Annotated in this window: 49 protein-coding genes, 2 tRNA genes, 1 other RNA gene and 1 pseudogene (1 of these 53 only partly in view); 16 read left to right on the top strand and 37 right to left on the bottom strand. The window is 64.7% G+C overall.

Annotated elements, in window-relative coordinates; all coding sequences use genetic code 11:
- Together ACS8YF_RS11250 and smc are read right to left on the bottom strand one after the other, a co-directional pair.
- A pseudogene (locus ACS8YF_RS11250) lies at positions 1 to 301 on the bottom strand (hypothetical protein); the annotation flags it as partial.
- 47 nt (positions 302 to 348) lie between these two features.
- Positions 349 to 3,861, bottom strand: a complete 3,513-nt coding sequence (smc, locus tag ACS8YF_RS11255; RefSeq protein ID WP_440850316.1) for a chromosome segregation protein SMC — start codon at positions 3,859 to 3,861, stop codon at positions 349 to 351.
- A gap of 141 nt (positions 3,862 to 4,002) precedes the next feature.
- Here smc and queF point away from each other — a divergent pair, with 141 nt between their 5' ends.
- Positions 4,003 to 4,392, top strand: coding sequence for a preQ(1) synthase (gene queF / locus ACS8YF_RS11260; RefSeq protein ID WP_440850317.1), 390 nt, complete (start codon positions 4,003 to 4,005; stop codon positions 4,390 to 4,392).
- A gap of 46 nt (positions 4,393 to 4,438) precedes the next feature.
- Here the strand turns inward: queF and ACS8YF_RS11265 are convergent, their stop codons facing one another.
- Positions 4,439 to 5,110 carry a glycine zipper 2TM domain-containing protein gene (locus ACS8YF_RS11265; protein WP_440850318.1) on the bottom strand — a complete coding sequence of 224 codons (672 nt, stop codon included), beginning with the start codon at positions 5,108 to 5,110 and terminating at the stop codon, positions 4,439 to 4,441.
- A gap of 108 nt (positions 5,111 to 5,218) precedes the next feature.
- On the opposite strand from ACS8YF_RS11265, the gene cysZ reads away from it, so the two are divergent.
- The 3 genes from cysZ (at position 5,219) to phaR (ending at position 7,251) form a co-directional block, all read left to right on the top strand.
- Positions 5,219 to 5,992: a sulfate transporter CysZ gene (cysZ, locus tag ACS8YF_RS11270; RefSeq protein ID WP_440850319.1), complete on the top strand. Its 774-nt coding sequence runs from the start codon at positions 5,219 to 5,221 to the stop codon at positions 5,990 to 5,992.
- Positions 5,993 to 6,144: 152 nt separating this feature from the next.
- Positions 6,145 to 6,588, top strand: coding sequence for an RNA polymerase-binding protein DksA (gene dksA / locus ACS8YF_RS11275; protein WP_440850320.1), 444 nt, complete (start codon positions 6,145 to 6,147; stop codon positions 6,586 to 6,588).
- A gap of 123 nt (positions 6,589 to 6,711) precedes the next feature.
- Positions 6,712 to 7,251, top strand: a complete 540-nt coding sequence (phaR, locus tag ACS8YF_RS11280) for a polyhydroxyalkanoate synthesis repressor PhaR (protein ID WP_440850321.1) — start codon at positions 6,712 to 6,714, stop codon at positions 7,249 to 7,251.
- Between the two features lie 289 nt (positions 7,252 to 7,540).
- Here phaR and pnp read toward each other — a convergent pair whose 3' ends face one another.
- The 15 genes from pnp to ACS8YF_RS11355 all read right to left on the bottom strand — a co-directional run bounded on the left by pnp (position 7,541) and on the right by ACS8YF_RS11355 (position 24,389).
- Positions 7,541 to 9,664 (bottom strand): polyribonucleotide nucleotidyltransferase, encoded by a 2,124-nt coding sequence (gene pnp, locus ACS8YF_RS11285; protein WP_440850322.1) that lies wholly within the window; start codon positions 9,662 to 9,664, stop codon positions 7,541 to 7,543.
- A gap of 97 nt (positions 9,665 to 9,761) precedes the next feature.
- Complete coding sequence (gene rpsO / locus ACS8YF_RS11290; protein WP_440850323.1) at positions 9,762 to 10,031, bottom strand: 30S ribosomal protein S15; 270 nt, start codon at positions 10,029 to 10,031, stop codon at positions 9,762 to 9,764.
- 226 nt (positions 10,032 to 10,257) lie between these two features.
- Positions 10,258 to 11,181, bottom strand: a complete 924-nt coding sequence (gene truB / locus ACS8YF_RS11295; protein ID WP_440850324.1) for a tRNA pseudouridine(55) synthase TruB — start codon at positions 11,179 to 11,181, stop codon at positions 10,258 to 10,260.
- Positions 11,168 to 11,593, bottom strand: coding sequence for a 30S ribosome-binding factor RbfA (rbfA, locus tag ACS8YF_RS11300; RefSeq protein ID WP_440850325.1), 426 nt, complete (start codon positions 11,591 to 11,593; stop codon positions 11,168 to 11,170). The genes truB and rbfA overlap by 14 nt, the downstream gene beginning before the upstream one ends.
- A 7-nt stretch (positions 11,594 to 11,600) precedes the next feature.
- Positions 11,601 to 14,303, bottom strand: coding sequence for a translation initiation factor IF-2 (gene infB, locus ACS8YF_RS11305; RefSeq protein ID WP_440850326.1), 2,703 nt, complete (start codon positions 14,301 to 14,303; stop codon positions 11,601 to 11,603).
- A 66-nt stretch (positions 14,304 to 14,369) separates the two neighbouring features.
- The gene (gene nusA, locus ACS8YF_RS11310; protein WP_440850327.1) at positions 14,370 to 15,896 is read right to left on the bottom strand and encodes a transcription termination factor NusA; all 1,527 of its coding nucleotides are present in this window, start codon (positions 15,894 to 15,896) and stop codon (positions 14,370 to 14,372) included.
- 64 nt (positions 15,897 to 15,960) lie between these two features.
- Positions 15,961 to 16,422 (bottom strand): ribosome maturation factor RimP, encoded by a 462-nt coding sequence (gene rimP, locus ACS8YF_RS11315; protein WP_109994880.1) that lies wholly within the window; start codon positions 16,420 to 16,422, stop codon positions 15,961 to 15,963.
- 72 nt (positions 16,423 to 16,494) lie between these two features.
- A tRNA-Met gene (locus ACS8YF_RS11320) sits at positions 16,495 to 16,571 on the bottom strand.
- A gap of 1,410 nt (positions 16,572 to 17,981) precedes the next feature.
- Positions 17,982 to 18,066 (bottom strand) — tRNA-Leu (locus ACS8YF_RS11325).
- A 16-nt stretch (positions 18,067 to 18,082) separates the two neighbouring features.
- Positions 18,083 to 18,523, bottom strand: a complete 441-nt coding sequence (gene secG, locus ACS8YF_RS11330) for a preprotein translocase subunit SecG (protein ID WP_440850328.1) — start codon at positions 18,521 to 18,523, stop codon at positions 18,083 to 18,085.
- A gap of 21 nt (positions 18,524 to 18,544) precedes the next feature.
- Positions 18,545 to 19,300, bottom strand: a complete 756-nt coding sequence (gene tpiA, locus ACS8YF_RS11335) for a triose-phosphate isomerase (RefSeq protein ID WP_440850329.1) — start codon at positions 19,298 to 19,300, stop codon at positions 18,545 to 18,547.
- Between the two features lie 35 nt (positions 19,301 to 19,335).
- Entirely contained in the window at positions 19,336 to 20,718 is a 1,383-nt protein-coding gene (gene glmM, locus ACS8YF_RS11340) for a phosphoglucosamine mutase (protein ID WP_440850330.1), read from the bottom strand.
- A gap of 43 nt (positions 20,719 to 20,761) precedes the next feature.
- A complete protein-coding gene (folP, locus tag ACS8YF_RS11345; protein WP_440850331.1) occupies positions 20,762 to 21,622 on the bottom strand; it encodes a dihydropteroate synthase in 861 nt (286 codons plus the stop codon).
- A gap of 59 nt (positions 21,623 to 21,681) precedes the next feature.
- Positions 21,682 to 23,646 (bottom strand): ATP-dependent zinc metalloprotease FtsH, encoded by a 1,965-nt coding sequence (gene ftsH / locus ACS8YF_RS11350; protein ID WP_440850332.1) that lies wholly within the window; start codon positions 23,644 to 23,646, stop codon positions 21,682 to 21,684.
- Between the two features lie 122 nt (positions 23,647 to 23,768).
- Positions 23,769 to 24,389 (bottom strand): RlmE family RNA methyltransferase, encoded by a 621-nt coding sequence (locus ACS8YF_RS11355; protein WP_440850333.1) that lies wholly within the window; start codon positions 24,387 to 24,389, stop codon positions 23,769 to 23,771.
- 39 nt (positions 24,390 to 24,428) lie between these two features.
- Between ACS8YF_RS11355 and ACS8YF_RS11360 the strand changes: the two genes are divergently transcribed.
- A complete protein-coding gene (locus tag ACS8YF_RS11360) occupies positions 24,429 to 24,719 on the top strand; it encodes a YhbY family RNA-binding protein (RefSeq protein ID WP_440850334.1) in 291 nt (96 codons plus the stop codon).
- A 21-nt stretch (positions 24,720 to 24,740) separates the two neighbouring features.
- Here ACS8YF_RS11360 and greA read toward each other — a convergent pair whose 3' ends face one another.
- The 3 genes from greA to ubiA all read right to left on the bottom strand — a co-directional run bounded on the left by greA (position 24,741) and on the right by ubiA (position 27,721).
- Positions 24,741 to 25,223 (bottom strand): transcription elongation factor GreA, encoded by a 483-nt coding sequence (gene greA, locus ACS8YF_RS11365; RefSeq protein WP_440850335.1) that lies wholly within the window; start codon positions 25,221 to 25,223, stop codon positions 24,741 to 24,743.
- Between the two features lie 131 nt (positions 25,224 to 25,354).
- A complete protein-coding gene (locus ACS8YF_RS11370; RefSeq protein WP_440850336.1) occupies positions 25,355 to 26,713 on the bottom strand; it encodes an adenosylmethionine--8-amino-7-oxononanoate transaminase in 1,359 nt (452 codons plus the stop codon).
- Positions 26,714 to 26,845: 132 nt separating this feature from the next.
- Positions 26,846 to 27,721: a 4-hydroxybenzoate octaprenyltransferase gene (ubiA, locus tag ACS8YF_RS11375; RefSeq protein ID WP_440850337.1), complete on the bottom strand. Its 876-nt coding sequence runs from the start codon at positions 27,719 to 27,721 to the stop codon at positions 26,846 to 26,848.
- 159 nt (positions 27,722 to 27,880) lie between these two features.
- On the opposite strand from ubiA, the gene ACS8YF_RS11380 reads away from it, so the two are divergent.
- Positions 27,881 to 29,245: a glutamate--cysteine ligase gene (locus ACS8YF_RS11380; protein ID WP_440850338.1), complete on the top strand. Its 1,365-nt coding sequence runs from the start codon at positions 27,881 to 27,883 to the stop codon at positions 29,243 to 29,245.
- Positions 29,246 to 29,461: 216 nt separating this feature from the next.
- Here ACS8YF_RS11380 and ACS8YF_RS11385 read toward each other — a convergent pair whose 3' ends face one another.
- The gene (locus ACS8YF_RS11385; RefSeq protein ID WP_440850339.1) at positions 29,462 to 30,205 is read right to left on the bottom strand and encodes an epoxyqueuosine reductase QueH; all 744 of its coding nucleotides are present in this window, start codon (positions 30,203 to 30,205) and stop codon (positions 29,462 to 29,464) included.
- A gap of 77 nt (positions 30,206 to 30,282) precedes the next feature.
- On the opposite strand from ACS8YF_RS11385, the gene ACS8YF_RS11390 reads away from it, so the two are divergent.
- The gene (locus ACS8YF_RS11390) at positions 30,283 to 30,594 is read left to right on the top strand and encodes a hypothetical protein (RefSeq protein WP_440850340.1); all 312 of its coding nucleotides are present in this window, start codon (positions 30,283 to 30,285) and stop codon (positions 30,592 to 30,594) included.
- 111 nt (positions 30,595 to 30,705) lie between these two features.
- Here the strand turns inward: ACS8YF_RS11390 and ACS8YF_RS11395 are convergent, their stop codons facing one another.
- The 10 genes from ACS8YF_RS11395 to grpE form a co-directional block, all read right to left on the bottom strand.
- On the bottom strand, positions 30,706 to 31,095 hold the full coding sequence (locus tag ACS8YF_RS11395; RefSeq protein ID WP_440850341.1) for an ectoine synthase: 390 nt from the start codon (positions 31,093 to 31,095) through the stop codon (positions 30,706 to 30,708).
- A gap of 84 nt (positions 31,096 to 31,179) precedes the next feature.
- A complete protein-coding gene (gene ectB, locus ACS8YF_RS11400) occupies positions 31,180 to 32,457 on the bottom strand; it encodes a diaminobutyrate--2-oxoglutarate transaminase (protein ID WP_440850342.1) in 1,278 nt (425 codons plus the stop codon).
- Positions 32,458 to 32,499: 42 nt separating this feature from the next.
- Entirely contained in the window at positions 32,500 to 33,084 is a 585-nt protein-coding gene (gene ectA / locus ACS8YF_RS11405) for a diaminobutyrate acetyltransferase (protein ID WP_440850378.1), read from the bottom strand.
- A 68-nt stretch (positions 33,085 to 33,152) separates the two neighbouring features.
- The gene (carB, locus tag ACS8YF_RS11410; RefSeq protein ID WP_440850343.1) at positions 33,153 to 36,380 is read right to left on the bottom strand and encodes a carbamoyl-phosphate synthase large subunit; all 3,228 of its coding nucleotides are present in this window, start codon (positions 36,378 to 36,380) and stop codon (positions 33,153 to 33,155) included.
- Between the two features lie 50 nt (positions 36,381 to 36,430).
- The gene (locus tag ACS8YF_RS11415) at positions 36,431 to 36,823 is read right to left on the bottom strand and encodes a GxxExxY protein (RefSeq protein ID WP_440850344.1); all 393 of its coding nucleotides are present in this window, start codon (positions 36,821 to 36,823) and stop codon (positions 36,431 to 36,433) included.
- Between the two features lie 7 nt (positions 36,824 to 36,830).
- A complete protein-coding gene (gene carA / locus ACS8YF_RS11420) occupies positions 36,831 to 37,967 on the bottom strand; it encodes a glutamine-hydrolyzing carbamoyl-phosphate synthase small subunit (RefSeq protein WP_440850345.1) in 1,137 nt (378 codons plus the stop codon).
- A gap of 268 nt (positions 37,968 to 38,235) precedes the next feature.
- Positions 38,236 to 39,051 carry a 4-hydroxy-tetrahydrodipicolinate reductase gene (gene dapB / locus ACS8YF_RS11425; protein ID WP_440850346.1) on the bottom strand — a complete coding sequence of 272 codons (816 nt, stop codon included), beginning with the start codon at positions 39,049 to 39,051 and terminating at the stop codon, positions 38,236 to 38,238.
- Between the two features lie 25 nt (positions 39,052 to 39,076).
- Complete coding sequence (gene dnaJ, locus ACS8YF_RS11430; protein WP_440850347.1) at positions 39,077 to 40,213, bottom strand: molecular chaperone DnaJ; 1,137 nt, start codon at positions 40,211 to 40,213, stop codon at positions 39,077 to 39,079.
- Between the two features lie 148 nt (positions 40,214 to 40,361).
- Entirely contained in the window at positions 40,362 to 42,317 is a 1,956-nt protein-coding gene (dnaK, locus tag ACS8YF_RS11435) for a molecular chaperone DnaK (RefSeq protein WP_440850348.1), read from the bottom strand.
- 114 nt (positions 42,318 to 42,431) lie between these two features.
- Complete coding sequence (gene grpE, locus ACS8YF_RS11440) at positions 42,432 to 43,058, bottom strand: nucleotide exchange factor GrpE (protein ID WP_440850349.1); 627 nt, start codon at positions 43,056 to 43,058, stop codon at positions 42,432 to 42,434.
- A 161-nt stretch (positions 43,059 to 43,219) separates the two neighbouring features.
- Here grpE and ACS8YF_RS11445 point away from each other — a divergent pair, with 161 nt between their 5' ends.
- The 3 genes from ACS8YF_RS11445 to ACS8YF_RS11455 all read left to right on the top strand — a co-directional run bounded on the left by ACS8YF_RS11445 (position 43,220) and on the right by ACS8YF_RS11455 (position 46,877).
- On the top strand, positions 43,220 to 44,182 hold the full coding sequence (locus tag ACS8YF_RS11445) for an NAD(+)/NADH kinase (protein WP_440850350.1): 963 nt from the start codon (positions 43,220 to 43,222) through the stop codon (positions 44,180 to 44,182).
- 67 nt (positions 44,183 to 44,249) lie between these two features.
- Positions 44,250 to 45,932 carry a DNA repair protein RecN gene (recN, locus tag ACS8YF_RS11450; RefSeq protein ID WP_440850351.1) on the top strand — a complete coding sequence of 561 codons (1,683 nt, stop codon included), beginning with the start codon at positions 44,250 to 44,252 and terminating at the stop codon, positions 45,930 to 45,932.
- A 399-nt stretch (positions 45,933 to 46,331) separates the two neighbouring features.
- Positions 46,332 to 46,877 (top strand): outer membrane protein assembly factor BamE, encoded by a 546-nt coding sequence (locus ACS8YF_RS11455; protein WP_440850352.1) that lies wholly within the window; start codon positions 46,332 to 46,334, stop codon positions 46,875 to 46,877.
- Here the strand turns inward: ACS8YF_RS11455 and ACS8YF_RS11460 are convergent.
- On the bottom strand, positions 46,874 to 47,182 hold the full coding sequence (locus tag ACS8YF_RS11460) for an RnfH family protein (protein WP_440850353.1): 309 nt from the start codon (positions 47,180 to 47,182) through the stop codon (positions 46,874 to 46,876). The genes ACS8YF_RS11455 and ACS8YF_RS11460 overlap by 4 nt on opposite strands.
- Positions 47,183 to 47,202: 20 nt before the next feature.
- Positions 47,203 to 48,597: a sodium-dependent transporter gene (locus tag ACS8YF_RS11465; RefSeq protein ID WP_440850354.1), complete on the bottom strand. Its 1,395-nt coding sequence runs from the start codon at positions 48,595 to 48,597 to the stop codon at positions 47,203 to 47,205.
- A 37-nt stretch (positions 48,598 to 48,634) separates the two neighbouring features.
- On the opposite strand from ACS8YF_RS11465, the gene smpB reads away from it, so the two are divergent.
- Positions 48,635 to 49,114 carry an SsrA-binding protein SmpB gene (gene smpB, locus ACS8YF_RS11470; protein WP_440850355.1) on the top strand — a complete coding sequence of 160 codons (480 nt, stop codon included), beginning with the start codon at positions 48,635 to 48,637 and terminating at the stop codon, positions 49,112 to 49,114.
- A 59-nt stretch (positions 49,115 to 49,173) separates the two neighbouring features.
- Positions 49,174 to 49,532: a transfer-messenger RNA gene (gene ssrA / locus ACS8YF_RS11475) on the top strand.
- 125 nt (positions 49,533 to 49,657) lie between these two features.
- On the opposite strand, the gene ACS8YF_RS11480 is transcribed toward ssrA, so the two are convergent.
- Positions 49,658 to 50,488: a sulfite exporter TauE/SafE family protein gene (locus ACS8YF_RS11480; protein ID WP_440850356.1), complete on the bottom strand. Its 831-nt coding sequence runs from the start codon at positions 50,486 to 50,488 to the stop codon at positions 49,658 to 49,660.
- A 167-nt stretch (positions 50,489 to 50,655) separates the two neighbouring features.
- Between ACS8YF_RS11480 and ACS8YF_RS11485 the strand changes: the two genes are divergently transcribed.
- On the top strand, positions 50,656 to 52,389 hold the full coding sequence (locus ACS8YF_RS11485; RefSeq protein ID WP_440850357.1) for a potassium/proton antiporter: 1,734 nt from the start codon (positions 50,656 to 50,658) through the stop codon (positions 52,387 to 52,389).
- Between the two features lie 45 nt (positions 52,390 to 52,434).
- Here the strand turns inward: ACS8YF_RS11485 and ACS8YF_RS11490 are convergent, their stop codons facing one another.
- Both ACS8YF_RS11490 and ppsR read right to left on the bottom strand, forming a co-directional pair.
- On the bottom strand, positions 52,435 to 52,908 hold the full coding sequence (locus ACS8YF_RS11490) for a DUF1249 domain-containing protein (RefSeq protein WP_440850358.1): 474 nt from the start codon (positions 52,906 to 52,908) through the stop codon (positions 52,435 to 52,437).
- Between the two features lie 58 nt (positions 52,909 to 52,966).
- Positions 52,967 to 53,803: a posphoenolpyruvate synthetase regulatory kinase/phosphorylase PpsR gene (ppsR, locus tag ACS8YF_RS11495; RefSeq protein ID WP_440850359.1), complete on the bottom strand. Its 837-nt coding sequence runs from the start codon at positions 53,801 to 53,803 to the stop codon at positions 52,967 to 52,969.
- 165 nt (positions 53,804 to 53,968) lie between these two features.
- On the opposite strand from ppsR, the gene ppsA reads away from it, so the two are divergent.
- The 3 genes in view from ppsA to ACS8YF_RS11510 are tightly spaced (at most 17 nt apart) and all read left to right on the top strand, a layout consistent with a single transcriptional unit that may run on beyond the window.
- Positions 53,969 to 56,338 carry a phosphoenolpyruvate synthase gene (gene ppsA, locus ACS8YF_RS11500; RefSeq protein ID WP_440850360.1) on the top strand — a complete coding sequence of 790 codons (2,370 nt, stop codon included), beginning with the start codon at positions 53,969 to 53,971 and terminating at the stop codon, positions 56,336 to 56,338.
- Positions 56,339 to 56,355: 17 nt separating this feature from the next.
- A complete protein-coding gene (locus ACS8YF_RS11505) occupies positions 56,356 to 57,171 on the top strand; it encodes a sulfurtransferase (RefSeq protein ID WP_440850361.1) in 816 nt (271 codons plus the stop codon).
- On the top strand, positions 57,168 to 57,339 hold the 5' end (the start) of the coding sequence (locus ACS8YF_RS11510; RefSeq protein WP_440850362.1) for an MBL fold metallo-hydrolase. The gene runs 815 nt beyond the window's last position; the window shows 172 of its 987 coding nt (coding positions 1-172); the start codon lies at positions 57,168 to 57,170; its stop codon lies off the right edge, out of view. Before ACS8YF_RS11505 ends, ACS8YF_RS11510 begins: the two co-directional genes overlap by 4 nt.

Raw genomic sequence — 57,339 nt, forward strand, 5'->3', positions numbered from 1 at the left:
CCGCCGTCGGCTGGCGTACCGCGCGCGTACGGCCCGTGGCCTCGTGATCGGCCGCCTGTTCGGTCTCGCGGGCGCGCGCGGCCTCGGCCGCCGCCTTGCGGTCGGCCGGCGTCTCCTTGTTGATCGTGCGTACGCCGACGATATACGAATCGCCGCCGCCCGGTGCGCGCTCGCTGCCCCCGGCCGCGGGGTCGTCCATGCCCTGCCAGGGATCGCCCCCGCCCTGACGACGGATATACCAGTAGACGCCGGCAACGACGACGACAACGAGAATCAGAACAAGCCACTGCACGATAGACATAGGCGACGAGAGCGAAAGTGGATGAGGGACCGTGGGCGGCGCGGACGCTAGCCGGCGAGATCCAACGCCTGATCGATGTCGACGCTGACCAGCCGGGATACGCCGGGCTCGGCCATGGTCACGCCGTGGAGTTGTTCGGCCAATTCCATGGTCAGTTTATTATGCGTGATGACGATGAACTGCACCTGTGCGGACATCTTGCGCACCAGTTCACAAAAACGCGAGACGTTGGCATCGTCGAGCGGCGCGTCGATCTCGTCGAGCATACAGAATGGCGCCGGATTGAGCTCGAACAGTGCGAACAGGAGCGCCACCGCGGTCAGCGCCTTCTCGCCGCCGGACAACATCTGGATCGAGGCGTTGCGCTTGCCGGGCGGCCGCGCCATCACGCGCACGCCGGTGGTCAGCCAATCCTCGTCGGTCAGTTCGAGCGCGGCCTCGCCGCCGCCGAACAATTGCGGAAACATCTCCGAGAAGCGGCTGTTGACCTGATCGTAGGTGGACTTGAAGCGCTGGCGCGTCTCGCGGTCGATCCTGGCGATCGCCTGCTCCAGGGTCGACAACGCCTCGGACAGGTCCGCGTGCTGTTCGCCGAGGTATTGCTCGCGCGCGGCGACTTCGTCGTATTCCTCGATCGCCGCCAGATTGATGGCGCCGAGCCGGGCGATCCGGCGTTCGATGGCTTCGATCGCTTCATTCCAGGCGTCGACGGTCGCGTCCTCGGGCAGCGTCCGGGCGATATCGGCCGGCGCCTCGCCCAGTTCCGACAACTGTTCCACCACGCCCTGGCGCCGCACGCCCGCCGTTTCGACGTCGACCTTGGCCTGTTGCAGGCCGTCGCGCGCACGCTCGGCGACCTGCTCGGCGTTCATCGCCGCCTGCGCGCTCTGTTCCAACTCGTTTTCACGCGCGGTCAACGACTCGCGTGCCGCACGCAGTTCGCGCTCGGCGCGCGCCTGGATTTCACGTGCTGCATGCAAATCGTCGGCGCTGTATTCGCTGGCCGCCTGTTCGCCGGGGCCACTGGCATCGAAACGTTCCAGCTGGCCATTGACATCGTCCAGGGCGGTTTGGGTATCCGCCAATCGCGAGGCCAGGTTCTCCCGCCGGCTTGCCAGCTGCGACCGGGCGCTGTCGAGTTCGCCCAGACGACGCTCGGCGGCGGCCGCCTCGCTGCGCGCCTTGTCCCGTGCGTTACGCGTCGCCGCCAGCGTATCGCGCGCCTGCTGGCGGGCGGCGGCGAAACGCTCGGCCTCGGTCTCCAGCTCGGCCACCCGGGCCGCGGCGGCGTCGGCCTGCGCGCCGGCCTCGGCATGCTGGCTGGCCAGCTCGGCCAGCTCCGCTTCGATCTCGGCATCGCGGCGGCGCGTCTGCTCGACCCGCAGGCGCTCGCCTTCCAGCTCGGCGCGCCGCGTTTCCAGCGCGCGCTGGCTCTGGCCGACCCGTTCATCCAGTTCGTTGGCCCGGGCGCGACGGGTCTCGAGCTGCTCGCGTCGTTCCGCCAGTGCGGCCTCGCTGGCGGAACGGCGCGCGCCGAGATCGCGCACTTCGTCGTCGAGCGCGGCGATCCGTTGCTCGCGCTCGAACACGCCGCGCTCGGCCGATTCCGGGGCCGGCGTGGTGAGACTGGTGGCACCGATCCGGCAGCCATCCGGGGTGACCAGCAGCTGATTCGGGCGCAGTTGCTCGCGCGCCGCCAGCGCCCGGGACAGGTCCGGGGCCACGAAAACATGGGCGGCCGCCGCCCGGATCGCGGCCGGCCCTTCGATGCCCTCGGCCAGCGCGACCAGACCGGCCGGCGGCTCGGGCATCGCGACTGCCGGCTCGCGATCGGATTCGATCAGGGTGACGGGCTCGTTGGGCCACGCCGGTGCGCTGGCCGAACTGGCCAGGCTTTCCACCGTGAAGCCTCGCAGCAGCGCGCCCAGCGCGGCTTCGGCCGCGGCCCGCCAGTCGTCACGCACTCGGACGCGGCGCGCTACGCCCTGGGCCTGGCCATGGCCGCAGGCCGCCAGCCAGGCATTGATCGCTTCGTCGTCTTCGCGCAGTACGGCCTGCTGCATCTTGCGCTCCGAGGCCAGCTCGGCCTGGCGCTCGCCGAGCGCGGTGCGCTGCGTCGTCAGTTGCTGTTCCAGCTCGGCTATTTCGGCGCGTAACGCGTCGATGGCTTCGGCCGTGGCCGCGGCCTGCTCACGATCGGCCTCGAGCTGTTGCGTGCGGGCCGCGACGTCCTGTTCGCTCGCCGCGAGCGCCGACTCATCGATCGTCGGCAGGCGGTCGCGCTCGCCGCGCCGTGCGGCGTCGCGCTCGGCCAGCGCGTCGCGTTGTTGGGCCGCATAGCGTGCGCGCGTGCGCTCGGCGTCGAGTTGCTGCATCGGGTTGTGCTCGCCGGCGTTGAACGCATCCCAGGCGGTCTCGGCCTGCGTGGCCTCTTCCTCGGCCGCCGCCAGGCGCTCGCGCGCCGCCTCCAGGTCGGCCGCCGCGGCATCGCGCTCGGCCTGGCGGGTCTGCTGTTCGGCCGCCAGCGTCCGGTCGGCCTCGTGATCGGCCTCGCGCCGTTGCGCCAGGGCATCGCGCCGATCGGCCAGCGCCTGGCGCTCGCGCTGGCGCATCTGCGCGACTTCGCGCGCATGATCGAGCGCCTGTTCGATCCGCCCCACATTCGCCTGGGCGTCGTAGAACGCGGCCTGGCGGTTCTGTACTTCGGTCATTGCCTGCTGCTGCGCCTTGTTGGCCGCCTCGCGCGCGCTTTCGGCCCGGCGGCGTGCCGAGATCGCCTCGCGCAGTCGATCCTCGGCCGCGCGCAGCGTGGCCTCGGCAGCCTCGACTTCGCCGGCGCGCGCCTGCCAGCGCAGGGTCAGCAATTCCGCCCGCAACCGGCGCTCGTCCGCCTTGTAGCTCTTGTACTTCTCGGCGTTGGCAGCCTGGCGCTTGAGCGTGCCCAGGCGCTGGCTCACCTCGGAGATGAGATCGTCCAATCGTTCCAGGTTCTCGCGCGTATGCCGAATACGGTTCTCGGTCTCGCGGCGACGCTCCTTGTATCTGGAGATGCCGGCCGCCTCTTCGAGCACCTGGCGCATGTCCTCCGGCCTGGCCTCGATCAGACGGTTGACCGCGCCCTGCTCGATCACGGCGTAGTTGCTGCGGCCACCCAGGCCGGTGCCGAGAAACAGATCCACCACGTCGCGCCGACGCGCCCGCGTGTTGTTGATGAAGTACTTGGAGCCGCCGTCGCGGCTCAGTTCGCGCCGGATGGATATTTCACCAAAGGCACCGTACTGCCCGCCGAGCTTGCCTTCGCTGTTGTCGAACCGCAGCTCGACCGATGCCCGACCCACCGGCTTGCGGGCATGCGAGCCATTGAAGATGACATCTTCCAGCGCCTCGCCCCGCAGTTGCCGCGCGCTCGACTCACCCGTCACCCAGCGTACGGCGTCAATCACGTTCGACTTGCCGCAACCGTTGGGCCCGACGACGCTGGTCAGATTCGAGGCCAGCGAAAGCGTCGTCGGATCGACGAACGACTTGAAACCGGCGAGCTTGATCTGGGTCAGACGCATGCGGTGTTCAGCCCGTCGCGCCGATCGTGATGCCCTGGATTTCGCGCATTGTCGCCCCTGACACGGCTGCCCGCCGCTACGCATGCAAAGCCGGCTAGTGTAACCTAGCGCCGCGTTGATCCGACACGATGCCATCGCACCATGCCTAGTTCCCCGAGCCGTTCACTGGAAACCTTCGACAACCCGAAGCCCGAGCGCGATTACACGATCCGCATGCGGATTCCGGAGTTCACCTGCCTGTGCCCCGTGACCGGCCAGCCCGACTTCGCCACGCTCCATCTCGAATACGTGCCGGAGGCGGCCTGCGTGGAACTGAAGTCGCTCAAGCTCTATATCTGGTCGTATCGCGACGAGGGCGCATTCCACGAGGCCGTAACCAATCGGATTCTGTCGGACCTCGTCGCCGCCACCGCCCCGCGCTTCATGCGTCTGACCGCCGAGTTCTGGGTCCGTGGCGGCATCGATACCACGGTGATCGCCGAACATCGGGCCGAGGGGTGGCAACCGGCGCCGCGGGTCGATCTCGCGTAACGCCGGCGTCGGGCGCCGAACACAACGGTCGCGGCGGACCGCATCGCTATCGCAAGGGCGCCAGGTTGTTGCCGTCGACGCGCACACGCGTGCCGGCGCTGAGGCCGTTGACCGAATCCAGCGTCACGCTGCGGGCGCCACCAGTATCCATGGCGACGTCGACCCGATACACCGTGATCTTGCGGATATGCTTCTCGGCGGCGTTGCCGGCATAGGCGCCGCCTAGCGCGCCGGCGATCTCGGCAATGGTCTTGCCCGCACCGTGGCCGATCTGGCTTCCGATGGCCCCGCCCGCAACGCCACCGGCCACCGCGCCGACACCGCTACCATGCTGCGCATTGCGCTGGATCGGTGTAATTGAACTGATCGTGCCGCAGTCGCTGCATACCGGCTTGGAATGGCTGCGGGCCTGCGCGGTCTTGTGCTCAGATGCCTGTTTGGCCTCGCTGTGTTTCTGCCTGGCGCGCGCTCGATCCTGTTTGGCCTCGGCGAGTTTTTTCTGTGCCTCTTTCTTCTTGGCCGACGCCCTGGCATCGGCTGCCTGCTGTTGCGCCTGTGCCAGGTTTTTCTGTGCCTGTTCGAGGTTCTGGTTGGCCTGCTGTAACTGCGCCCGGGCATTGTCCGCCTGATCCTGCTTGCTCCTGGAACAGGCCGTCAGCCCCAACACCGGGATGAGCAGCGCCACGGCGGCGGCGCGAAGCAACGATGGTGAGATCATGTCGTAACTCGCTGTCTGAAACATCGTCGGGCAGCCGATACGGCATTTGAACCACGCCGCAAGGGCTACAATAACGACGTTATTCTAGAGCGTGCAGGCGAACGATAGATGAATCCCGTCCGCGAACTGGTCATCGGCCCCAGCTATCTGGCGCGCGGTTTCAACCTGTTGCGCGCGCCGGGACTGCGCCGCTATGTGGTGGGGCCCATCGTCGTGAACATCGCCCTGATCGTTGCCCTGGTCAGCCTGTTCGGCTGGCAGATCGACGACTGGCTCACGTACTGGCTGGCCGGCCTGCCGCACTGGCTGGCCTGGCTCGGGGACGTGCTCTGGTGGCTCGCGATGGCGCTGTTCACCCTGGCCTTCTGTTACCTGTTCACACTGCTCGCCAACCTCATCGCCAGTCCGTTCAACGGCATGCTCTCGGCACGCGTGGAACAACTGCGGACCGGAAACGAACCGAACAGCGGCCTGAGCATCGCCGGCGAGATGTGGGACGGCCTGGTCGGCGAATTGCGACGCCTGCGCTATTACGCCACACGCGCGGCGCTGCTGGGCTTGGTGAGCCTGGTGCTGTTGTTCATTCCGGTGGCCAACCTCGCGATCGCGCCGCTCTGGTTCGTGTTCGGCGCCTTCATGCTGGCATTCGAGTATCTCGACCCGGCCATGGCGAATCGCGGCATGGCATTCGACGACAAGATGCAGCACCTGTACGCGCACGGCTGGCGCCACCTCGGGTTCGGGGGCGTGGTGACACTGGCGACCGCGATTCCCCTGGCCAATCTGGTGGTCGTGCCGGCTGCGGTCATCGGCGCCACGCTGCTCTATATCGAAACCGGCGACCCAACGCCCGCGGACCGGCCGACCCGCGCCCGGGGCTGACGCATGCGCGCCGAGCGCCGACGTGCGGCGGCCACGCGGCTGCGCACGACGGCGCCATTCGTCCGGCCGAATGCATGCCCATAGCGGTATTTGATTGCACACCGGCATCATTTTTGCTAAAGGTACGCGCTGTTTGTCGACCCGAGAACACAATGGCGACTACGGAAAACACCTCAAAACTCGACGCGCCTCAAGAGTTTACGCCCTACGTCCCTTCCGAGGACGAGGAGTATATGAATGAAGCGCAGCGCGAACACTTCCGCGATATCCTCGTTCAGTGGAAAAAAGAGCTGATGGAGGAAGTCGATCGCACCATGCATCACATGAAGGATGAGGCGGCCAATTTCCCCGACCCAACCGACCGCGCGAGCCAGGAGTCGGAGTTCAGCCTCGAACTGCGAACGCGGGACCGTGAGCGCAAGCTGATTCGCAAGATCGACCAGGGCATCGCCCGGGTCGACCGGGACGAATACGGTTTCTGCGAAACCTGCGGCACCGAGATCGGCATCCGGCGCCTGGAAGCCCGCCCGACGGCCACGCTCTGCGTCGACTGCAAAAGCCTCGACGAGATCCGCGAGCGTCAGCTCGGGCGCTAGCGGCCGCTGCAGGCGACCGCGGGCGCTTGTTGCACGGGACCGGCCCCCAACGGGGCCGGGTCGGGCTGCCCGTGTCTGGCACACTGACGACATCGCCCGCGACCTGTCGTAATCGAGACGCCGATGTCCTCCCAGCGGATCATCAACAAATATCCGAATCGACGGCTGTATGACACCGAAGTCAGCCGCTACATCACGCTCGAGAACATTCGCCAGCTCGTCATCGCCAACGAAGACTTCAAGGTCGTGGACAAGCGCAGCGGGCACGACATCACCCGCAGCATCCTGCTGCAGGTGATCAGCGAGCAGGAAGAAGGCGGCAATCCGATCTTTCGGACCGAGGTGTTACGCAACATCATTCGCTTCTATGGCGACTCGATGCAGAGCACCATGAGTTCGTATCTCGAGCTGTCGCTCGAATTCTTCAACGAGCAGCAGTCGCAGTTCCGGGACCGATTGCGCCGTCTGCTGGGGGCCAACAACCCGCTCGCAGCCCTGCGCGAGTTGTCGCAGGACCAGCTGCCCCTATGGCGCAGTGTACGCCGCGAGTTTCTCGCCAACATGGCGCGCCGTGACTCGTCAGCGGCGAAAGAGCGGGCAACCGAACGCCCCCCCGAAGAGGGCGGGCCGACCGGCACCGGGCGTAACCGGCCATCCGATTGAATGGGCCGGGAAAATTTCTGGCGACGACGCTTGATTTATACGAAAGTCGTACTATACTTAGGCCACGGTCGCAAAGGCGACCACCGTATCTCCTCCGAAAGGCCTAACGGCCTTTCTCGCACTTAGCCCCCTTACCCAAGGGGGCTTTTTTTATGGTCACGATCCCATGGCACGGCGCGCGCCGCAGTCGCCGGGGTCGGGCCGGCCCAGGCGGATAATCAGCGCGCATGAAAAAGGCGCCCCAGGGGAGGCGCCTTTCGCGTTGCCGCCAGATCAGCAACCGGAACGATCAGCCCTCGGCGCTTGCCTCGGGCTCGGCCAGTTCCTTCATCGAAAGCCGGACACGGCCCTGACGATCGACTTCCAGCACCTTGACCTTGACCATCTGGCCTTCGGACAGCTCGTCCGTGACGTTCTCCACACGATGCGGCGCGATCTGCGAGATATGCACCAGACCGTCGCGGCCCGGCGCCAGGTTGACGAAGGCGCCGAAGTCGACGATGCGAACGACCTTGCCTTCGTAGATCTGGCCGGCCTCGATGTCCTTGGTGATCTCCTCGATACGCTGGATCGCGAGATCCGCCGCCGATTTGTCGACCGCGGCAACGTGAATCGTGCCGTCATCCTCGATGTCGATGGACGCGCCGGTCTCTTCGGTGATCGAGCGGATGGTCGCCCCGCCCTTGCCGATCACGTCGCGGATCTTCTCCGAATCGATCTTGATCGTGAAGATGCGCGGCGCCCACTCGGAGACTTCCTTGCGCGGCGCGTCGATCGCCTCGGACATGACGTCCAGGATGTGCAGACGGCCTTCCCGGGCCTGGTCCAGCGCGACTTCCATGATCTCGCGCGTGATGCCGCCGATCTTGATATCCATCTGCAGCGCGGTGATGCCGTTCTTGGACCCGGCCACCTTGAAGTCCATGTCGCCGAGGTGATCCTCGTCACCCAGGATATCCGTGAGCACGGCGAACTTGTCGCCTTCCTTGATCAGGCCCATGGCCACACCGGCGACCGGCGCCTTGATCGGCACGCCCGCGTCCATCAACGCCAGGCTGGTGCCACAGACCGAGGCCATGGAGGACGAGCCATTGGATTCGGTGACTTCCGAGACCACGCGCATGACGTAGGGGAACTCGTTCTCGAGATCCGGTAACACGCCCATGATCCCGCGCTTGGCCAGCTTGCCGTGGCCGATCTCGCGCCGCTTGGGGCTGCCCATAAAGCCGGTCTCGCCCACGCAGTACGGGGGAAAGTTGTAGTGCAGCATGAACGGGTCTTCATACTTGCCTTCGACCGCGTCGATGAGCTGCGCATCACGACCCGTGCCGAGCGTGGCGACCGCCAGGGCCTGAGTTTCGCCGCGGGTGAACAACGCCGAGCCGTGGGTCCGGGGCAGCACGCCGGTGCGAATGGTCAGCTCGCGCACGGTGCGCGTGTCACGCCCGTCGATACGCGGCTCGCCTTCGAGGATCCGCGAACGCACGGTCTTCTTCTCGAGATCGCCGAGCGCGCCCTTCACGTCTTCACGCGAGTAGCCCGCCTCACCTTCGGCCGCCGCCACTTCCTCGACAACCTTGTCCTTGATCTCGCCGAGGCGTGTCTGGCGCTCCTGCTTGTCGGCGATCTGGTAGGCAGCGGTGACGTCCTCGCCGGCAATGCGCGCGACCGCCTCGGCCAGCGACTCGTCCTTCTCGGCCGCCTGCCAGTGCCAGGCGGGCTTGGCGGCTTCCGCCGCCAGCGCGCTGATCGCCTGGATCGCGGCCTGCAACTGTTCGTGGCCGAACAGCACCGCCCCCAACATGATCTGTTCCGACAGCTGCTTGGCTTCGGATTCCACCATCAGCACGGCGTCGGACGTACCGGCGACGACGAGGTTGAGGTCGCTTTCCTTGGCCTGGGTCGCGCTCGGATTGAGCACGTACTCGCCATGGGCATAACCCACGCGCGCCCCGCCGATGGGGCCGTCGAACGGCATGCCCGACAGCGCCAGCGCGGCCGAGGCACCGATCATGGCAGGAATATCGGGATCGATCTCGGGATCGACCGACATCACCGTGGCAATGATCTGGACTTCATTATGGAAACCCTTGGGAAACAGCGGCCGGATCGGGCGATCGATCAGACGGCAGGTCAGCGTTTCCTTCTCGCCCGGGCGGCCTTCGCGCTTGAAGAATCCGCCGGGGATCTTGCCGCCGGCATAGGTGCGCTCCTGGTAATTGACGGTCAACGGAAAGAAATTCGCATCGGGCTTGGCTTCCTTTTTCCCGACCGCGGTGACGAGCACCACGGTGTCGCCCATGCTGACCTTGACCGCGCCATCCGCCTGGCGCGCGATTTCACCGGTTTCCAGCGTGACGTCGTGCTCGCCGTACTGGAACGTTTGCCGGCTGGTGACTTCTACTTTACTCACGTATTTCTTCCTGGCTTCTTGCTTTCTGAAACAAAAAAGCGCCCGGCTCGGGCATCCCGAGGGGCGCTTTGGCGATCAAGCGAAAATGATCGCGCGCTTAGCGACGCAGACCAAGATCCTGAATGATCGTCTTGTAGCGGTTGGCGTCATGACGCTTCACGTAATCGAGCAGCTTGCGGCGACGGTTGACCATCTTGAGCAGGCCGCGCCGCGAATGATGATCCGCCTTGTGCTGGTCGAAATGCGCGCCGAGCTGGCTGATACGGGTGGTCAGCAGCGCGATCTGCACTTCGGGCGAGCCGGTATCGCTGCTTGCGCGGCCGTATTTCTCGATAACGTCGGCTTTTTCTTGCGTCGACAGAGCCATAATCACTCCTGGAGTTGTCTTGGCGAGCCCGCGCAACTGGATCGTGCTGCAGTCTGGCTTTTTCCAAATCGGGGCCGAGTCGACGTTCAGCTCACCCTTTGGGAAAAGCCCGTGCGTTGGCCAGTTGCCTGATGGGACCGCCGGGTTCGGTGGAGGACGTATTCTAGCGGCGAAAGCGCGCGCTTACAACCGCTAAAAAGGCGATTTTCCGCGCGTTTCGCCGTTTTCATGGTTGCGGGCGCGCGAACAACCGCTTCGGGCGAAGCGCGCCATCGCCCGGGCAATAGCCCAGGCCCAGGAGGTGCCCCGCCGGCGACACCACACGCAACAGCCCGTCGCGCGCCGGCCAGTCGCCGTATACCGTTCGACCATGCAGGATCGCGTCAGCCTGCGCGGCATCGACCGATGCCGCCGGCCAGTCGCCAATCAGGGCCGAAACCGGCCGCAGCCAGGCATGCAGGCGTTCGGGCTCGTCGCGAGCCGCCGCCTCGATCGACGCGAGTTCGATCATCGGCTCGTCGGCGCCCAGCGACCCGACCCGAGTGCGACGCAACGAGGCGACATGCGCGCAACCGCCCCAGGCGCGCGCGATATCCTCGACCAGCGTGCGCACATAGGTACCGCTGCTTACCGCCACGTCGAGCGTCAGGCTGTCCGCACCGGCCGTAACCAGGTCGAGCGCGTGCACGGTAATCGTTCGCGGCTCGCGCTCGATCGTACGGCCTTCGCGTGCGTATTCGTAGAGCGGTTTGCCGTCGACTTTCAGCGCCGAATACATGGGCGGAACCTGCGTCTGGACGCCGACGAACCCGGCCAGTATCGACGCCAGCGCATCGCCCGTGGGCGTGGCCACGTCGCTGCTTTGCGACCACTCGCCTTCGGCATCGCCGGTCGTGGTTTCCCGACCGATACGCGCAGTCACCCGGTAATGCTTGTCGGCCGCCAGCAGATAAGCGGACAGTTTGGTCGCCTCGCCAAGACACACGGGCAACAGACCGGTCGCCAGCGGATCGAGACTGCCGGTATGGCCGGCCTTGCGGGCATCGAACGCCCGCCGCACCCGCTGCAGCGCATGATTCGAGGACACGCCGAGCGGCTTGTCCAGAAGAATCACACCGTCGATGTCGCGGCCCTTGTTACGACGCGCCACGATCCGGGCCCGCCGTGTCGTCCTCGCGGGCGGTGGACTCGGCGTTGTCGCGGTCTTCGCGCACCGCGCCGGATATGATCTGGTCCAGACGCTGCGCTTCCCGCTCGGTTGCATCCTCGATGAAGCGCAGATCCGGCATCACCCGCAACCGCAGGCGCTGGCCGAGATGCTTTTTGAGAAAACCCCGGGCGGCCCGCAGCCCCGCGATCGCCTCCACCGATTTCTCGGCGGGCGCGGTCACGTCGAAGTTGCTGACAAACACCTTCGCATATTTCAGATCCGGAGAAACCTCGACGTCCGTGATCGTGACGAACGTCACCCGGGGATCCTTGACCTGTGTGGCGATCAGGACCCCGAGCTCGCGCTTGAGCTCCTCACCGACCCGCTGATGACGTGAGAATTCGCGTCCCATCGCCGGCTCAGGCCGTCTCGGTGTCGGCGACCTTGCGCTGAACCTCAGTGCGCTCATACACCTCGATCTGATCGCCCGGCTTGATGTCGTTGTAGTTCTTCACGCCGATACCGCATTCGGTGCCGGCGGGCACACGATCCACCGCGTCCTTGTGGCGCCGCAGCGATTCCAGTTCGCCCTCGTAGATCACCACGTTGTCGCGCAGCACGCGGATCGGCTGACCCCGCACCACCGCACCGTCGGCGACCACACAACCGGCGATCGCGCCGAGCTTGGAGGAGCGGAACACGTCGCGTACCTCGGCCAGGCCGATGATCTCTTCGCGCAGCTCGGTGCCCAGCAGACCGCTGACCGCATCGGTGACGTCCTGGATCGCCTCGTAGATCACGCTGTAGTAGCGCACATCCACGCCGGCTTCCGCGATCGTCTTGCGCGCCTTGTTATCGGCACGCACGTTGAAACCGATGATGATCGCCTGTGAGGCCAGCGCGAGTTCGACGTCGGATTCGCTGATACCGCCGACACCACTCGAAATGATCCGGATCTTGACCTCTTCGCTCGGGATCTTGCGCAGCGATTCGACCAGCGCTTCCACGCTGCCCTGCACGTCGCCCTTGATGAGCAGGTTGAGATCCTTGGTTTCGGTCGGACCGTCGTCGCCGATCGCGGAGAACACCTCCTCGAGCCGTGCCGCCTGTTGCTGGGCCAGCTTCGACTCGCGCTGATGCTCCTCGCGCTGGGCGGCGATTTCGCGCGCCTTCTTCTCGTTCGCCACCACGAAGGCATCGTCGCCGGCTTCCGGGGTGCCCGACAGACCCAGCACCTCCACCGGTATCGACGGGCCGGCCTCCTTCACCTGCTCGCCGAGCTCGTTGAACATCGCCCGGACGCGACCGTAATGCGGCCCCGCGAGAATACTGTCGCCGCGCTTGAGCCTGCCGGCCTTGACCAGAATGGTCGCCACCGGGCCACGGCCCTTCTCCAGGCTGGATTCGATCACCACGCCGCGCGCGGCGACATCGATCGGCGCCTTGAACTCGGAAACCTCGGCCTGCAACAGCACCGCGTCCAGCAGGTCGTCGATGCCTTCGCCGGTCTTGGACGAAACCGGCACCACCTGCACGTCGCCGCCCCAGTCCTCGGGGATGATGCCCTCGGCCGACAGGCCCGACTTGACCTTGTCCATGTCGGCGCCACTGACATCCATCTTGGTCACGGCGACCACGATGGGCACGCCGGCGGCGCGCGCATGCTGGATCGATTCCCTGGTCTGCGGCATGACGCCGTCATCAGCCGCGACGATCAGAATCGCGATATCGGTAATTTCGGCACCGCGTGCACGCATGCGCGTGAACGCCGCGTGGCCCGGGGTGTCGATGAACGTGATCGCGCCCTTGTCGTGCTGCACATGGTAGGCGCCGATATGCTGGGTAATGCCACCGGCCTCGCCCGCCTGCACCTTGGTGCGCCGAATGTAGTCCAGCAGCGAGGTCTTGCCGTGGTCGACGTGGCCCATGATGGTCACCACCGGTGCCCGCGGCACGCCCTCGACCTGCTCTTCCTCGGCCCGCACTTCCTCGGCCAGCGCCTCTTCGGCGGTTTCCGAATGCACGGGTTTCGGGTTGTGGCCCATTTCCTCGACGATGATATGGGCGGTTTCCTGATCAACCGTCTGGTTGATGGTCGCCATCACGCCAAGGCGCATCATGCGCTTGAGCACTTCACCGCCCTTGACCGCCATCTTCTGCGCCAGATCGGCCACGGTGATGGTTTCGGGGATCTCGATGTCGCGCACGACCGGGGCTGTCGGACGTTCAAAGGTATGCTCGGTGGCCACGTTGACGTTCTTCTGGCGCCGGCCGCCGCCTCGCTTCTTCTTGTCCTTGCGCCGACCCTGCTTGCCTTCGGCGACATGCAGCTCCTTGCGCGGCTTGTTGCCGCCAGCGGGCGCCGCCTTGGCGGCACTCGCGCCAGCACCGCTTTCGGCGCCGCGAGCCCGCTCGCGCTCGCGCGCCACGTCCTCTTCGGTGCGGCCATGACTTTCCGCGGCCCGCCGCAGGTTTTCCTGTGCACGCGAGCGCGCGGCGTCGACCCGAACCCCGAGACGGGCACGCTCACGCTCCATGGCCTCGCGACTGGCCTGGGCTTCGGCGTCCTTTCGCGCCTGGATCTGGGCCTGGCGCTTGGCTTCGGCCTCAGCGCGCTGGCGCTCTTCCTCTTCGCGCCGGGCGCGGTCCTCGGCCTCCTTGCGCTCACGCTCCTCGCGCTGCGCGCGCTCGGCGGCCTCCGCCTCCACGCGCGCCTGCTCGGCGGCCTGGTCGAGCTCCTGGCTCTGCGCCGGCTGCGCGCTCGCCTCGTTCTCGGGCTTGTCGTCGCCCGCGGCTTCCTGGCCGCGGTTCGCGAACGTACGCCGCTTGCGCACCTCGACACTGACCGTACGGCCCGACGATCCACCACGCCCGGTGTTGACCTTGAGCTCCGACGTTGAACGCCGGCGCGACGATACGCCGGACCGCTTGGTACCGAGCTTTCCGCCCGAGCGGCCTGTGTCCGCCGAGCGCAAGTGACGCAACAGCTTGAGTTTATCGTCGTCGCTGATCTGATCGTCGGCCGTGGAAGCGGATACGCCCGCCTCGGCCAAGCGCGAGACAAGTCGCTCCACCGGAATACCGACTTCCGATGCCAGCTGTTTGACTGTCGTTTGCGCCATATTTTACTTACTCCGTGGTGCCCACGCGCTATCGGCGGGGCCATCCGTTCCGTTCGATCGCCCTAATTATTCTGCGCTGGCCTGCTCATCGGCAAACCAGTGCGCCCGGGCGGCCATGATCAGCTCGCCGGCGGCCTTCTCGTCGATCTCGACCAGCTCCATGAGCTCGTCGGCGCCGAGTTCGGCCAGCTCGTCGCGCGAGCCCACGCCGGCTGCCGCCAGCTGGCCCGCGAACTGTTCGTCGACACCGTCGACTTCGAGCAGATCCGGCTCATATTCCGCGTCGCCGCCTTCGGCGCTCGAGATCGCCTTGGACAACAGGTAATCGCGTGCGCGACTGCGCAACTCCTCGACGATATCCTCGTCGAATTCCTCGATCTCGAGCAATTCAGCCTCGGGCACGTAGGCGATTTCCTCAGTCGAGGTAAAACCTTCCTGAACGAGGATAACCGCGACCTCGTCATCGACATCGAGTTGTTCGCGAAACATGACCTGAAGCTGTTCACCTTCGGCCTCGCTCTTCGCGTCCGCGTCCTCGAGCGTCATGACGTTGAGCTTCCAACCCGTCAGCTCGGAGGCCAGACGAATATTCTGACCGCCGCGGCCAATCGCCTTGGCCAGGGAATCCTCGGCCACCGCCAGATCCATACTACCCGAATCCTCGTCGAGAACGATGGATTCGACATCCGCCGGCGCCATGGCATTGATCACGAATTGTGCCGGATTCTCGTTCCACATGATGATATCAATGCGTTCGCCGGCAAGCTCGTTGGACACGCTTTGCACCCGTGAGCCGCGCATGCCGACGCAGGCGCCGACCGGATCGATCCGGCGATCCTTGGCCTGCACCGCAATTTTGGCACGCAACCCCGGATCGCGCGAGGCCCCGCGCAGCTCGATCAGGCCCTGACCGACTTCCGGCACCTCGAGCTTGAACAACTCGATGAGAAACTCCGGCTTGCTGCGGGACACGAACAGCTGCGGCCCACGCTGTTCAGGACGGACATCATACAGATAACCGCGGACCCGGTCGCCCGGGCGCATCGGCTCGCGCGGAATCATCTGATCACGCGGAATGATCGCCTCGGCGTTACCGCCCAGGTCGAGAATGACGGCGCCGCGCTCCATGCGCTTGACCAGCCCCGTGATCAACTCGCCGACACGGTGCCTGTAGGCGTCCACGATCTGGGCCCGCTCGGCCTCGCGCACTTTCTGTACGATAACCTGCTTGGCCGCCTGCGCCGCGATACGGCCGAACTCGACCGATTCCATCGGTTGCTCGATGAAATCGCCGACCTCGACTTCGGGATGCGTTTCGCGCGCGGTCTCGAGAGAGATCTCGCGATCCGGGGCTTCAATGAACACCGGCTCGCCGTCCTCGCCCTCGGCACCGGGATCGATCACCTGCCAGCGACGAAACGTCTTGTAATCGCCGGTCTTGCGGTCGACTTCGACACGCACCGCGATCTCCCCGCCATGCTTCTTGCGGGTCGCCGACGCCAGCGCGGCCTCGATCGCCTCGAAGATGATCTCGCGATCGACGCCTTTCTCGTTCGATACCGCTTCGGCGACTAAAAGGACATTTTTATTCATCACACCACCTGAGTGTTTCGCTTACGCCGGCCCGGAAGGACCGTTGCAGACCCGATCCGTCGCCTCACTCGTCGTTGTCGAATACCGGCTCCAGTCGCGCTTTGGCCATATCGCCCAAAGGCAGGTCGTATGTGGCGTCATCACACGCCAACTCAACCACCTCACCCTTCACGGCGTGAATTCGACCCTTGAACTTCCGCTGACCCGACACCGGCGCAAACATCTGCACACGCGCGCGCTCGCCGACAAAGCGTTGAAAATGCGCCGCGCTGGCGAGCGGCCGGTCCAGACCCGGCGACGACACTTCGAGCTGGTAACTCGCGCCACCCTCGCCGTCGGCCACGTCCAGCGCCGCGCTCACCTCATGGCTGACCGCTTCGCAATCTTCAATGCCGATTCCGTCGGGCGAATCGATATACAGCCGCACCACCGCGTTCGCGCCAGCGCCCACCGACTCCAGGTGCCACAACTCGTAGCCCATATCGGTCACGACAGGTTCGAGCAGCTTGTGCAGGCGGTGCGGCATAATCTTGAGACTCGGCGATTATGAGTCGCCAACAAAAAAGCCCCGCATCGGGGGCTTTTCGATAACCAGTTGTGGTAGCGGGGGCAGGATTCGAACCTGCGACCTTCGGGTTATGAGCCCGACGAGCTGCCAGACTGCTCCACCCCGCACCCGATGAGCGCGAAACTATAACAAGTTGCGGACTGCAAAGCAAGCCGGAAATTTTCTCCGAAAGGCTTTGAAAGCCGCCCGACTGGCCGTCCAATCGGTCAACGCGAGGCGCAGATTAGCATAGACGCCGACAGACGCAAGCCTTTTGTTGCGAGTTTATTGCAAAGGCATCGCGAAGCCCGGCATGACGGGCGATCGGAACGCCCAGATACCCCGGAACTGCAACGCCCGTCGTGTTTTATGCGCCGCTCTCCACCACGATTTCCGGGGAGCATCGCTCGGGCCTGTCGCGATTGCGCACGACTTCGCGCCGGGCACCTTCATGCTTTCGGGCTTCGTTCGCCGAAGAACATGTCCGCAGATCAACACCGATTCACGCCGATGCGGTTGTACTTTCGCGACCTAGCGGATTCGACGCGCTAACCGGCGACGGCGTCGAACGAAGCGCGTAACCCGAATGATTCGCTTGTGAACAAAGCGCATACAGTTGTTCGCGCCATGATCGCACCAGCGCCCCAAACGACCCACCGCCATCTGCGTGAATCGGTGTTGATCTGCGGATAAATGCCTTGAGAAACGAAGAGAGCAGTCCTGCGGCGCCCCAAGACCACGGCGGTCGCGACCTGGTCGTGTAGGTCGGATTAGCGCAGCGTAATCCGACATGGACGCCAGTCCGCAAGTAGGGTGCGGTCGGCCATGTCGGCTTACGGCCTACGGCCTAAGCCGACCTACGACTCTTGCGAACAAAGCGCATACAGTTGTTCGTGCCACGATCGCACCAGCGCCCCAAACGACCCACCGCCATCTGCGTGAATCGGCGTCGATCTGCGGATAAATGCCTTAAGGAACGAAGCGAGCCAATCGTGCAGCGCCCCGAAACCACGTATATCGCAAACCCGATCCGCAAATGAACGCCGAAGTACGCTAATGGCGGACGGGTATTTCGACCTGGCAGACGCGTGGCGCATTATGCTTTCGGGCTTCGTTCGTCGAAGAACATGTCCGCAGATCAACACCGATTCACGCCGATGCGGTTGTACTTTCGCGGCATAGCGGATTCGGGGCGCTAACCGGCGACGGCGTCGAACGAAGCGCGTAACCCGATTGATTCGCTTGTGAACAAAGCGCATACAGTTGTTCGTGCCACGATCGCACCAGCGCCCCAAACGACCCACCGCCATCTGCGTGAATCGGTGTTGATCTGCGGACAAATGCCTTAAGGAACGAAGAGAGTAGCCCTGCACACCCCGAGACCACGACGGCCACGAACTCAGTCCGTCATTTGCGCCCTTTGCGGACTCAAGAACGTCAAATGCCAACGAACCGGCGCGCCAAACGAACCGCCATCTGTATGAATCCGCCGCGATGAACCAAAAAAGCCGCGCCCTGAAACAGGACACGGCTTGGTGTGGTGCCGACGGCCGGACTCGAACCGGCACAGCTCTCGCTACTGCCCCCTCAAGACAGCGTGTCTACCAATTCCACCACGTCGGCAAAATCGTCCCGCGGGCTAATCGGGAATCTTGGGCCCTTTACTCTTGCTCTTGCTCGCACCTGCGGCCTCACTACCCGAACCGGATCCGGACGAACCGCCCTGGACCTTGTTCGCCTGACCGCCGCCGGCCTTGTTGCCTGTCTGCTGCTGGGCCACGGCTGGCTTGCTGCCCGAGCCCTGCGTCAGCTGATCGGTCACGCTGCCACCGCCGCCCGCGGTACTGGCCCCGTTCACGAGATAGGCCAGGGTCAGGCTGGCCAGCATGAACAGCGTGGCCAGACCCGCGGTGGCACGACTCATGAAGTTGGCCGAACCCTTGGCACCGAACACGGTGCCCGAGGCGCCGCTGCCGAACGCGGCGCCAGCATCAGCGCCCTTGCCGTGCTGCAACAGAATCAGCGCAATCAGCGCAAGCGCGATCACAACCTGCGCGATCACCAGAATCGTATAAACCATGCAATCAGTCCGCTCGGCGCACTAGACCATAGCGCGCGCGATGTCGACGAATGAGTCCGCTTTGAGCGACGCCCCGCCGACGAGTGCCCCGTCGACGTCTGCGCCCGCGAAAAGCGCCGCCGCATTATCCGGTTTTACGCTGCCGCCGTAAAGGATCGGCAGCGAGTCGCCTATTGTAGCATCCCAGTTCGCGATTTGGGACCGTAAAAACGCATGAACGGACTGCGCCTGTTCCGGCGAGGCCGAACGCCCGGTGCCGATGGCCCAGATCGGTTCGTAGGCCAGCACCATGGCTTCCAGGGTGCGGCGCTGGCAGCGCCCGGTCAGCGCGTCGATCTGGCGCGCGAGCACGCTTTCCGTGGCATCGGCCTCGCGCTGCTCGAGCGATTCGCCCACACACACGATCGGGGTCAGGCCCGCGGCGACCGCGGCTTCGGCCTTGGCCACCACGACGTCGTCGCTCTCGCCAAACAGTTCGCGTCGCTCGGAGTGACCGACCACGACATAACGCGCGCCGCAGTCGGCCAGCATCGCGCCGTGGATTTCGCCGGTGAAGGCGCCGGGCTCGAGCTCGCTGGACAGGTCCTGCGCACCGGCCGCCACATGGCTCGGCTCGAGTGTCCGCGCGAGGCGTTCCACGTAGACGAAGGGCACGCACACGGCGAGATGGCAATCGAGCGACGGCGCAGCCTCGACCAGGGCACGGCCAAAGGCGTCAACCTGCGCCGCGCTGCCGTTCATCTTCCAATTACCGGCGACGAATTTGCGACGTGTCATGGATTCCCTCTTGCGTGATGAATGGTGTGTCCGCCTCAGACCGCGGCCCGCTGATCGACCACATCGGCCAGGCTCCTGGCATGGCGCGCGACCGCTTCGCCGTCTCGCCCCTCGACCATCACCCGCAGCAGCGGCTCGGTGCCCGAGGGCCGTAATAATACGCGCCCGTCGCCGCCAAGTGCAGCCTCGACGTCGCTCACCGCCCGCATCACGCACGCGTCGGCCATCAGCGCGTCGGCCGTACCGCGCCCGACACGCACATTAATCAGCGTCTGCGGACACTTCTCCAGTGGGGCGACCAGCTGCGACAGAGGCTGGTTTCGATCACACATGGCGGCCAGCACCTGCAGCGCCGACACGGTGCCGTCCCCGGTGGTCGATCGATCCAGGCAGATCAAATGGCCGGAGGACTCCCCGCCCACCGTGCCGCCGCGCGCCAGCAGCCGCTCGAAGACATAGCGATCGCCGACGCGGGCGCGCTCGAACTCGATACCGCGCGCCTCGAGGGCCAGCGCCAGACCGAGGTTGCTCATGAGCGTGCCCACGACCGGACCGCGCAACTCTCCGGCCCGCTGGCGATCTTCGGCAATCACGTAGAGCAACTGATCTCCGTCGACGACGGCGCCCTTCTCGTCGACCATGATGCAGCGGTCGCCATCGCCGTCGAGGGCGACACCGGCATCGGCGCCGAGCCGCTGCACGGCCTCCACGATATGATCGGGATGGGTGGATCCGCAGTCCTGATTGATGTTCAGACCATCCGGGTTATTGCCGATCGCATGCACGGTGGCGCCCAGCTCGCGAAACACCTCCGGCGCCGTCTGGTAGGCCGCCCCATTGGCGCAGTCGACCACGAGCGCCAGGCCGCGCAGGCCGCCATTGGCCAGGCGCGCGGTGGATTTGCAGAACTCGATATAGCGGCCCGAGGCGCTTTCCACCCGTCGCGCGCGGCCCAGCTGGCCCGAGGCGACGCAGGCCAGCGGCTGCTCGAGCTCGGCTTCGATTTCGAGCTCGAGCGCGTCGTCCAGCTTCTGGCCATGGTGCGAGAAAAACTTCACGCCGTTGTCGGCGAAGGGGTTGTGTGACGCGCTGATCACCACGCCAGCCAGCGCGCGAAACGTCCGCGCCAGATAGGCGATGCCGGGCGTCGCCAGCGGGCCGACCAGCAACACGTCGACGCCGGCGGAGGCGAAACCGGCCTCGAGCGCCGATTCGAACATATAACCGGACAGCCGCGTGTCCTTACCGATGACCACGCACGGGCGCGCGCCGCGCACGGCATCGCTGCCGCGCTCGTTCAGGCGCCGCAGCAGCACGCGCCCGGCAGCCCAGCCCAGTCGCAACGCGAAATCCGGCGTCATCGGCGCTTGCCCGACCTCGCCCCGGATTCCATCGGTTCCAAAGTATTTCCGACCCACCTCGGTTCTCCCCGGTTGCTTGCTGCGGCCGCCCGACGCCGCGCTAGGCCGGCTTCAAGTGGCGAGCGAGACACACCATCTGCGCCGTCTGGCGGACATCGTGACAGCGTATGATACCCACGCCTTGAAGCGTGGCCCAGAACGCCGCGCCGAGGCTGGCATTGATGCGCGCCGGCATGTCGTCACACTCGAGCAGCTGCGCGAACATCGATTTGCGCGACACGCCCATCAACACCGGCCGACCGGCGACATGAAGCTCGCCGACGGCGCGCAGGAGCGCCAGGTTGTGCGCCAGCGTCTTGCCGAAGCCGAAGCCCGGGTCGACCACGATGCGCGCGGGGGCGAGGCCGGCCGCGCGACAGGCGGCGACGCGCTCCTGCAGGAAACCGCGCACTTCAGCCACGACATCGGTATAAGTCGGCGCGGACTGCATGCTCTCCGGCTCGCCCTGCATGTGCATGACACAGACCGCCGCATCGGCCGCGGCCGCGGCCTCAAGCGCGCCGGGGCGCGTCAGGCCACGGATGTCGTTGATCATGTCGGCCCCCGCCGCGCACGCGGCCCGAATCACCTCGGGACTGCTCGTGTCCATGGAGATAAAGACGTCGCTTTCCGCGCGGAGCGCCTCGACCACCGGCAGCACGCGATCGCATTCGGCCGCCGGCGATACCGGCGCGGCGCCGGGGCGGGTCGATTCGCCGCCGATATCGATGATGGCCGCGCCCTCCCCGATCATCGCGAGCGCGTGCCGGACCGCGGATTCCACGGTGACATAACGCCCGCCATCGGAAAACGAATCGGGCGTGACGTTGAGCACGCCCATCACGGCGGGCTCGGCCAGTGACACGCTGCGATTCGCGCCAGCGAGTACAGCGGCCGGCGTCTGGTTGCCGTTTGTATTCATACGCGACCCATAAAAAAACCGGCGGCCCCGGACCCGGAACCGCCGGCTCGATCGATCGGCTACGACTGCCGGTTATGCGCCGGGCTGGGCACGCTGTCGCCGCCCCGCTTGCCGGTATCCGACTCGCCGGCGCTCTCGCCGTGGCCGACACTCGCACCGGAGCCACCGTTGCCCGGCCCCGACGGATCGGAATCGGTCCAGCTTTCCGGCGGGCCGGGCTCGTGGCCTTGCATGATCTCGTCGATCTGCTTGCGGTCGATGGTCTCGTATTTCATGAGCGCATCAGCCATGAGGTGCAGCTTGTCCATGTTGTCTTCGAGGATCTGCCGCGAACGCTCGTAGCAACTGTCGATGATCGAACGAATCTCTTCGTCGATGGCATGCACTGTCTCGTCGGAGATACCGCCGCCCTGGGCCGCGGCCTTGCCGAGGAAGGGCTCGCTGTCCTCCGTGTTGTAGGTAATCGGCCCCATGCGCTCGGACAACCCCCACTTGGTGACCATGTTGCGGGCGATCTCGGTCACGCGCTCGATGTCGTTGGAGGCCCCGGTCGTCACCATGTCCTTGCCATAGATGATCTCTTCGGCCAGACGACCACCGTACAGCGAACAGATCTGGCTGTTGAGCCGCTGCTTCGAGTAGCTGTAACGGTCTTCCTCGGGCAGGAACATGGTCACGCCCAGGGCACGCCCGCGCGGCACGATGGTGACCTTGTGCACCGGGTCATGCTGCGGCACCGACAAGCCGATGATCGCATGGCCGGCCTCGTGATAGGCCGTCATGCGCTTATCGTCCTCGTTCATGATCATGGACTTGCGCTCGGCGCCCATCATGATCTTGTCCTTGGCACGCTCGAAGTCGTCCTGCGTGACCTCATTCTTGTTGGCACGCGCGGCGAACAGCGCCGCCTCGTTGACGAGGTTGGCCAGGTCCGCGCCGGAAAAGCCCGGGCAACCGCGCGCCAGGATGCTCGGCTTGACGTTTTCATGCACCGGCACATTCTTCATGTGCACTTTCAGGATCTGCTCGCGACCGCGCACGTCCGGCAGCGGCACCACGACCTGGCGGTCGAAGCGGCCCGGGCGCAGGAGCGCCGGATCGAGCACGTCCGGGCGGTTGGTGGCGGCGATCACGATCACGCCCTCACTGCCCTCGAAGCCGTCCATCTCGACCAGCAACTGGTTCAGCGTCTGCTCGCGCTCGTCATGCCCGCCGCCGAGACCGGCGCCGCGCTGACGGCCGACCGCATCGATCTCGTCGATGAAGATGATGCAGGGCGCCTGTTTCTTGGCCTGCTCGAACATGTCGCGGACACGCGATGCACCCACGCCGACGAACATTTCGACGAAGTCGGAGCCCGAGATCGAGAAGAACGGCACCCCGGCCTCGCCGGCGATCGCCTTCGCGAGCAGCGTCTTGCCGGTACCCGGCGACCCCACCATGAGCACGCCACGCGGAATCTTGCCGCCCACGCGCTGGAACTTGGATGGGTCGGACAGGAACTCGACCAACTCCTGGACTTCGGACTTGGCTTCCTCGACGCCGGCCACATCCGCGAACGTCAGCTTGATCTGGTCGGCGGCCATCATCTTGGCCTTGGACTTGCCGAACGACATCGCGCCACCGCCCTTGCCGCCGCCCTGCATCTGGCGCATGAAGTAGATCCAGACACCGATCAACAGCAGGAACGGGAACCAGGAGATCAGTATCTGCTTGAGAAACGACCCCTGATTCGGCGGCTCGCCGGTGATCTCGACATTGTGATCGAGCAGCGTGCCGATCATGGCCTTGTTATCGGTTTCCGGGCTGTAGGTATGAAACTTCTGCCCGGAACTCAACTGCCCCGAGATGTTGTGATCCTCAATGTGTACCTGGGATACATTGTCGTTCTTGACCTTCGTCAGAAAGTCGGAATACGCCATGCTCGAGCCCGTCGAGCCCGACGGCGCGAAGCTGGAAAACACGCTCATCAACACGAGCGCGATCACCACCCAGAGCAGCAGATTCTTCGCAAGTTCGTTCAAGATCGTCGTCCTCGATCACCGACGCCGGCGATCGTATTTGGTTATTCGGTCGGCTATCTGCCGACAGTGTAAACCATCATGTACTCAAACCACCCACCAGGCGATGCAAGCGAAAAGCGGCGTCAGCCGTCTCGCCAGCCGGTGCCCAGCAGGTACATTTCGCGGCTCGCATCGCGCGAGGCCTTGGGCTTGCGCGTCATGACCCGGGCAAAGCGCTTTCGCGTGTCGGCCAGAAGCTCATCGAAGCCCTCGCCCTGAAAAACCTTGATCAGCAGTGCCCCGCCAGGCCGCAGCACGTCGTCGCACAGCGCCAGGGACAACTCGGCCAGCTGCATCACGCCGGCCTGATCTGCTGCCTTCACACCTGTCAGATTGGGGGCCATATCGGAAAGTACAAGATCCACGCCCGCGCCATCGAGCTCGGCCATGAGCGCATCGAGCCCCGCCTGCTCGGCGAAATCCACCTGCAGGAAACGCACCCCGTCGATGCCGTCCATGGGCAGGCGATCGAGCGCGATGACCCGGGCCTCCGGTTTCCGGCGGCGCACGTACTGACTCCAACCGCCCGGTGCGGCGCCAAGATCGACCACGCAACGCGCGCGCACGAGCAATCGGTCCTTGTCGTCGATCTCGGCCAGCTTGTAGGCCGCCCGCGACCGGTAATGGTCGGACTGCGCGGCCTTGACGTAGGGGTCGGCGCGATGCGCCGCCAACCAGCGCTTGGTGTCACTCCGCTTGCTCATGGCCGTATACTATTGGTTTGCTGATGAACACTGGACACCATGCCCGTCGCCCTGGATAAATCGACCCGCCTGGCGCTGAAGAAACAGGCCCACCACCTCAAACCGATCGTGCAATCGGGGGCAGCCGGCCTGAGCGAGGGCGTGCTTGCGGAAATGGATCGGGCCCTGACCGATCACGAGCTGGTCAAGGTCAAGCTCGTGGCCGACGACAAGGCCTCGTTCAACACCGAAGTCGAACAAGCCTGCGCCGCACTCGATGCCGCCTGCGTGCAGCAGATCGGCCGGACCGCGACGCTGTATCGGCCCAATCCGGAAAAAAGCGACGGCTGAGGCCGCCGCACTCGGGCTTACTCAGCGATAGCGCACCTCGACCACCTCGAGCGTTCGCTTGCCACCGGGCACGTCGACATCCACGACGTCGCCCTCGCTCTTGCCGATCAGCGCGCGTGCGATCGGCGACGCAAACGACAGCAGGCCCTTCTTGATATCGGCCTCGTCCTCGCCCACGATCTGGTACGTCAACTCGTCGCCGGAATCCTCATCCGCCAGATCCACGGTGGCGCCGAAGATGATGCGCCCGTTGGCCTGGGCGCCGGCCTTGGCCACGTCGACGATCTGGGCCGAGGCCAGCTTGGCCTCGACCTCGGCGATCCGGCCCTCGTTGAAGCTCTGCTCTTCCTTCGCGGCGTGGTATTCCGCGTTCTCCTTGAGATCGCCGTGCGCGCGCGCTTCCTCGATCGCGGCGACGATGCGCGGACGCTCTTTCTTCTTCAGGCGTTCAAGTTCCTGGCGCAGCGCCTGCGCGCCGCTTTCGGTCAGTGGCGTACGGTCCATGAAACCACCTCGGCATGATTCATAGCATGGAAAACAAAACGGTCGCCCGAGACGGCGACCGCTTCGCGACTCAACTGGGGACGTAAGGCTGTGCCATTACGCCAATCGCACAGGCTAGCAGCGTGCGTGATTCAAGTCGAGACAGCTTGATCGATACCCTCGGCGGCCACTTCCGCCAGGTGATCGATCTGCTCCGGCGTGATGACGTAAGGCGGCATGAAATAGATCGTGTCACCCAGCGGCCGCAGCAACGACTGACGGGTCAGTCCGTGCCGGTAGACCGACAGGCCGCGTCGTTCGCGCCAGTCGAACGGCGTGCGACTGGCCTTGTCCTTGACCATCTCGATGGCCAGCACCATGCCGGTCTGGCGCACTTCGGCCACATGCGGATGATCGGCCAGCGGCGCAGTCGCACGGGCCATGCGCTCGGCGAGCACACGATTGGCGTTGATCTGGTCCCGCGCCGCAAATTCGTCGAGCGTGGCGAGCGCCGCGGCACAGGCCAGCGGATTGCCGGTGTAGGAATGCGAATGCAGGAAGGCGGTGAGGTTTTCGTATTCGTCGTAGAACGCGGCGTAGACGTCATCGGTGGTCAATGCCACGGACATCGGCAGGTAGCCCGCCGTGATCCCCTTGGACAGACACATGAAATCGGGCGTGATGCCGTGCGCCCCCGCCTGTTCGCAGGCGAACAGCGTGCCGGTGCGACCGAAACCGGTGGCGATCTCGTCGGCGATCAGATGCACGTTGTAGCGGTCGCAGGCCTCGCGCAGCAGCTCCAGATAGACCGGATGATACATCCGCATGTGCCCGGCACATTGCAGCAGCGGCTCGACGATCACGGCACAGGTCTCGTGCGCGTGCTTGGCGAGCAAGGCCTCCATGTGGACGAACATCTGCCGGCTGTGCTCTTCCCAGGACACGCCCGCCTCACGATGGAAACAATCCGGCGACGGCGCGGTCAGCGGCTTGAGCAACAGCGGCTCGTAGGTCTTCTTGTACAAAGCGACATCGCCGACCGCCAGCGCGCCCAGCGTTTCGCCGTGGTAGCTGTTGCCGAGATTGATGAAGCGCGTCTTTTCGCCGTGGCCGGTATTGAGCCAGTAGTGAAAGCTCATCTTGAGCGCGACTTCCACTGCCGCCGAGCCATTGTCGGCATAGAACACCTTGTTCAATCCCTCCGGCGAGATGTCCACCAGGCGCTCGGCGAGTTCGACCGCCGGCTCGTGGGTGAACCCGGCCAGCATGACGTGCTCGAGGGTATCCAGCTGGGTCTTGATCCGGTCGTTGATCGCCGGATTGGCGTGACCGAATATGTTCACCCACCAGGAACTGACCGCATCGATATAGCGATTGCCGTCGAAATCCTCCAGCCACACGCCCTCGCCGCGCCGCATCGGAATCGGCGGCAGTTTTTGCGTGTCCTTCATCTGTGTGCAGGGATGCCACAGTACGTTGAGATCGCGGGCGATCAGTTCCTGATTGGTCATGAGTCAAGCTTTTTACTGAATGAACGGCGCCGGGCCGGGGTCGCCGACCTGACGACCCGTGCCCCGGCGTTCGACGTGACCGGCCATCGCCGATCCCGGGCAGCGGCTATCGACCCGGAGCCCCGGCCTGTTCTACAACAGCGCGAGGTCCAGAACCAGGCCGACGAAGATCACGCCGCCCAGAAAATTATGCTGCATGAATACCTTGAAACAGGATTCCCGATCCCTCGCGCGCGTGATCCATTGGTGGTACACCGACATGGTCGCCGCCCCGGCCAGCCCAAGATAGTAGAAAAAACCCAGCGCGAACATCAGGCCCACCACCACCAGCAGGGCATAGAACAGACACTGAAACGCGCCGATGATGGCGCGGTCGCGCTCGCCCCAGAGGACAGCCGTGGATTTCACGCCGATCCGGAGATCGTCGTCCCGGTCGACCATGGCGTAATAGGTATCGTAGATGAGCGCCCAGATGAGCGTCGCGATGAACAGAACCCAGCCGCCGGCCGGCACGTGCCCGCTCTGGGCCGCGAATGCCATCGGTACCGCCCAGCCGAACGCCGCGCCCAGAAACATCTGCGGCCAGTGGGTGACACGCTTGGTGAACGGATACAACGCCGCCAGGGCCAAACCGACAAAAGCCATGGCGATGGTCAGCCCGTTCAACGTAAGCACCAGCGCAAACGCGGCCAGACAAAGCAGCGCGAACAGAACCAATGCTTCCTTCTCGCCGACTTCACCGGTGGCGAGCGGACGCGCCTTGGTGCGCTTGACGTGGCCATCAATATGGCGATCGGCATAGTCGTTCATCACGCAGCCGGCCGAGCGCATGAGCACGGCACCGAAGACGAAAACGAACAACACCCAGAGGTTCGGCATACCGCGCGCGGCGAGCCATAACGCCCAGAGCATCGGCCACACCACCAGGAAAATCCCGATCGGCTTGTTCAGGCGCGTGAGTCGCAGATAGCACTCGGGCTTGCCGGCGAGCGGGGGTGTCGTGGCCATCACGAAATCCTTTGCGGCCGTCGCGGGCCGGTCGATGAAAACGGTTATCGGGGCGCGTGCGCGGTGCAGCTACCCTCGCGCAACCCCGAAACGTTACCATGTCGCAAAATTCCGGCGGCTTCGCTCCCCAGGGTGCGGCGCTCGCCCTCGGGAGAACCCATGTCCGCTCCTTCTCAGTCCGGCGGTGCGCCGATCACCGACGAGCGCCAGCTGGTCGCCTATTTCGAAGATGCCTGCAAGCCGCCGAGCCGCTGGCGCCTGGGCACCGAGCACGAAAAGTTCGTATTCGATCGTGACACGCTGCGCCCGCTGCCGTTCGACGGCGAGCAGAGCATCTCGACTTTCCTGGACAAACTCCAGCGTTTCGGCTGGCAGCCGATGGTCGAGGACGGTCGCATTGTCGCGCTTGAGCTCGACCAGTGCCACATCACGCTCGAACCCGGCGGCCAGCTCGAACTCGCGGGTGCGCCGCTGTATACCATCCACGAGACCTGCGACGAAATCCATATCCATCTGCGCCAGGTCAAGGAAGTCGCCGCGGAAATGAATGTCGGCCTGATCGGGCTCGGCTTTCAGCCCAAGTGGCCGCGCGCGGATTGCCCGTGGATGCCCAAGGCGCGCTACGAGATCATGAAGTCTTATATGCCCAAGAAAGGCGATCTCGGCATCGACATGATGCTGCGCACCGCCACCGTGCAGGTGAACATCGACTACGGCTCCGAAGCCGACATGATCAAGAAGTTCCGCGTCGGGCTCGCGCTGCAGCCCATCGCCACCGCACTGTTCGCCAATTCCCCGTTCAAGGAAGGCCGGCCCAACGGCTTTGTCTCCTACCGCAGCCATATCTGGACCGATACCGATCCGGATCGCTGCGGCATGCTCGACTGGGTGTTCGACGAGGCGATGGGCTTCGAACGCTACAAGGAATTCGCGCTCGACGTGCCGATGTACTTCGTCTATCGCGACGGGCGCTACATCGATGCCTCCGGCCAGTCGTTCCGCGATTTCCTTGCGGGCAAACTGCCGGCATTGCCGGGCGAGCGCCCGACCATGGGCGATTGGGACGATCACCTGACCACCATCTTCCCCGAGGTGCGCCTGAAACGCTTCATGGAAATGCGCGGCGCCGATGGCGGCCCGTGGCGTCGCCTGTGTGCCCTGCCGGCGCTCTGGGCGGGGCTTTGCTACGACAGTGTGGCGCTGGACGAAGCCTGGAACCTGGTGGCCGACTTCACGCGCGAAGAACGCAACCATCTGCGCGATCAGGCGCCGACACACGGCCTGAAAACCCCGTTTCGGGGCGGCACGCTGGGCGACATTGCACGCGAAACCATAAAGATCGCGCAAAACGGCCTGCGCCGGCGCGCGCAACTGGATAGCCTGGATCGCGACGAATCGATGTTTCTGGAACAGTTGGCGGAGATCGCCGAGACCGGCGTCACGCCGGCCGAGCACCTGTTGGCGCTGTACAACGGCCGCTGGAATCACTCGGTCGATCCGGTATTCGAGGAATTCGCCTACTGAGCCCGGTGGGCTCGAAAGCCCGATCGCGACCTGCCATCGGGCGGTGACAACAACACCGCTGTCGCGTTGCCGCATTCCGTGGGCGCTGCGCGCCCAATCGGCCGCGCATGTTCGCGGCACGGTGAAGCCGAAACCGCCGCCGACCCATGCCGCCGCGCCGCGGCCATGACCGGCGCCGGGTTCAATTTCCGCTGGCGCGGTACAGCGCGCCGCGCCTTAATTGTCCGAGGCCACCTTCGATTGCAGCCAGGGATATTCGCCGCGCCCGTTGTCGGCCGGCAGCGGACTCTTGACCGCCTCGCGCCCGTAGAACTTGACGCCCTTCTGGATCCGCTCGCGGCCCATTTCACGCCGGTGCTTGTTGGTATCGCGCAGGCTGTACACGCAGCCGCAATATTCCTGCTGATAGAACGCCTCGCGCTTGGCGATCTCGATCATGCGCGCCGCACCGCCTTTCTTGCGCCAGTTGAGCGTCCAGTAGCGGATCTCCGGATAGCGCGCGGTCGCACGTACGCCGGCTTCGTTGATCTGCGCCATGTTCTTCCAGCGCGAGATCCCCAGCGTCGACGAAATCATGTGATAACCGTTCTCCGCCGCGAACAGCGCGGTGCGCTCGAAACGCATGTCGAAGCAGACGGTGCAGCGACGCCCGCGCTCCGGCTCGTCCTCGAGCCCGCGAATTCGGTCGAACCAGTTGTCGGTATCGTAGTCGCCGTCGATATGCGGAATGCCGAGCTCGTCGCAGTAGCGCGCGTCCTCGGCCTTGCGCATTTCGTACTCGGCCTGGGGATGGATGTTCGGATTGTAGAAATACACCGTGACATCGATGCCCGATGCCTTGACCGCCGCCAGCACCTCGCCGGCACAGGGCGCGCAGCAGGAATGCATGAGCAGCCGGGTGCCGGGCTCGGGCGGCACGAGTGTCGGGCGTTCGTAGTTGTCGAGGCTGTAGGAGTTCATGTCGCGCGCCGGTCTTGCGATGTCATACTTATCCCCATTGTCCGTATTCACGGACGCTGCGTCCACGAGGGAGCCGCATGCAGAAAGGCAGTCTGGTCATGGCCATCATCTGGATGGCGGTCATTTCTCTGTTGTTGTTCTGGCTGCCACTGGCCGGTCCACTGCTCGCCGGATTCGTCGGCGGGCGCACTGCCGGCAACGCCGGGCGCGGCCTGTTGGCGGCGATTCTGCCGGCGCTGGTCCTGTGCCTGATGCTGATGGCCACCGGCACCGCATTGACCGGCTTGCCGGTGATCGGCGCCCTCGCCTCGATCAGCCTGTTCCTGGTCATCGTCATCCAGGGTTTTCCGCTTCTCGTGGGCGCCCTGATCGGTGGATTGACGGCCTGATCCCGCGGCGCGACTTGGCGGCAACACGCACGCCAATGCGCGATGAACCCAAAAAAACCCCGGCGGAAGCCGCCGGGGTTTTGTCACGCATGCAGCGCCGAACGCACCGGATCAGTCGTCCGGCGGCACGTAGGCGCCGTCTTCGTCGTGAATCTCACGCCCGGTGACCGGCGGGTTGAAGGCACAGACGAGCTTCATCTCGGTCTTGGCCTTGAGCGTATGCCGGTCGTGATTGTCAAGCGCGTAGACCGTGCCCGGCTTGATCTCGAACTCTTCGCCGGTGTCGCGATTCACGATGCTGCCTTCGCCCTGGTAGCAGAACACCGCTTCGAAGTGGTGCTTGTACCACATGTCGAATTCGAGGCCCGGCGGAAAGGTGGTTTCGTGGAACGAAAAACCCATGCCGTCGCTGGCAAGAAGCCAGCGGACGCTGGTCCAGCCACCCGGGCTGACCACTTCACGATCGGTGCCACGCAGATCCTCGGTGCGGACGATCTTCATATCGACTCCTTTGTTGGTTTACAGCAACGCTTTCATGCTACAGCAAAGTGCCCTCGCCGATAGCACGAATTCGAACGCCCGGGTTCAGGCCGCGCTGTGCAACAGGCCATGCTTGTCGAGAACGGTCTTGATCGCGGTTTCGAGAATATCCAGACCGGCCTCGATATCGGCGTCCGGGGTGATCAGCGGCGGCATGACCTTGATCACGTTATCGTCCGGCCCGGCGGTTTCGCAGATAAGGTGGTTCTTGAAGCACTCGGCCGCGATCTCGTCGGCCAACTCGGCCTGCGCGCAATCGATGCCGATGAAGAACCCGCGCCCGCGGACCTCGGCCTTGAACGCCGGGTTGGCACCCAGGATGCCATTGAGGCGTTCCTTGATGCGATCGCTCATGCGCAGCACGGATTTTTCCAGCTTGTCGTCGCGCCAATAGTGCTCCAGCGCTGCCGATGCGGTGACGAATGCATGATTGTTACCGCGGAAGGTGCCATTGTGCTCGCCCGGCGCCCAGATGTCGTACTCGGGCTTGATCATGGTGATCGCCAGCGGCAGGCCGTAACCCGACAACGACTTCGACACCGTGATGATGTCCGGGCTGATGCCCGCCGGCTCGAACGAGAAGAACGGCCCGGTGCGCCCCACGCCCGCCTGGATATCGTCGACGATCAGCAGCATGTCGTGCTCGCGGCACAAACGCTCGATCTTCTTCAGCCAGTCGAAGTCGGCCACGTTGATGCCGCCTTCGCCCTGGACCGTTTCCAGGATGATGGCCGCCGGCTTCTCCAGCCCCGAGGAGCTGTTCGTGAGCAACATCTCGAGGTCTTCGGCCGTGTCGCGGCCCTGGCCGAAATAGCCGCTGTAGGGCTGCGGAATCGCGCCCGGCATGTCCACGCCGGCACCGCCGCGCTTGGCCGCATTGCCGGTGACCGCCAGTGCGCCGAGCGTCATGCCGTGGTAGGCGTTGGTGAAGAACAGCACGCGATCGCGCCCTTTCACCTTGCGCGCAATCTTGAGGGCGGCCTCGACCGCGTTGGTGCCGGTCGGTCCCGGGAACTGGATCTTGTAGTCCATGCCCCGCGGTTTCATGATCACGTCCTCGAACGTCGCGAGGAACTTCTGCTTGGCGTCCGTGGCCATGTCCAGGCCGTGGGTCACGCCGTCGGATGCGATGTAGTCGAGCAGCGCCTTCTTCATGACCTCATCGTTGTGGCCGTAGTTGAGCGCGCCGGCGCCGGAGAAGAAGTCGAGGTACTCGGCGCCATCCTCGGTGGTCATCCTGTTGGCTTTGGCGTGGGTAAACACTTTCGGGAACGAGCGGACGTAACCGCGCACTTCCGATTCGAGACGGTTGATGATTTCCATTGAGAACTCCTGGCCCATGCGGGCGTTGGGTCTGGGTCTTGTCTAGTGTGACGCGCGTTCGACGCTGTCGCGGTCGAATGGGCCGATACGAAACAGAATTTCGGGCTCGTGGGGCTCGTCGGCCTCGAAATCGCCGAACATCTCGCTCGAGAACAGTTCGCTTTCGGCGACTTCGGTATCCAGACGGCGCGCCAGCCCGCGAAACAGGGCCTGCGACGGCTCGTTGCTGGGGCCGATGGTGGTATCCAGATAGTGCACATCGGCGCAGGCGTCGCGCTTGAGGATCTGGAACAGCATGCGCGTTGCCAGCCCCTTGCCGCGGCCGGCTTCGGCAACGCCGACCTGCCAGACGAACACGGTGTCCGGTTTTTCGGGGAGGATATAGGCCGTGATGAAACCCGCCAGCTCGCCGTCGATTTCGGCAACGACGCTCGTGCTGGCGTGATGCTCGCCAATGAGCATGTAGGCATAGGCCGAGTTCACATCCAGCACACCGAGTTCGTGCACCAGATGCAGAATGCCGGCACCGTCCTGCTTGCTCGGGGGCCGGAAATGGACTTCATCGGAAGTCGAAGAGTCAGTCTGTGAAATGGCTCTTGCTTTTCGGTTCGAATTTGCCTTGATTATACCATCCGCTCGTTTTTTTGCTGGCCGCGGCCATTGCGCGGCCAGCCCCGGCGGATTCCCGGCCCGGCCTATGCGGTGACCCGGGCCTGGATCTCCTGCAGCGCATACACATCCAGCGCCCGCTCGTCGGACAGCGCGGTCGCACTGGCCTGACCACCGGCGATGGTCGTGAAGTACGAGACCTTGTAACGCAACGACGTCATGCGGATCGAACGCGACTCCTCGATCGCCCGCTTGCCCTCGGTGGTGTTGACCACCAGCTGGATCTCGCCGTTCTTGATCATGTCGACGATATGCGGGCGGCCCTCCTTGACCTTGTTCACCGCCGTGCACTCGATTCCGGCCGCGGTCAGCGCCGACGCCGTACCACGGGTCGCAATGAGCGTGAAACCGGCGGCGACCAGTTCGCGCGCCATCTCGACCGCCAGCGGCTTGTCGGCATCGCGTACCGTGATCAGGGCGACGCCCGGGGCTTCGGGCAGGCCGATGCCGCTGGCGAGCTGCGACTTGGCGAACGCTTCGCCGAACGTCTTGCCCACGCCCATGACCTCGCCCGTCGACTTCATCTCCGGGCCCAGCAGCGGGTCGACGGTCGGGAACTTGGTGAACGGGAACACCGCCTCCTTGACCGCGAAGTGCGGCAGCTTGCGTTCGGCTCCCGTATTCTGATCGGCCAATGTCTGCCCGACCATGCAACGCGCGGCGATCTTGGCCAGCGGCATGCCGGTGGCCTTGGATACGAACGGCACGGTCCGCGACGCCCGCGGGTTGACCTCCAGCAGATAGACCTCGCCCGCCCGGATCGCAAACTGCACGTTCATCAGTCCGACGACCGACAACCCCTTGGCCAGGGCCGCGGTCTGACGCCGGACCTCGTCGAGCACATCGTCGCCCAGGCTGTACGGCGGCAGGCTGCAGGCCGAGTCGCCGGAGTGCACGCCAGCCTGCTCGATATGTTCCATGATGCCGCCGATGAAGACCTCGCTGCCATCGCAGATCGCATCCACGTCCAGCTCGATCGCATCCTCGAGGAAACGATCGAGCAGCACCGGAGAGTCGGGCGAGACCTTCACCGCGGCCGACATGTACTGCTGCAGATCCTCGGGCTCGTAGACGATCTCCATGGCCCGGCCACCCAGGACATAGGACGGCCGCACGACCATCGGAAAGCCGACTTCCTCGGCCAGGCGCATGGCCTCGGCCTCGGAACGCGCGCTGCGGTTGGCCGGCTGTTTGAGTCCCAGCTTGTTGACCAGGTTGAGGAAGCGGTCGCGGTCCTCGGCCAGGTCGATGGAATCCGGCGTGGTGCCGATGATCGGCGCACCGGCCGCTTCCAGCCGCCGTGCCAGCTTGAGCGGCGTCTGGCCGCCGTACTGCACGATCACGCCCTTCGGTTTTTCCACGTCGATGATCGACATGACGTCCTCGAAGGTCAGCGGCTCGAAATACAGCCGGTCGGAGGTGTCGTAATCGGTCGAGACCGTCTCCGGATTGCAGTTGACCATGATGGTCTCGTAGCCGTCCTCGCGCATGGCGAGCGCGGCATGCACACAACAGTAATCGAACTCGATGCCCTGGCCGATCCGGTTCGGCCCGCCGCCCAGCACCATGATCTTGTCGCGACTCGAGGGATTGGCCTCGCATTCCTCGTCGTAGGAGGAGTACTGGTAGGCGGTGGCGGTGGGAAATTCCGCGGCACAGGAATCGACCCGCTTGTACACCGGCACGATGCCATGGGTCAGCCGCGCGCGGCGCACCGCGAATTCGTCACAGCCGAGCAGCGTGGCCAGACGCAGGTCGGAAAAGCCCTTGCGCTTGTAGGCACGCAGCGTATCGGCGTCGAGATCGCCGATCGTGGAGTGGGCCAGCGCGCCTTCCATCTCGATGAGTTCGGCGATCTGGTCGAGGAACCAGACGTCGATATGCGTCAGCCGATGCACCTCGTCGATCGAGAAGCCGGCGCGGAAGGCGTCCGCCACATACCAGAGGCGCTCGGCGCGCGGTGTCGACAGTTCGCTGCGCAGCGTGTCCTGCGCCGCTTCAGTCGTGACATCGGCCAGTTTGGGCTCGAAACCGTCGGAGCCGATTTCGAGACTGCGCATCGCCTTCTGCAGCGATTCCTGGAAATTGCGGCCGATCGCCATCGCTTCGCCGACCGACTTCATCTGCGTGGTCAGGCGGTCGTCCGCAGTCGGGAATTTCTCGAACGTAAAGCGCGGCATCTTGGTGACGACATAATCGATCGACGGCTCGAACGATGCCGGCGTGGCGCCGCCCGTGATTTCGTTCTGCAGCTCATCGAGCGTGTAGCCGACCGCCAGCTTGGCCGCGACCTTGGCGATCGGGAAACCGGTGGCCTTGGAGGCCAGCGCCGAGGAACGCGACACGCGCGGGTTCATCTCGATGATGATCATGTCGCCGGTGGCCGGGTCGATCGCGAACTGGACGTTCGACCCGCCGGTGTCGACGCCGATCTTGCGCAGACAGGCCAGCGAGGCATCGCGCATCACCTGGTATTCGCGATCGGTCAGCGTCTGGGCCGGCGCGACCGTGATCGAGTCGCCGGTATGCACGCCCATGGCGTCCAGGTTCTCGATCGCACAGATGATGATGCAGTTGTCCGCGTGATCGCGGACCACTTCCATCTCGTATTCCTTCCAGCCCAGCACACTCTGTTCGAGCAGCACCTCGTTGGTGGGCGACAACTCCAGACCACGCGAGAGCAGATCCTCGAACTCCTCGCGGTTGTAGGCAATGCCGCCGCCGGTACCGCCCAGCGTGAACGAAGGCCGCATGATGATCGGGAAACCAATGCCGGCCTGCACCTGCTCGCCCTCGGCCATGGTATGGACCGTCTTCGACGCCGGCGTCTTGAGACCGATTTCGGTCATCGCCTCGCGGAAGGCGTTGCGATCCTCGGCCATGTCGATGGCATCGCGCGACGCGCCGATCATCTCGACGCCGTGCGCTTCGAGCACGCCGTTATAGAACAGATCCAGCGCACAATTGAGCGCGGTCTGGCCGCCCATCGTGGGCAGCAGCGCATCCGGCTTTTCCTTGGCGATCACCTTGGCCACCGTCTGCCAGGTGATCGGCTCGATATAGACCGCGTCCGCCGTTTCCGGATCGGTCATGATCGTGGCCGGATTGGAATTCACCAGAATGACGCGAAAGCCCTCGGCGGCGAGCGCCTTGCAGGCCTGCATGCCGGAATAATCGAATTCACAGGCCTGGCCGATCACGATCGGGCCGGCGCCGATGACGAGGATACTTTTTAGGTCTGTGCGTTTGGGCATGAAAACGTCCGCAAATTAACGCGAATTAACGCAAATGTAAGATAGATCAATCAGACGGGTGCGCTGTCGTTATGACCAGCGACCATCCGCTCGATACCGAGCCGCGCGGTTCGGAAATTCAAAAGCAGACCGGCGCTGATACCGCTGGCTTCGAGATAGTTCATCAACTGCGCCTCATGCTGGCGATGAAGTGCCGTCAACGCCTTGATCTCGACGATCAACTGGTTGTTGATGACAAAATCCGCGACATACTCACCCACCACAGAGCCTCGATACCACACGGTAAGCGGCTGTTGAGACTCGAAGGTCAAACCCTGGCGCCCTAATTCGATTGCGAGCGCATTGTGATAGACGACTTCCAGAAAGCCGGCCCCCAAGCCGTTCGACACCGCAGCCGCGCAACCAATAACACGCTCTGAAATCTTTTCTTCATTTGCGTGCATTACGCGTTCATTTGCGGACGGTTTTGCCTTCCATGAGTTTCATGAAACGCTCGAACAGCGGTCCGACGTCATGCGGGCCGGGGCTGGCTTCCGGGTGTCCCTGGAATGAGAATACCGGCGCGTCCGTGATCTCGATGCCCTGCAGCGTATGATCGAACAGAGAGCGATGGGTTACGCGGGCATTGTCCGGCAGACTGGCCTCGTCGATGGCGAAGCCGTGGTTCTGGCTGGTGATCATCACCTCGCCCGTGGCCACGTCCAGCACCGGATGGTTCGCGCCATGATGGCCGAACTTCATCTTCAAGCTCCGACCGCCGACGGCGAGCCCGAGAATCTGGTGGCCGAGACAGATACCGAAGGTCGGCAGCTTGCGCTCGATCAGCTCGCGGCAGGTCGCGATGGCGTAATCGCAGGGCTCCGGGTCGCCCGGGCCATTGGACAACAGAACGCCGTCCACGCCGAGGTCGATCACATCCCGGACCGCCGTTTTGGGCGGCACCACCGTCACCCGAGCGCCGCAGTCGACCAGCCGGCGCAGGATGTTGTACTTGACACCGTAATCGTAGACCGCGACCGCGAACCGGGGTTCGGCCGGCGCATGGCTGTCGTTGGGGCCGACCCAGCTGCCCTCGGTCCAGACATACGATTCGCGCGTTCCGGCAGCAGCCGCCAGGTCCGCGCCCTTGAGGCCCGGGAAACCACGCGCGGCGGCGATGGCCTCGTCCTCATCGATATCGTCACCGGCGACGATGGCGCCGTTCTGGGCCCCCTTTTCGCGCAGCAGACGCGTCAGGCGCCGTGTGTCGACATCGCCGATGCCCACGATCCCGTTAGCTTCCAAGTAACCGACCAGGCTGTCGTCGCTGCGCCAGTTGCTCGGCGCGCGTGGGACTTCGCGGATGATCAACCCGGCTGCCTGCACGCCGGCCGACTCGATGTCCTGGCCATTGGTCCCGGTATTGCCAATATGCGGATAGGTCAGTGTGACCATCTGCTGCCGGTAGGAGGGGTCGGTCAGGATTTCCTGATATCCCGTCATGGCAGTGTTGAACACCACCTCACCGACCGTTCGACCGCGCGCACCGATGGCGCGACCGCGAAAAATACTTCCGTCTTCGAGCGCAAGTATGGCTTTCGGGGGCAATGGGGGCTCCAGTACTGGAATGAGACAGGCCGCAAGGCGGCGAGAGTATAGCGATTTAGCGGCTTCGCTTCCAGCCGCTGAACCGGGCCTGGTGCTGTTGCATGCGACGCTGCGTTGCAGTTCACCCGGGTAGCAGGGCGACACCGCGGACACCGCGCTCGTTGCGCGTCGTCGTGCCGCGTTGCGGCGATGCGCCGTGTTTCCGGATACGGGCAACAGCGCCTGGCCAGGCACGAACCGCGCCCACAACCGATGACGGGGTCGTGCGTTACCGGTCCTGCGTCAGGCCGAGCACGTCGTTCATACCGTAGTGGCCGGGCGCCTGCCGCGCCGCCCAGGCGGCGGCCCGCATGGCCCCGCCGGCGAAGGTCTGGCGCGAACTGGCCTTGTGCGTGATTTCGATGCGCTCGCCCTCGCCCGCGAACATCACGGTGTGCTCGCCGACGATATCGCCGCCGCGCACGGTGGCAAAGCCGATGGTCCGGCGATCACGCGCGCCGGTATGGCCGTGGCGGGCATAAACGGCGCAGTCGTCGAGATTGCGCCCCGTGGCCTCGGCGGCGACTTCACCCAGCCTGAGCGCCGTACCCGAGGGCGCATCCACCTTGTGCCGGTGATGCGCTTCGATGATTTCGATGTCGACATCGTCGCCCAGCGCCGCGGCCGCACGGCGCACGAGATCCAGCGACAGATTGACGCCCGCGCTGTAATTCGGCGCCTGGACGATCGCGATGTCAGCGGCGGCTTCATCGATCTCGCGCTGCTGCTCACGCGAGTAGCCGGTGGTGCCGATCACCATCGCCGCGCCCTTCCGGCGGCAAACAGCCAGCGCCTCGATCGACGGTTCGGGAAGAGAGAAATCGACCAGGACATCGAAATCCGCGTCGGCGATGGTGCCGGAATCGGTCAGCACCACGCCGGTCTCCGCGATCCCGGCCAGACGGCCCGCGTCCACGCCGAGCGTATCGCTACCGGGGGCGCCGAAAGTGGCCGCCAGCTCGAGATCGGCGCGCCGGCCACAGGCCACGACCAGTTCGCGCCCCATGCGGCCGGCGGCCCCGTTGATCGCCACACGCGTACTCATAATCCCTCCTCTGCCCGGGATTCGATCAGCTCAGATGCTCACCAAAGAAACGTTTGGCCTTGTCCAGCCAGCCGGTGGTTGCCGGACTGTGGCTGCGACCGCTTTCCTGCAGGGAGTCCCGGAACTCCTCGAGCATCTTCTTTTGCTTGTTGTTGAGGTTTACCGGCGTTTCCACGCTCACCTTGACCAGCAGGTCGCCCGGCGAGGACGTGCGCACGGACTGCACCCCCTTGCCGCGCAGCCGGAAGGTCTTGCCCGACTGGGTCTCGGGTGGAACGCGCAGGCTGACCTTGCCCTTGAGCGTCGGCACGTCGATTTCGCCGCCCAGCGCGGCGGTGATCATGTCCACGGGCACGTTGGCGCGCAGGTTGTTGCCGTCGCGCACGAAGAACTCGTGCGGCTTGACGTTGATCTGCACGTACAGATCGCCCGCCGGCCCCCCCATTTCGCCGGCCTCGCCTTCGCCCGACAGGCGAATACGGTCACCGTTGTCGACGCCCGGCGGCACCTTTACCGACAGCGTCTTGGAGGACTGGATGCGGCCGTCGCCATTGCACTTCCGGCATGGGTTGCGGACCTTCTTGCCCGAGCCCTGGCAATCCGGACAAGTCTGCTGGATCGACAGGAACCCCTGCTGGATACGCACCTGGCCATGGCCATTACAGGTATCGCAGGTATCGACCGGCGAACCCGGCTCCGCCCCGTCGCCGCCACAGGCTTCACACTGCTCCAGCGTGGGGATACGGATCTCGATGGTATCGCCCTCGATCGCGGTTTCCAGATCGAGATCCAGGTCGTAGCGCAAATCCGCGCCGCGCGTGGCGCGCTGGCGGCCACCGCCCATGCCACCGCCGAAGATATCCGAAAAGATATCGCCGAAGATGTCGCCGAAGCCGCCGGCACCGGCGCCGCCGAAGCCGCCACCGCCGGCCGCGCCCCCGAGCCCGGCATGGCCGAACTGGTCGTAGGCGGCTTTTTTCTGATCGTCGGACAACACCTCGTAGGCCTCGGAGGCCTCCTTGAAGCGCGCTTCGGCCTGTTCGTCACCGGGATTACGGTCCGGGTGATTCTTCATGGCCAGACGGCGATAGGCCTTCTTGATCTCGTCCTGCGAGGCGTTTCTCGAAACGCCCAACACCTCGTAATAGTCGCGTTTTGCCATGATCGTTGCCCAAGATCCCTGATTGAACCGCGCGGTCGTCCATCGCTTTCGACCTCGCGGATTAATCAGCCATCTTTACCTGCATTGAATGAAAAATGCCGGGGCAGCGACTACCGCTACCCCGGCGCGTGGCGACATCCGCCAGGTCTTACGAGTTCGTGCCCGACTTCTTGTCGTCGTCCTTGACTTCCTCGAAGTCGGCATCCACCACGTCATCCTCGGCATGACCCGACTGGCCCTGATGGCCCTGATGGCCCTCGGCCGCGCCTTCCTGGCCCTGTTCGCCGCCCTGGCTATAGGCCTTTTCCATGATCGGCGCCGAGGCTTCCGACAGCTTCTGGGTCTTGGCCTCGATGTCGTCCTTGTCGTCGCCTTCCAGCGCGGTGCGCAGTTCGGCGACCGCATCGTTGACCGGCTTCTTCTCGTCCTCGGACACCTTGTCCCCGAGATCACGCATGGCCTTTTCGATGCCGTGGATCAGGCCGTCGGCCTGGTTGCGCGCGGTGATCAGTTCGTTGAACTTGGCATCTTCCTCGGCATGCGCCTCGGCATCCTTGACCATCTTCTCGATCTCGTCGTCGGACAGGCCGGACGAGGCGCGAATCTGGATCGACTGCTCCTTGCCAGTCGCCTTGTCCTTGGCCGAGACATTCAGGATGCCGTTGGCGTCGATATCGAAGGTGACTTCGATCTGCGGGGTGCCGCGCGGCGCTGGCGGAATGTCGCTCAGGTCGAAGCGGCCCAGCGACTTGTTCGCGCTGGCCTGCTCGCGCTCACCCTGCAGCACGTGCACGGTCACGGCCGGCTGATTGTCTTCGGCGGTCGAGAAGGTTTCCGACTTGCGGGTCGGAATGGTGGTGTTCTTCTCGATCAGCTTGGTCATCTTGCCGCCGAGCGTCTCGATACCGAGCGACAGCGGGGTCACGTCCAGCAGCAGCACGTCCTTGGTGTCGCCCGACAGGACCGAACCCTGAATGGCGGCACCCACGGCCACCGCTTCGTCCGGGTTGACGTCCTTGCGGGCGTCCTGGCCGAAGAAGCTCTTGACCGCTTCCTGCACCGCCGGCATGCGCGTCTGGCCGCCGACCAGGATCACGTCGTCGATGTCCGACGCCTTCATGCCCGCGTCCTTGAGCGCGGTGCGGCACGGATCGATCGTGCGTGCCACCAGATCCTCGACCAGGGACTCCAGCTTGGCCCGCGTAATCTTCATGTTGAGATGCTTCGGGCCCGACTGGTCGGCCGTCACATACGGCAGGTTGACCTCGGTCTGCTGGGTCGACGACAACTCGATCTTGGCCTTCTCGGCCGCTTCCTTGAGCCGCTGCAGGGCCAGCTTGTCCTTGCGCAGATCAACACCCTGCTCCTTCTGGAACTCGTCGGCGATGTGATCGATGATCTTGTTGTCGAAGTCCTCGCCGCCGAGGAAGGTGTCGCCGTTCGTGGCGTGCACCTCGAACTGGTGTTCGCCGTCGACTTCCGCGACCTCGATGATCGAGATATCGAAGGTACCGCCGCCCAGATCGTAGACCGCGATCTTCTTGTCGCCGCCCTTCTTGTCCAGGCCATAGGCCAGTGCGGCCGCGGTCGGTTCGTTGATGATGCGCTTGACGTCGAGACCGGCAATGCGACCGGCATCCTTGGTTGCCTGGCGCTGACTGTCGTTGAAGTAGGCCGGCACGGTGATCACGGCTTCGGTGACCGTCTCGCCCAGATAATCCTCGGCGGTGGCCTTCATCTTCTGCAGCACCTTGGCCGAGATCTCCGGCGGCGCCATTTTCTTGTCGCCCACCTGGACCCAGGCGTCACCGTTATCGGCCTTGACGATCTGGTACGACACGGACTCGATGTCCTTCTGCGTGGTCGGATCATCGAAGGTACGACCGATCAGACGCTTGATGGCATACAGCGTGTTGGTCGGATTGGTTACCGCCTGGCGCTTGGCCGGACGGCCGACCAGCGTCTCGTTGTCGTCGGTGAAGGCGACGACACTCGGCGTCGTGCGCTCACCTTCGGCGTTTTCGATGACTTTCGGCGTGTCACCTTCCAGCACCGCCACACACGAGTTGGTGGTGCCCAGGTCGATACCGATGATCTTGCCCATGTCTTGGTCCCTCTTGATTCTTCAATTTGCGCTGCGTCGGCAGCGGCTCAAAACGTTGCTTGACAATCGATTTGGGGCGATCCGCGTTGCTTTTCAAGCGGCGCTCGCCGCTTTTTAGCCTTCGCCGGCGGGTTTCGCGACGGTGACCATTGCGGCCCTGAGTACGCGCCCGTTGAGCATGTAGCCCTTCTGCATCACCGAGGCCACCGTATTCGGCGCCAACTCGTCGCTCGGCTGGGTGGAGACGGCCTCGTGATACTCTGGATTGAAGGTCTCGCCTTCCGGATTGATCGGCTCGATGCCGACCTTTTCCATGCTCGAAGCCAGCATGCGATACGTCATATCCATGCCTTCCTTGAGCTTTTCGAAATCCCCCTGGTTCTCCTCGGCCGCCTTCAGGCCGAGTTCCAGGCTGTCACGCACACCGAGCAGCTCCGTGGCGAACTTCTCGATCGCGAATTTCCGGGCGGATTCCACGTCGCGCTGTGCCCGCTTGCGGACATTTTCCAGCTCGGCGGCCGCACGCACGGCCTGGTCGCGGTACTTCTCGGCATCGGCGCGGGCCTGCTCGAGCTCAGCGCTCAGCGCATCGGTTTCGGCCATGCCGTCGGCGCTCGCCTCACCCGTATCCACCTGATCCTCGGGCCCGTCCTGGACCTGCTTGATGTCCGGCTGCGGCCTGTTCGCGGCGGCAGAATCCCGCTCGCCGTGTGGCGTCTGGCGCTCGTCGTGCTGACTCATTACAAATCCCCACTTTCAATATGGCAGGTAATCGATTGGCGTTTCGCCGGACCCATGACGCGGTCGCGGCGCGGACTGAAGCCAAGAATTGGGCTGGCCGTGCGTATTTCAAGACATCGAATAATGTTTCCGGGCGCCCGTCCCGGCGTCGCGTTCAGGTCATGCGCGTTGAAATTGTCATCGAACCTGTGAATGCTTGGGCCCATCACCCGGCCATGGACTCGGCCTCGATGGGCACCCTCTTCTCCACCGTCGGCATCTGCGCGAAACGCGACGATGTCGGCGTAATGCGCACCCTGCACGCACTCACCGCCGATCTTCTCGGTCGCGGCAAGCGCGTATTGATCGACGATTCGCACGACCCCGCGGTCTACGGCGTGGAAGCCTGTTCGCGCGCCGAGCTGGGCGCGGCCAGCGATCTGGTGGTGGTGGTCGGCGGCGACGGTACGCTGCTCGACGCCGGGCGTGCGGTCGCCGCGCACGGCGTACCGCTGCTGGGCATCAATCTCGGCCGCCTGGGCTTCATGGTCGATGTATTGCCGGACGACATGAAATCGACGTTCGACGACGTGTTCGCCGGTTGCTACATCGCCGAGGCACGCCTGATGATCAGCGCGCGGCTCAAGCCGGCCGGCCGGGAGATCGAGGCCGACGGCATGCCCGCCATCAACGAGTGCGTGGTGCGCAACCAGGCGTTCGCCCGGGTACTGGATTTCGATACCTACATGAACGGCGATTTCATCAGCCACCACCGCGCCGACGGCATGGTCATCGCCACCCCTACCGGCTCCACGGCCTACGCGCTGTCCGGTGGCGGCCCGGTGCTGCATCCCGGCCTGAATGCGCTCGCCCTCGTGCCGATCTGTCCGCATACCCTGTCCGACCGGCCACTCATCGTGGATGCCGATCACGAAATCGAGATCCACATCGCGCAGACGATCGAGGGCGGCGCGCTGTATACCAGCGACGGCCAACTGAGCCGGGGCCTGGCCGCGGGCGACAGCGTGGTCGTCGCCCGTGCACCGTACGACCTGAACCTGATTCACCCGCCCGGTTACGACTACTTCAACATTCTGCGCAACAAGCTCCACTGGGGACGAGGACAACAGGCGCATCGGGTCTGATACAGTAGAACTGTATTTTCATACAGTCATATCGTGCCGTATCACGGCGCCGAATCGGAACACAGCGATGCTGGCAGAAATAACCATCCGGAACTTCGCCATCATCGACCGCCTGGCGGTCGAATTCGGATCGGGCATGACGGTGCTCTCGGGCGAGACCGGCGCCGGCAAATCGATCCTGATCGATGCACTCAGTCTTATTCTGGGTAATCGCGCGGATGGCGCCGCCGTGCGCGAAGGCGCCGACCGAACCGATATCAGCGCACGCTTCAGCCTGGCCGACGCACCCGCCGCGGCGGTCTGGCTCGCCGACCACGAACTGGATGCCGATGATGAGTGCGTGATCCGCCGCGTGGTCGCCCGCGAGGGCCGCAGCCGCGGCTGGATCAACGGCACGCCCGTGCCGGTACGCGAGCTCAAATCGCTTGGCGAATGCCTGGTCGACATTCATGGCCAGCACGCGCATCAATCACTGCTCAAGCGCGATGCACAGCGCGACCTCCTGGACGAATACGGCGAACATGCCGAGGCACTGCGCGCGGCGGCCGAGGCCGCCGGACAGCTGCGCGCAACGCGGGCGGCGATCGAACGCATCGAGCAACGCGACGGCCGCGGCGAATCGCGCATCGATCTGTTGCGTTATCAAGTCGACGAACTCGACGCCCTGGGGCTCGAAGCCGGCGAGATCGAAGCACTGGAAGCCGAACACAAGCGGCTGGCCAGCGCCGAACGCCTGATCGGTGACGGCCAGCGGGCACTCGCCCTGCTCTACGAGGCCGAAGACGGGGCCGCCACCGAACGCCTGGGCGCGACGGAACGACTTCTGTGCGAGCTTGGCGATATCGACGCCGGATTCCGGCCCATCGCCGAACTGGTCGGCAATGCGCTGATCCAGGCCCAGGAGGCGGCCGACAGCCTGCGCCGTCATGTCGAGGCCCTGGATATCGACCCGCAGCGCTTCACCGAAGTCGAGAACCGGCTCGGCACGCTGCGCGACATCGCGCGCAAGCATCATGTCGCGCCGGAAGAACTGCCCACGCTGACCGAACGCCTGCGCCGCGAACTGGCCGAACTGGAAGGGGCCGACGAAAAGCGGGCCCAGCTCAAGGCGGCGGAACAGAAACAGCTCGAAGCCTACACGGCCGCCGCACGGACCCTGAGCCAGGCGCGGTTGCGCGCCGCCGAACCGCTGGGCCGCGCCATCACGGGCATCATTCGTTCCCTGGGCATGCCCGAAGGCGAATTCAGCGTTCGCGTGCGCCCCGGGGCCAGCGAACGCGTCTCGACCCGCGGGACCGACCACATCGAATTCCTGATCGCGGCCAATCCCGGCCAGAGCGCCCGCCCACTCGACCGGGTCGCCTCCGGCGGCGAACTGTCCCGCATCAGCCTCGCGATTGAAGTGATCGCCGCCGCGCGCACACGCGTGCCGACCCTGGTGTTCGACGAGGTCGATACCGGCATCGGGGGCGGCGTGGCCGAGATCGTCGGCCGGCAACTGCGCGCGCTCGGCGCCAGCGGCCAGGCGCTGTGCGTGACACACCTGCCCCAGGTGGCGGCGCAGGCCCAGCACCACCTGCATGTCGCCAAGCAGGTAAAGAACCGGCAGACGAGCACGCGCATCACCGCGCTGGATGACGACGATCGCATCGAGGAACTGGCGCGCATGCTGGGCGGCGTCGAATTGACCGAACAGACGCGCGCGCATGCGGCCGACATGATTGCCCGGGCCGGCACGGCACCCGACTGAGCGCCCGGACGGAGCAAGACGCACGATCGATCGATCCCCAAATCGACTCAGGCGCGAATGCAATCGTTTGGCAGGCGAAAAAGCCGTGCCGTATGATGCGGTTCGCGACATGGGGGCACAACCTCTGATCAGATCTGACGCGGCCGCGCGGCGGAAACCGCCCGCGGCAGGCAAGGAAGAAGGAGAGCGGTTTGCTGAGCGCCAATAAAAGACGGATAACGCCGCCCGGGCGCGCGCGAAGCTCCGGCCCGGCGCGGGCTGCCGCCCTGCCGCGTTATTCGGCTCGGCCGCCCGTTCGCCCGGGCGTTTCGCCGCCCGGTCTGCGGGCCGGCAACGCACCGAGTCCAATTTGCGATGGCAAGCGCGAGCCGCGGCCGATTTAATCAAGGGTTCCTTTCTATGAAACTAATCGCTGCGCTGGTGCTCCTGCTCGCGCTTTCCGCCTGCAGTCTCCCGGTGTTCTTTCGTGTCCCGATCGTCCAGGGCAACATCGTGACGGCCAAGCAAGTGGCCCAGCTCAAGAAAGGCATGACCAAGAAGCAGGTCGCCTACGTGCTCGGCACGCCGCTGATCAAATCCCCGTTCCAGTCCGATCGTTGGGACTATGTCTTCTACTACCGCAATCCGAACGCGCACGTGCGCCAGTCGAAGCTCGACCTGTACTTCGTCAACGGCAAGCTGTCGGATATCGAGGGCGACGAGGAATACACGGCCCAGGCGTTCAAGGGCGGCCAACAGTCCGGCAGCACAAGCGGGCCGGCCACGCCGCTCGGCATGACGAGTGCACCTGGCAGCCAGAGCACGCCGGCACCGGGTGCCCAGCCGAACCCGGGCGCCGGCAACAACCCGTCCGGCGCGAATCCGGCCGTAACGACCCAAGACCAGCCGACCGCGCAGAATCCGCTACCGCACAAGGGCCCGGCCCTCCCCGGAAAGCCGAACTAGCGGTCGCGGCTTCCCGTCGTCGGCGTTGCGCCATCCGTTCCGGCGCGGCGCCGGCGTCGCTCGCGCGGATCGGCCGTCAGCGGCCGATACAGCTCCAGACGCTGCCCGTCCGCGATCACTTGTTCCCCCCCGATTTTGCGACCGTACACGCCGCAAGCCGAGGGTGGCTGCCCGGTTTCGGCCCGACAGACCGCGTCCAGCCCGGAGGCATTCGCGACCTGCGCTGCCGTCGCGTGCGCCTGGATCCACACGGATTCGCGCCAGCATCGCCCCGGCAATGCAAACACCACATCGATCTGCTTCATTGCGTCCCGGCTCATTCGGATCAGGGAGTCCAGATGGATTCGACCAGGCGCAGGGCGCCCAGCGCATAAGCCACGACCGCGATCAGCGCGATGCGCGCCGGGTAGCGCAGCAGGCCATGCCAGATCGCGAACGTGACCGCGTCCTGTCCCGTCGCCTCGCCCTGTGGCCGCCACGCCTGAACCAGGCGACGCCGCGCGAGCACGCGGCCAACCAGTACACAGAGCATGAGCCCGGTGATCGGAATCAGCCAGCGCGCGCTGACCAGACTGAAACAATCGAACAGGTTGTAACCGAACACACGCCAACCCGATAGCACGCCGAACGCATTCTGCGCGGCCAACCCGAGCGCGGCGACTACCACCCCCGTGTACACCGACGCCTGCACCCGCGGCACCCGCGCCCGATGGGAAACCGCCTGCACCAGCAACTCGAACAGACCGATACCGGTGGTCATGCTGATCATGGCCAGCAAAACGAACAGCAGCACCATGGTCCAGGCGGGCTGCACGCTGGCCGGCAACACCTCGAATATACGCTGTACCCCGGCCGAGAATTGATCGCCGATACCGGGCACCAGGCTCGCGAGCACCACCGCGAACGCAAGTGCCACGATCTGGCTGGCGATGATCACCATCGCCGACAAGCGCACCGCCGGCGCCCGGGCCGGCAGATGCGAGGCCAGCGCCACAATTACCCCCGTGCCCAGACTCAACGAAAAGAATGCCTGGTACAACGCCTCAAGAACGCCCCGCACACCGAGCGCACCGGGATTGAAATTGAACAGATGCCCGGCCGCCCCACGCGCCGGCCCGTGCCAGATCACGACGATGAGCAACAGGCTGAGCAAACCGAGCATGCATGCCGCGAGCGTGCGCATGACCGGCTCCGTGCCGCGTGGCAGGCCGCGCGCCGTGGTGGCCACCAGCAGGAGAACGAACAGCAACAGCCAGCCCAGACCGCGCTCGCCATCGCGCGCGAACGCCACGAACCGGCTCGCCGCCTGGCTCATCGTGCCGCCGCCCAGGCCGCCGAACACGGCGCGCATGCTGTAGGCCAGCGACCAGCCTGCGATCACCGCATAGGCGGCCAGCAGCAGCAGGGCGCCCAATAGCGTGGCGTATGCGCCGACCGTCCACAGTCGCGAATGCGGCGTACCACGCGTCCATAGCGCCACCACGCCAGGCACGTCGGTGTGGGCGCCCCGCGCCATCAGCACCTGCGCGCTGAACACCGGCATGCCCATCAGGACCAGCGCCAGCAGGTACACCAGCAGGAACGCCGAACCGCCATAGGCCGACAACAGATAAGGCAGGCGCCAGAAATCGCCGAGGCTCACGATCGCCGCCGTGCAGACGATCACGAATCGCGCGGAAGAGGACCAGAGCTGCGGTAGCGGACGATAAGTAAGCGCCATGGCCCGCAAAGCTTGCCTCGGCGGCTATAATAAGTCCATGAGCAAGAGCAAGGACAAGAAACAGCCATCGAGCACGATCGCGCTCAACCGACGCGCGCGTCACGATTTTTTCATCGAAGACCGCCTGGAGGCCGGGCTGGTTCTCGAAGGCTGGGAAGTCAAATCACTGCGCGCGGGCAAGGGCCGGATCGCGGAAGCCTACGTCCTGATCAAGGACCGGGAGGCGTTCCTGTTGGGCAGCCATATACAGCCACTGGAATCGGCCTCGACCCACGTGGTCGCGGACGCCACCCGAACACGCAAACTGCTGCTGCATGAGCGTGAGCTGGCGACCTTGGTGGGCGCGACCGAACAGAAAGGTTATACCGTCGTCCCACTCGCGATGTACTGGCGCCGTGGCAAGGCGAAACTGGAGATCGCGCTGGCCAAGGGCAAGGCCAAGTACGACAAACGCCAGACCAAGAAAACCCAGGACTGGCAGCGGCGCAAGGCCCAGATCATGCGCACTGACGGCTGATCTTGAAAATCAAAGCCACAGCCTCATGTTGAAGGCTGTTACAATAAGGACGCTTTTTCGGGGGCGACATGGCTTCGACGCGGATGTCAAAACCCGAGGTGCATGCCGAGGTTGCAATCTTCCTCGTTAATCCGGTTGCAACATTAGCTAGTTGCGAACGACGACAACTACGCTCTAGCGGCTTAAAGCCCGCTGGTGCCCGCCCGGCAAGTGTCTGTGCTTCCGGCCCCGGGTATCGACTCTCACAGACTCGCGGCAAGGCCCCGCTTCGGGCCAACCCGTTAAGAGTAAACGAAGATACGCGTGAGTTGTCCCTTTTCGTCGGGTAGCTCATGCCGACAATCAAAGACGAAATAAGCATGTAGACCCGAGGGTTGAGAATCCGCGGACGCGGGTTCGATTCCCGCCGCCTCCACCAATAGATGGAGCACGAAAATACGCCGACAGCGTATCCGTGACTCGACCAGGCCAAGCCTGCCGCGGTTCACCACCGTGGCAGGCTTTTTTTTCGCCCGTAGCCGGCGTGGCCCGGGCGGCTGGCGCCTACGACAACATGCCGAGTCGCTCCAGCAGCATCATGACAGCGATTGCGATCATGCCCAGGGCGAACACGAACTGCAGCGTTCGGCCGGCCAGGTATTGCGCCAGCGTTCGGCCGGCCCCCATGCCCATGATGCCGCCCAGTATGAACAGGCCGGTCAGCACGGGCTGGATATGGCGCCCGGCCACGACCGCGGAGATCACACCCGACAGGCCCACAAGCGCAATCACGAGCAGCGACGTCGAGACCGCGCGGTGGATGCCCATTTCGGTGACGAGCATCAGCGCCGGGACGATCAGAAACCCGCCGCCGACGCCGAAAAAGCCCGACAACACTCCCACCAGAACGCCGGACGCCAGCAGCGCGACGCTACAGCGTGCCGTGAGCCGGAGCCGGCCATCGGCGCTGTAGCGGCAGACCGTCGCCGCGTCCGTGGCGGCATCGTGCGCGACCCGCGCCCGAATCACGCGTGCCTGTTCCGGCGCACGATAGGCGTTGAAGATCATGCGCCCCGCCACGACGAGCATGAGGCCAGCGAACGCGACGACCGTCACGCCGGCGGGTACCCGATTGCCGAGCCATACGCCCACCGGCGCGAAAACCACGCCGGCGGCGGCGAAGATCCCCGCGGCGCGCAGTTCGAGCACGCGCCGAAGACCGCCTTCGATGGCACCGAACGCGGCGGTGACCGCTACGGCGATCAGCGATATGGCGACCGCATCGCGAGGCGCCACATCCAGGCCATAGATCAGCAGTGGCACCGCGAATATCGACCCGCCGCCGCCCGTCAGGCCCAGGGCCAGTCCGACCAGTACGCCGCATAAAATCGTCATCACGGCCTCATATTCTATTTGGTTCTTTGCTTATTCTAATACGAGCCTGGCAACCGTGCAGCCCGGCCACGTTCGGCCCCGGCCGCGACCGGGATCAGTCTGCGCAAACGCGGGATCGGTTAGGGTTTAGCGACAATGCGTCGCTGCTAACGCCCCCTTGTTGCCGCATGAGCGATATCAACATCATTCTGTTTTGCCTCGGGCTGATTCTTTTCCTTAGCGTGCTCGCGAGTTCGCTGGCCCGGTTCGGCCCGCCCCTGCTGTTGATTTTTCTGATCTGCGGCATGCTCGCGGGCAGCGAAGGGATCGGGCATATCCAGTTCGACAGCGTCCCGCTGGCTTTCTTTATCGCCAATCTCGCGCTGGCAGTCATTCTGCTCGATGGCGGGCTGCGCACTTCGCTGGAAACCTTCCGCGTCGCCCTGCGCCCGGCGCTGTCGCTCGCCACGATCGGGGTCCTGGTTTCCGCATCGCTGGCCGGGGCGTTCATTGCGCTCGTGCTCCACGTCGACTGGCGCTACGGGCTGCTACTGGGCTCGATCGTGGCCAGCACGGACGCGGCCGCGGTCTTCTCGCAGCTGCGCAGCAGCGGCGTCACCCTCAACCAGCGGGTCAGCGCCACGCTCGAGATCGAGTCCGGCACCAACGACCCCATGGCCATCTTCCTGGTCACCTACCTGATGAGCGCCATCAGCCAGAGCAAGGGGTTCGATATCGCCAGCGTCGGCGTGGAGCTGGTCCGACAATTCGGGATCGGCGCGATCGGCGGCGTCGCACTCGGTTATGCGTTGTCGTGGCTGGCTTCGCGATTGCCCCTCGTCGAGGGGCTGTATGCCCTGCTCATCGCCTCGGGGGGTGTAATGGCCTTTACCGCCATTAATCAGCTGGGCGGCAGCGGCTTTCTCGGCATCTATCTGGTCGGCGTGGTGGTCGGCAACCGGCGCAACGAGGCCACCGAGCATGTCTTCCGGGTCATGGACGGCCTGGCCTGGCTGGCGCAGGCAGGCATGTTTCTGGTGCTCGGCCTGCTGGTAAACCCGAGCCAGCTCTGGGCCGATGCAGCGCCGGCATTCCTGATCGCCCTGTTCCTGATTTTCGTCGCCCGCCCGGCCGCCGTATGGTTGAGTCTGCTGCCGTTTCATTTCCCCATCCGCGAACAGGGGTTCATTGCCTGGGTCGGGTTGCGCGGTGCGGTCCCGATCGTGCTGTCGCTGTTTCCGCTGATGATCAATCTCGAGGGCGGACAGTTCCTGTTCGACCTGACCTTTGCCGTGGTCCTCGTGTCGCTGCTGATCCAAGGCACCTCGCTCGGCGCCATGGCTCGCTGGCTCAAGCTGCAGGTCCCCGAAGCGCCGCTGCCGGCCGAAACCTTCGACCTGGACGGCGAGCGTGACGATCAGTTCCAGATCATGGCGTTCCGAATCGAGGCGGATTCGATTCTGGCCAACACCGCGGGCGAGGCGTTGACGCGCTATGACCACCTGCGCGTAATCGCGGTCACGCGCGGTTCGCGATTACGTTTTCCGCGCCGCGGTTTCGTCTACGCGGTGGGCGATAAACTCTATCTGCTGGCCGCCCGGAGCCATTGCAGCGAACTCGGGCGCCTGTTCCGCGGCGATACGGGCCACGGTGGCCTTGTCCCGGGGCGGTTCTTCGGCCCCTTCACGCTGGCGGGCCGCGCATCGAGCGGCGAGCTTGCGGATGTCTACGGCATCCCGCTTTCGGAAGACGAGCGCCGAACCGATGTGGCCCATCTCATGCGCAAGCGCCTGCGCCGCCGCCCGGTGGCGGGCGACATCGTGGAACTGGGGCCCCTGCGCCTGATCGTGCGGCGCCTGGATGCCGGGACCATCGATCGGGTCGGGCTACAGCTGGCGCCGGATCCATCCGTTGAGCGATAGGGTCTCGCCCCGATCGTGCCAGGGCTGGGCCGCACCCCGCCGGTGCTAAGGCGCCATACGGGGACGATTGGCGCCGCCAAAGCTATGGCCCTGGGCCAGACAATAGGCCAGCCACTTGTTCAGCAGCAGGTTGCGCGGCCACTGGCTGTCGAGTACCGCGTCGTCGATGTCGGGCACACCTGCCAGCGAGGCATAGCGCGACCGCGCATCGCAGTAGATGGCCTCGGCCAGCTGGGCGTCGCGATACAGGCGCAGCGTGAGATCCGGGTCGGCGCGCGCCGTGTCGCCATCACCAAACCAGTAGGTCAGGTGAACCGTTGTCGTGTAGCGGCAACGCTCGATGACACGCAGATGCAGCGTCGCGTCCTCGCCCAGGGAGGTGGCGTGCTCGAACGGCAGATCGAGCTCCGGAGCAAGCCGCTCGAAACGCCGGTAATTGCTCTCGTAAAGCCCCATGAGGCCGGTGAAGCTCCGCGGGGTGGCCGCCGCGAGCCAGTGGTTGCGCTTTACTTTAACCATTGCGCGACTATAAGGCAGACCACGGCCATTTCAACTGACGAATTACGACACCCGGGCATCAGAACGACCGTCGCCGCAGGTGTTTGTCTTCCATGATGAGCGTCGCGATCTCCTCGATCGACTTGTTGGTGGTGTCGGCATAGGGAATGCCGTGGCGCTTGTACAGCTGCTCGGCCTGACGCAATTCGTAACTGACCTGGCCGACATCCGCATACCGACTGCCGCGTCGGCGCGCGCTGCGGATCTGGTGCAGACGATCCGCCGAGATGCACAGGCCGTAGAGTTTGTCCTTGTGCGGCGCCAGCGCTGACGGCAATCGACGCCCTTCAAAGTCTTCCTCGGCGAGGGGGTAGTTGGCCGCGTAGATGCCGTGCTGCATGGCAAGGTAGATACACACCGGCGTCTTGCCACAGCGCGATGGCGCGACCAGGATTACGTGGGCGTCGTCGTAACCCTGCTCGCCGACACCGTCGTCGTGCGTCAGGGCGTAGTTCATGGCCTCGATGCGCGATTCGTAGACATCCTTGTCGGCGATGCCGTGCGCACGCCCTTCCAGATGACTCGACTTCGTCTCCAGTTCCGCCTCGAGCGGCGGCAGGAAGCTGTCGAACAGGTCCATGAACAACACGTCGCCGCTGCGCAGTATGTGACGAACGCTGTCCGACACGGTAGTCGAGAACACGATGGGCTTGAGGCCGGTCGTGCGTCCCATGTGCTCGATGTATTCGAGTGCGGTACGCGCTTTTTCATCGGAGTTGATGAACGGCAGCGTCGACTGCTTGAACTGACTCTCGTCGAACTGCGTCAACAGCGTGGCGCCAAGCGTCTCGGCCGTAATGCCGGTTCGATCGGACAAAAAGAAAATGGAACGCAGTGGGGCATCGGTCGTACTCATGCTGTCATCGTGCCCGACCATCCCCGCGACCACCAGAGGCATTCATCGGCCCGCACCGCAGCCACCCCGCCCGGCACGGTGCCCGCCGGTTCATCCTGCGTGTAGAATGCGGCAGCCGAGATTTTTACATCGTGTCTGTGGATTTCACTTCGGAGGAGAGCGAGCGTGGATAACTCGTATGTAGCCTGGTTCAGCCAGCTGGGAATGAACGACGTCGCGTCTGTGGGCGGCAAGAACGCCTCCCTGGGCGAGATGATCAGCCATCTGGCGGATGCCGGCGTCTCGGTGCCGGACGGCTTCGCCACCACGGCCTCGGCCTATCGCGAATTCCTGGCCCACGATGGTCTGGCCGACCGCATCAACCAGGCGCTCGACACGCTGGACGTGGACGACGTCGATGCGCTGGTCGAGACCGGCTCGAAGATCCGCCAGTGGGTGCTCGACCACCCCTTCCCGCCCGCGCTCGAAGCCGCCATCCGTGATGCGTTCGCCACGCTCGCCGAGGGCCAGGATGACATGGCGGTCGCGGTGCGCAGTTCGGCCACCGCCGAGGACCTGCCGGATGCGTCCTTCGCCGGCCAGCAGGAAACCTTTCTCAATGTGCGCGGGCTCGACAACATCATGCTCGCGATCAAGGACGTATTCGCGTCGCTGTTCAACGACCGCGCCATCTCCTATCGCGTGCACAAGGGCTTCGAGCACAGCCAGGTGGCACTGTCGGCCGGCATCCAGCGCATGGTGCGCTCGGACACCGGCGCCTCGGGCGTGATGTTCACCATCGACACCGAGTCCGGTTTCGACAAGGTGGTGTTCATCACCAGTTCCTGGGGCCTGGGCGAAGCCGTGGTCCAGGGCGCGGTCAACCCGGACGAATACTATGTCTACAAGGACAACATCACCGCCGGCCGGCCGGCGATCCTGCGCCGCGTAAAGGGCGGCAAGGCGGTCAAGATGGTCTATACGGCTGACCGCACGCACGGCAAGACCACCGAGTTCGTCGACGTCGACACCGCCGACCAGCGCCGCTTCTCGCTGTCGGATGAGGACGCCGAAGCGCTCGCCACGCAGGCCATGACGATCGAGCAACACTACGGCCGGCCGATGGACATCGAATGGGGCAAGGACGGCGAGACCGGCAAGCTCTATATCCTGCAGGCGCGCCCGGAAACCGTGAAGAGCAATGCCGCGACGCTGGAGCGCTACAGCCTCGATGCCGCCGGCCACGAGGTGCTGGTCACCGGCCGCTCGATCGGACAGCGCGTGGGTGCCGGGCGGGTGCGCAATGTCGCCTCCATCAAGGAAATGAACAAGGTCGAGAACGGCGACATCCTGGTCACCGACATGACCGACCCCGACTGGGAGCCGGTAATGAAGCGCGCCGCGGCGATCGTCACCAACCGCGGCGGACGCACCTGTCACGCCGCGATCATCGCGCGTGAGCTGGGCATTCCCGCCGTGGTCGGCACCGGGCACGCCACCAAAAAACTCGCCGACGGCATCGACGTGACGGTCTCCTGTGCCGAAGGCGATACCGGCTATGTCTACCAAGGCGCCATCGACTTCAACGTCGACGAAGTCTCGCTCGACCGGATGCCCGAGATCGGCACCAAGATCATGATGAACGTCGGCAATCCGGAGCGGGCATTCGATTTCGCCTCGATCCCGAACGAAGGCGTGGGTCTCGCACGGCTCGAATTCATCATCAACCGTCAGATCGGCATCCATCCGCGTGCGCTGCTCGAGTACGATCAGCAGCCCGATGAACTCAAGGCGACCATCGACGCCCATATCGCCGGTTATAAAGACCCGGTCAACTTCTACATCGATCGTCTGGTCGAAGGTATTTCGACCATCGCGGCGGCCTTCCATCCCAAGCCGGTGATCGTGCGCCTGTCGGACTTCAAGTCCAACGAATACGCCAACCTCATCGGCGGCGACGCCTACGAGCCCGAGGAAGAAAACCCGATGATCGGCTGGCGCGGCGCATCGCGCTATCTGGCCGAGGACTTCAAGCCCTGCTTCGAGCTGGAGCTGGAAGCCATGAAACGGGTGCGCGGCGACATGGGGCTGACCAACGTCCAGATGATGATCCCGTTCGTGCGTACACTGGGCGAGGCCAAGGGCGTGTCCGAGCTGCTCGAATCACACGGCTTCAAGCGCGGCGAGAACGGTCTCAAGATCATCATGATGTGTGAGTTGCCGTCCAACGCCGTCTTGGCCGACGAGTTCCTGGAATACTTCGACGGCTTTTCGATCGGCTCGAACGACATGACCCAGCTCTCGCTCGGCCTGGATCGCGACTCGGGCCTGATCTCGCATCTGTTCGACGAGCGCGACCCGGCGGTCAAGATCATGCTGGAAAAAGCGATCACCGCCTGCAAACGCAATAACAAATACGTCGGCATCTGCGGCCAGGGCCCATCGGACTACCCTGACCTGGCGCGCTGGCTGCTCGACCAGGGGATTGAAAGCATGTCGCTCAATCCCGATACCGTGGTCTCGACCTGGCTGTTCCTGGCCGGGGAAAACGTCTAACCGGAGAACGGAGCATCATGGCCGCCAAGCTGGACCTGTTCGTCAAACCCGCGGCGCTGCACGCGGCGATGGACGACGCCGACGTGCAGATTGTTGCCGTCGATACGCCCGAGGATTTCGCCCGCGCGCATATCCCGGGCGCCCGGTTGATCGCGATGGCCGATATCATGGCCCGTGACGGGGACACCGGCGGCCTGATTCCCGACGACCACACGCTGGGGCGAACGCTGTCGGCGGCCGGTCTGCGTCACGACGCGCATATCGTGGCCTACGACCGCGCCGGCGACGGCCAGGCCGCGCGTCTGCTCTACACGCTCGACGTGGCCGGCCACGACGCATTCAGCCTTCTGGACGGCGGCCTGGCCGCCTGGCAGGCGGCCTCGTTTGCGCTCGAGTCCGGCGCGCCTGCGGCCGGGGCCGGCGACTTCCGTATTGCACGCCGCACGCAGGCCATCGCCGACAGGGCGTGGATCCGTCAGCATCTCGATGCCGCCGACGTGCGTTTTCTCGATGTCCGCAGCGAAGCCGAGTTTGTCGGTGACGACGTCCGCAGCGCCCGCGGCGGCCACATCCCCGGCGCGGTGAATCTCGACTGGAACCGGCTGAAGAACGAGCACGGGCAACTACGGGATCTGGCCGAGGTCCGTCGTATGCTTGCCGATCGCGATATCGACGCATCGAACGAGGTGACCACCTACTGCCAGACCCACGTGCGTTCGTCGTACGCCTATCTGGTGCTCAAGGCCCTCGGCTACACGCGCGTGCGCGGCTATCCGGGCGCGTGGTCGGACTGGGGCAACGCAATGGACACGCCGGTGGACAGCGGCTCTTGAGTGCATCGTTCGGACCGCCCCGCCCGGGCGCGAACTTCGACGGGCGACGCTTCTCCAACCCCTGGCACGATCACGGCCAGACCAGTCGCTTCGGCCTGTGGCGCTGGCTGTTGCGGCCACGCGGCCCCGGCTGGCCGCCGGCCGCGCCCGATGCGGCGAACAAAGACA

Source organism: Salinisphaera sp. SWV1 (assembly GCF_052044155.1).
GTDB lineage: Bacteria > Pseudomonadota > Gammaproteobacteria > Nevskiales > Salinisphaeraceae > Salinisphaera.

Bases quoted from the DNA above. Each gene is read 5' to 3' on its own strand.
- ACS8YF_RS11505 (WP_440850361.1), top strand. From the start codon at position 56,356: ATGGCCGCCAAGCTGGACCTGTTCGTCAAACCCGCGGCGCTGCACGCG.
- ACS8YF_RS11465 (WP_440850354.1), bottom strand. From the start codon at position 48,597: ATGGCGCTTACTTATCGTCCGCTACCGCAGCTCTGGTCCTCTTCCGCG.
- ACS8YF_RS11390 (WP_440850340.1), top strand. From the start codon at position 30,283: ATGCAGAAAGGCAGTCTGGTCATGGCCATCATCTGGATGGCGGTCATT.
- greA (WP_440850335.1), bottom strand. From the start codon at position 25,223: ATGGACCGTACGCCACTGACCGAAAGCGGCGCGCAGGCGCTGCGCCAG.
- ACS8YF_RS11415 (WP_440850344.1), bottom strand. From the start codon at position 36,823: ATGCACGCAAATGAAGAAAAGATTTCAGAGCGTGTTATTGGTTGCGCG.
- secG (WP_440850328.1), bottom strand. From the start codon at position 18,523: ATGGTTTATACGATTCTGGTGATCGCGCAGGTTGTGATCGCGCTTGCG.
- ACS8YF_RS11445 (WP_440850350.1), top strand. From the start codon at position 43,220: ATGCGCGTTGAAATTGTCATCGAACCTGTGAATGCTTGGGCCCATCAC.
- smpB (WP_440850355.1), top strand. From the start codon at position 48,635: ATGAGCAAGAGCAAGGACAAGAAACAGCCATCGAGCACGATCGCGCTC.
- dksA (WP_440850320.1), top strand. From the start codon at position 6,145: ATGGCGACTACGGAAAACACCTCAAAACTCGACGCGCCTCAAGAGTTT.
- ACS8YF_RS11480 (WP_440850356.1), bottom strand. From the start codon at position 50,488: ATGACGATTTTATGCGGCGTACTGGTCGGACTGGCCCTGGGCCTGACG.
- ACS8YF_RS11380 (WP_440850338.1), top strand. From the start codon at position 27,881: ATGTCCGCTCCTTCTCAGTCCGGCGGTGCGCCGATCACCGACGAGCGC.
- ACS8YF_RS11355 (WP_440850333.1), bottom strand. From the start codon at position 24,389: ATGAGCAAGCGGAGTGACACCAAGCGCTGGTTGGCGGCGCATCGCGCC.
- dapB (WP_440850346.1), bottom strand. From the start codon at position 39,051: ATGAGTACGCGTGTGGCGATCAACGGGGCCGCCGGCCGCATGGGGCGC.
- ACS8YF_RS11370 (WP_440850336.1), bottom strand. From the start codon at position 26,713: ATGACCAATCAGGAACTGATCGCCCGCGATCTCAACGTACTGTGGCAT.
- dnaK (WP_440850348.1), bottom strand. From the start codon at position 42,317: ATGGGCAAGATCATCGGTATCGACCTGGGCACCACCAACTCGTGTGTG.
- ACS8YF_RS11265 (WP_440850318.1), bottom strand. From the start codon at position 5,110: ATGATCTCACCATCGTTGCTTCGCGCCGCCGCCGTGGCGCTGCTCATC.
- carB (WP_440850343.1), bottom strand. From the start codon at position 36,380: ATGCCCAAACGCACAGACCTAAAAAGTATCCTCGTCATCGGCGCCGGC.
- rimP (WP_109994880.1), bottom strand. From the start codon at position 16,422: ATGCCGCACCGCCTGCACAAGCTGCTCGAACCTGTCGTGACCGATATG.
- cysZ (WP_440850319.1), top strand. From the start codon at position 5,219: ATGAATCCCGTCCGCGAACTGGTCATCGGCCCCAGCTATCTGGCGCGC.
- infB (WP_440850326.1), bottom strand. From the start codon at position 14,303: ATGGCGCAAACGACAGTCAAACAGCTGGCATCGGAAGTCGGTATTCCG.
- recN (WP_440850351.1), top strand. From the start codon at position 44,250: ATGCTGGCAGAAATAACCATCCGGAACTTCGCCATCATCGACCGCCTG.
- tpiA (WP_440850329.1), bottom strand. From the start codon at position 19,300: ATGACACGTCGCAAATTCGTCGCCGGTAATTGGAAGATGAACGGCAGC.
- ACS8YF_RS11460 (WP_440850353.1), bottom strand. From the start codon at position 47,182: ATGAAGCAGATCGATGTGGTGTTTGCATTGCCGGGGCGATGCTGGCGC.
- ACS8YF_RS11395 (WP_440850341.1), bottom strand. From the start codon at position 31,095: ATGAAGATCGTCCGCACCGAGGATCTGCGTGGCACCGATCGTGAAGTG.
- queF (WP_440850317.1), top strand. From the start codon at position 4,003: ATGCCTAGTTCCCCGAGCCGTTCACTGGAAACCTTCGACAACCCGAAG.
- smc (WP_440850316.1), bottom strand. From the start codon at position 3,861: ATGCGTCTGACCCAGATCAAGCTCGCCGGTTTCAAGTCGTTCGTCGAT.
- nusA (WP_440850327.1), bottom strand. From the start codon at position 15,896: ATGAATAAAAATGTCCTTTTAGTCGCCGAAGCGGTATCGAACGAGAAA.
- phaR (WP_440850321.1), top strand. From the start codon at position 6,712: ATGTCCTCCCAGCGGATCATCAACAAATATCCGAATCGACGGCTGTAT.
- ACS8YF_RS11455 (WP_440850352.1), top strand. From the start codon at position 46,332: ATGAAACTAATCGCTGCGCTGGTGCTCCTGCTCGCGCTTTCCGCCTGC.
- ppsR (WP_440850359.1), bottom strand. From the start codon at position 53,803: ATGAGTACGACCGATGCCCCACTGCGTTCCATTTTCTTTTTGTCCGAT.
- rbfA (WP_440850325.1), bottom strand. From the start codon at position 11,593: ATGGGACGCGAATTCTCACGTCATCAGCGGGTCGGTGAGGAGCTCAAG.
- ACS8YF_RS11360 (WP_440850334.1), top strand. From the start codon at position 24,429: ATGCCCGTCGCCCTGGATAAATCGACCCGCCTGGCGCTGAAGAAACAG.
- ACS8YF_RS11490 (WP_440850358.1), bottom strand. From the start codon at position 52,908: ATGGTTAAAGTAAAGCGCAACCACTGGCTCGCGGCGGCCACCCCGCGG.
- ubiA (WP_440850337.1), bottom strand. From the start codon at position 27,721: ATGGCCACGACACCCCCGCTCGCCGGCAAGCCCGAGTGCTATCTGCGA.
- ectB (WP_440850342.1), bottom strand. From the start codon at position 32,457: ATGGAAATCATCAACCGTCTCGAATCGGAAGTGCGCGGTTACGTCCGC.
- folP (WP_440850331.1), bottom strand. From the start codon at position 21,622: ATGAATACAAACGGCAACCAGACGCCGGCCGCTGTACTCGCTGGCGCG.
- ACS8YF_RS11485 (WP_440850357.1), top strand. From the start codon at position 50,656: ATGAGCGATATCAACATCATTCTGTTTTGCCTCGGGCTGATTCTTTTC.
- grpE (WP_440850349.1), bottom strand. From the start codon at position 43,058: ATGAGTCAGCACGACGAGCGCCAGACGCCACACGGCGAGCGGGATTCT.
- rpsO (WP_440850323.1), bottom strand. From the start codon at position 10,031: ATGGCTCTGTCGACGCAAGAAAAAGCCGACGTTATCGAGAAATACGGC.
- dnaJ (WP_440850347.1), bottom strand. From the start codon at position 40,213: ATGGCAAAACGCGACTATTACGAGGTGTTGGGCGTTTCGAGAAACGCC.
- ACS8YF_RS11385 (WP_440850339.1), bottom strand. From the start codon at position 30,205: ATGAACTCCTACAGCCTCGACAACTACGAACGCCCGACACTCGTGCCG.